The organism is Pseudomonas sp. B21-015, from assembly GCF_024749285.1.
Classification (GTDB): domain Bacteria; phylum Pseudomonadota; class Gammaproteobacteria; order Pseudomonadales; family Pseudomonadaceae; genus Aquipseudomonas.
Genome location: NZ_CP087196.1, coordinates 3841324 through 3896395 on the forward strand (window position 1 = coordinate 3841324; position 55072 = coordinate 3896395).

The 55072-nt window shown below is 55.9% G+C and carries 59 protein-coding genes and 8 pseudogenes (2 of these 67 running past the window's edge); 37 read left to right on the forward strand and 30 right to left on the reverse strand.

From position 1 onward, the window contains the following. Nucleotides 1-975 carry the 3' portion of an amino acid permease gene (locus tag LOY38_RS17065; protein ID WP_258696247.1) on the forward strand. Its footprint begins 591 nt before the window's first position, so only the last 975 of its 1566 coding nucleotides appear in the window; the start codon falls outside the window, past its left edge; the stop codon is at nt 973-975. A 58-nt stretch (nt 976-1033) separates the two neighbouring features. Here LOY38_RS17065 and LOY38_RS17070 read toward each other — a convergent pair whose 3' ends face one another. Continuing rightward, entirely contained in the window at nt 1034-1414 is a 381-nt protein-coding gene (locus tag LOY38_RS17070; RefSeq protein ID WP_258696248.1) for a RidA family protein, read from the reverse strand. 684 nt (nt 1415-2098) lie between these two features. Here LOY38_RS17070 and LOY38_RS17075 point away from each other — a divergent pair. The 3 genes from LOY38_RS17075 to LOY38_RS17085 all read left to right on the forward strand — a co-directional run bounded on the left by LOY38_RS17075 (nt 2099) and on the right by LOY38_RS17085 (nt 4955). Beyond that, on the forward strand, nt 2099-2458 hold the full coding sequence (locus LOY38_RS17075) for a DUF6124 family protein (protein WP_258696249.1): 360 nt from the start codon (nt 2099-2101) through the stop codon (nt 2456-2458). A gap of 203 nt (nt 2459-2661) precedes the next feature. Further along, a complete protein-coding gene (locus LOY38_RS17080; RefSeq protein ID WP_258696250.1) occupies nt 2662-3333 on the forward strand; it encodes a bifunctional 2-polyprenyl-6-hydroxyphenol methylase/3-demethylubiquinol 3-O-methyltransferase UbiG in 672 nt (223 codons plus the stop codon). A gap of 197 nt (nt 3334-3530) precedes the next feature. After that, nucleotides 3531-4955, forward strand: coding sequence for a hypothetical protein (locus tag LOY38_RS17085; RefSeq protein WP_258696251.1), 1425 nt, complete (start codon nt 3531-3533; stop codon nt 4953-4955). A gap of 26 nt (nt 4956-4981) precedes the next feature. On the opposite strand, the gene LOY38_RS17090 is transcribed toward LOY38_RS17085, so the two are convergent. Then, the gene (locus tag LOY38_RS17090; RefSeq protein ID WP_258696252.1) at nt 4982-5527 is read right to left on the reverse strand and encodes a hypothetical protein; all 546 of its coding nucleotides are present in this window, start codon (nt 5525-5527) and stop codon (nt 4982-4984) included. A gap of 409 nt (nt 5528-5936) precedes the next feature. Here LOY38_RS17090 and LOY38_RS17095 point away from each other — a divergent pair, with 409 nt between their 5' ends. From LOY38_RS17095 to LOY38_RS17150, 12 genes and pseudogenes are all read left to right on the forward strand, one after another. Next, a complete protein-coding gene (locus LOY38_RS17095; protein ID WP_258696253.1) occupies nt 5937-6788 on the forward strand; it encodes a putative selenate ABC transporter substrate-binding protein in 852 nt (283 codons plus the stop codon). Further along, the gene (locus LOY38_RS17100) at nt 6785-7582 is read left to right on the forward strand and encodes a phosphonate ABC transporter ATP-binding protein (RefSeq protein ID WP_258696254.1); all 798 of its coding nucleotides are present in this window, start codon (nt 6785-6787) and stop codon (nt 7580-7582) included. The genes LOY38_RS17095 and LOY38_RS17100 overlap by 4 nt, the downstream gene beginning before the upstream one ends. Further along, on the forward strand, nt 7576-8403 hold the full coding sequence (locus LOY38_RS17105) for an ABC transporter permease (protein WP_258696255.1): 828 nt from the start codon (nt 7576-7578) through the stop codon (nt 8401-8403). The genes LOY38_RS17100 and LOY38_RS17105 overlap by 7 nt, the downstream gene beginning before the upstream one ends. After that, entirely contained in the window at nt 8400-9167 is a 768-nt protein-coding gene (phnE, locus tag LOY38_RS17110; RefSeq protein WP_258696256.1) for a phosphonate ABC transporter, permease protein PhnE, read from the forward strand. The genes LOY38_RS17105 and phnE overlap by 4 nt, the downstream gene beginning before the upstream one ends. Before the next feature lie 116 nt (nt 9168-9283). Beyond that, nucleotides 9284-9459 (forward strand): annotated as a pseudogene (locus tag LOY38_RS17115) (AAA family ATPase); the annotation flags it as partial. Nucleotides 9460-10649: 1190 nt separating this feature from the next. Further along, entirely contained in the window at nt 10650-11573 is a 924-nt protein-coding gene (locus LOY38_RS17120) for a hypothetical protein (RefSeq protein WP_258696257.1), read from the forward strand. Between the two features lie 49 nt (nt 11574-11622). Next, complete coding sequence (locus LOY38_RS17125; RefSeq protein ID WP_258696258.1) at nt 11623-12273, forward strand: LysE family translocator; 651 nt, start codon at nt 11623-11625, stop codon at nt 12271-12273. 312 nt (nt 12274-12585) lie between these two features. Further along, a complete protein-coding gene (locus LOY38_RS17130; protein ID WP_258696259.1) occupies nt 12586-13326 on the forward strand; it encodes a Mut7-C ubiquitin/RNAse domain-containing protein in 741 nt (246 codons plus the stop codon). 345 nt (nt 13327-13671) lie between these two features. Further along, nucleotides 13672-14472 (forward strand): enhanced serine sensitivity protein SseB, encoded by an 801-nt coding sequence (gene sseB / locus LOY38_RS17135; protein ID WP_017338157.1) that lies wholly within the window; start codon nt 13672-13674, stop codon nt 14470-14472. A 175-nt stretch (nt 14473-14647) separates the two neighbouring features. Beyond that, nucleotides 14648-15076: a hypothetical protein gene (locus tag LOY38_RS17140; protein ID WP_258696260.1), complete on the forward strand. Its 429-nt coding sequence runs from the start codon at nt 14648-14650 to the stop codon at nt 15074-15076. 863 nt (nt 15077-15939) lie between these two features. Further along, complete coding sequence (locus LOY38_RS17145) at nt 15940-16245, forward strand: hypothetical protein (protein ID WP_258696261.1); 306 nt, start codon at nt 15940-15942, stop codon at nt 16243-16245. Nucleotides 16246-16632: 387 nt separating this feature from the next. Beyond that, nucleotides 16633-17487 (forward strand): hypothetical protein, encoded by an 855-nt coding sequence (locus LOY38_RS17150; protein WP_258696262.1) that lies wholly within the window; start codon nt 16633-16635, stop codon nt 17485-17487. Between the two features lie 275 nt (nt 17488-17762). Here LOY38_RS17150 and LOY38_RS17155 read toward each other — a convergent pair whose 3' ends face one another. After that, on the reverse strand, nt 17763-19136 hold the full coding sequence (locus LOY38_RS17155; protein ID WP_258696263.1) for a transposase: 1374 nt from the start codon (nt 19134-19136) through the stop codon (nt 17763-17765). Between the two features lie 432 nt (nt 19137-19568). Here LOY38_RS17155 and LOY38_RS30370 point away from each other — a divergent pair, with 432 nt between their 5' ends. Then, on the forward strand, nt 19569-19877 hold the full coding sequence (locus LOY38_RS30370) for a DUF1330 domain-containing protein (protein ID WP_408980635.1): 309 nt from the start codon (nt 19569-19571) through the stop codon (nt 19875-19877). An 85-nt stretch (nt 19878-19962) separates the two neighbouring features. Here the strand turns inward: LOY38_RS30370 and LOY38_RS17160 are convergent. After that, nucleotides 19963-20471 (reverse strand): annotated as a pseudogene (locus LOY38_RS17160) (IS3 family transposase); the annotation flags it as partial. Here LOY38_RS17160 and tnpC (LOY38_RS17165) point away from each other — a divergent pair. Further along, nucleotides 20470-21208: pseudogene (tnpC, locus tag LOY38_RS17165) on the forward strand (IS66 family transposase); the annotation flags it as partial. The pseudogenes LOY38_RS17160 and tnpC (LOY38_RS17165) sit on opposite strands and share 2 nt — an antisense overlap. Before the next feature lie 98 nt (nt 21209-21306). Here tnpC (LOY38_RS17165) and LOY38_RS17170 read toward each other — a convergent pair. After that, on the reverse strand, nt 21307-21600 hold the full coding sequence (locus tag LOY38_RS17170; protein WP_095055732.1) for a muconolactone Delta-isomerase family protein: 294 nt from the start codon (nt 21598-21600) through the stop codon (nt 21307-21309). 107 nt (nt 21601-21707) lie between these two features. On the opposite strand from LOY38_RS17170, the gene LOY38_RS17175 reads away from it, so the two are divergent. After that, nucleotides 21708-22592: a LysR family transcriptional regulator gene (locus tag LOY38_RS17175; RefSeq protein ID WP_258696264.1), complete on the forward strand. Its 885-nt coding sequence runs from the start codon at nt 21708-21710 to the stop codon at nt 22590-22592. 471 nt (nt 22593-23063) lie between these two features. Further along, complete coding sequence (locus LOY38_RS17180) at nt 23064-24437, forward strand: transposase (protein WP_258696265.1); 1374 nt, start codon at nt 23064-23066, stop codon at nt 24435-24437. Nucleotides 24438-24731: 294 nt separating this feature from the next. Here LOY38_RS17180 and LOY38_RS17185 read toward each other — a convergent pair whose 3' ends face one another. The 3 genes and pseudogenes from LOY38_RS17185 to LOY38_RS17195 all read right to left on the reverse strand — a co-directional run. Beyond that, a complete protein-coding gene (locus tag LOY38_RS17185) occupies nt 24732-25985 on the reverse strand; it encodes an arsenic transporter (RefSeq protein ID WP_258696266.1) in 1254 nt (417 codons plus the stop codon). Between the two features lie 40 nt (nt 25986-26025). Further along, a complete protein-coding gene (locus tag LOY38_RS17190) occupies nt 26026-27291 on the reverse strand; it encodes an MFS transporter (protein ID WP_258696267.1) in 1266 nt (421 codons plus the stop codon). 11 nt (nt 27292-27302) lie between these two features. Further along, a pseudogene (locus LOY38_RS17195) lies at nt 27303-27458 on the reverse strand (diguanylate cyclase); the annotation flags it as partial. A 214-nt stretch (nt 27459-27672) separates the two neighbouring features. Between LOY38_RS17195 and LOY38_RS17200 the strand changes: the two are divergent. Together LOY38_RS17200 and LOY38_RS17205 are read left to right on the forward strand one after the other, a co-directional pair. Further along, the gene (locus tag LOY38_RS17200) at nt 27673-28161 is read left to right on the forward strand and encodes an ATP-binding protein (protein ID WP_258696268.1); all 489 of its coding nucleotides are present in this window, start codon (nt 27673-27675) and stop codon (nt 28159-28161) included. Further along, a complete protein-coding gene (locus tag LOY38_RS17205) occupies nt 28154-28600 on the forward strand; it encodes a MarR family winged helix-turn-helix transcriptional regulator (RefSeq protein WP_258696269.1) in 447 nt (148 codons plus the stop codon). The genes LOY38_RS17200 and LOY38_RS17205 overlap by 8 nt, the downstream gene beginning before the upstream one ends. 559 nt (nt 28601-29159) lie before the next feature. Here LOY38_RS17205 and LOY38_RS17215 read toward each other — a convergent pair. Further along, complete coding sequence (locus tag LOY38_RS17215; RefSeq protein WP_258696270.1) at nt 29160-29570, reverse strand: DUF3224 domain-containing protein; 411 nt, start codon at nt 29568-29570, stop codon at nt 29160-29162. A gap of 178 nt (nt 29571-29748) precedes the next feature. Here LOY38_RS17215 and LOY38_RS17220 point away from each other — a divergent pair, with 178 nt between their 5' ends. Further along, the gene (locus tag LOY38_RS17220) at nt 29749-30597 is read left to right on the forward strand and encodes a helix-turn-helix domain-containing protein (RefSeq protein ID WP_258696271.1); all 849 of its coding nucleotides are present in this window, start codon (nt 29749-29751) and stop codon (nt 30595-30597) included. 23 nt (nt 30598-30620) lie between these two features. On the opposite strand, the pseudogene LOY38_RS17225 reads toward LOY38_RS17220, so the two are convergent. After that, nucleotides 30621-30752, reverse strand: a pseudogene (locus LOY38_RS17225) (IS5/IS1182 family transposase); the annotation flags it as partial. A gap of 65 nt (nt 30753-30817) precedes the next feature. Next, entirely contained in the window at nt 30818-31702 is an 885-nt protein-coding gene (locus LOY38_RS17230) for a LysR family transcriptional regulator (RefSeq protein WP_258696272.1), read from the reverse strand. A gap of 113 nt (nt 31703-31815) precedes the next feature. Between LOY38_RS17230 and argC the strand changes: the two genes are divergently transcribed. Continuing rightward, complete coding sequence (argC, locus tag LOY38_RS17235) at nt 31816-32745, forward strand: N-acetyl-gamma-glutamyl-phosphate reductase (RefSeq protein WP_408980526.1); 930 nt, start codon at nt 31816-31818, stop codon at nt 32743-32745. Between the two features lie 60 nt (nt 32746-32805). Here the strand turns inward: argC and LOY38_RS17240 are convergent, their stop codons facing one another. Then, nucleotides 32806-33597 (reverse strand): response regulator transcription factor, encoded by a 792-nt coding sequence (locus tag LOY38_RS17240; protein ID WP_258696273.1) that lies wholly within the window; start codon nt 33595-33597, stop codon nt 32806-32808. A 138-nt stretch (nt 33598-33735) separates the two neighbouring features. On the opposite strand from LOY38_RS17240, the gene LOY38_RS17245 reads away from it, so the two are divergent. Next, nucleotides 33736-34839 (forward strand): polyamine ABC transporter substrate-binding protein, encoded by a 1104-nt coding sequence (locus tag LOY38_RS17245; protein WP_258696274.1) that lies wholly within the window; start codon nt 33736-33738, stop codon nt 34837-34839. A gap of 348 nt (nt 34840-35187) precedes the next feature. Continuing rightward, on the forward strand, nt 35188-36483 hold the full coding sequence (gene tssI / locus LOY38_RS17250; protein ID WP_258696275.1) for a type VI secretion system tip protein TssI/VgrG: 1296 nt from the start codon (nt 35188-35190) through the stop codon (nt 36481-36483). A gap of 67 nt (nt 36484-36550) precedes the next feature. Here the strand turns inward: tssI and LOY38_RS17255 are convergent, their stop codons facing one another. The 3 genes from LOY38_RS17255 to LOY38_RS17265 form a co-directional block, all read right to left on the reverse strand. Next, nucleotides 36551-37246 (reverse strand): tRNA (adenine(22)-N(1))-methyltransferase TrmK, encoded by a 696-nt coding sequence (locus tag LOY38_RS17255; protein WP_309475852.1) that lies wholly within the window; start codon nt 37244-37246, stop codon nt 36551-36553. A gap of 379 nt (nt 37247-37625) precedes the next feature. Beyond that, a complete protein-coding gene (locus LOY38_RS17260) occupies nt 37626-38372 on the reverse strand; it encodes an ABC transporter substrate-binding protein (RefSeq protein ID WP_258696277.1) in 747 nt (248 codons plus the stop codon). Nucleotides 38373-38544: 172 nt separating this feature from the next. After that, nucleotides 38545-39456, reverse strand: a complete 912-nt coding sequence (locus LOY38_RS17265; protein ID WP_258696278.1) for a LysR family transcriptional regulator — start codon at nt 39454-39456, stop codon at nt 38545-38547. 121 nt (nt 39457-39577) lie between these two features. Here LOY38_RS17265 and LOY38_RS17270 point away from each other — a divergent pair, with 121 nt between their 5' ends. The 7 genes and pseudogenes from LOY38_RS17270 (at nt 39578) to LOY38_RS17300 (ending at nt 43985) form a co-directional block, all read left to right on the forward strand. Further along, nucleotides 39578-39994, forward strand: coding sequence for an ester cyclase (locus tag LOY38_RS17270; protein WP_258696279.1), 417 nt, complete (start codon nt 39578-39580; stop codon nt 39992-39994). A 10-nt stretch (nt 39995-40004) separates the two neighbouring features. Further along, nucleotides 40005-41048, forward strand: a complete 1044-nt coding sequence (locus tag LOY38_RS17275) for an SDR family oxidoreductase (protein ID WP_258696280.1) — start codon at nt 40005-40007, stop codon at nt 41046-41048. 17 nt (nt 41049-41065) lie between these two features. Further along, nucleotides 41066-41608, forward strand: a complete 543-nt coding sequence (locus LOY38_RS17280) for a histidine phosphatase family protein (protein ID WP_258696281.1) — start codon at nt 41066-41068, stop codon at nt 41606-41608. A 275-nt stretch (nt 41609-41883) separates the two neighbouring features. Beyond that, a pseudogene (locus LOY38_RS17285) lies at nt 41884-42583 on the forward strand (transposase). A gap of 200 nt (nt 42584-42783) precedes the next feature. Next, a pseudogene (locus tag LOY38_RS17290) lies at nt 42784-42933 on the forward strand (IS630 family transposase); the annotation flags it as partial. A 177-nt stretch (nt 42934-43110) separates the two neighbouring features. Further along, nucleotides 43111-43536, forward strand: coding sequence for a glucosaminidase domain-containing protein (locus LOY38_RS17295; protein ID WP_258696282.1), 426 nt, complete (start codon nt 43111-43113; stop codon nt 43534-43536). Beyond that, a complete protein-coding gene (locus LOY38_RS17300; protein ID WP_258700827.1) occupies nt 43524-43985 on the forward strand; it encodes a hypothetical protein in 462 nt (153 codons plus the stop codon). The genes LOY38_RS17295 and LOY38_RS17300 overlap by 13 nt, the downstream gene beginning before the upstream one ends. Nucleotides 43986-44009: 24 nt before the next feature. On the opposite strand, the pseudogene LOY38_RS17305 reads toward LOY38_RS17300, so the two are convergent. Further along, nucleotides 44010-44096: pseudogene (locus tag LOY38_RS17305) on the reverse strand (integrase); the annotation flags it as partial. Here LOY38_RS17305 and LOY38_RS17310 point away from each other — a divergent pair. Next, nucleotides 44068-44400, forward strand: coding sequence for a hypothetical protein (locus tag LOY38_RS17310; protein WP_258696283.1), 333 nt, complete (start codon nt 44068-44070; stop codon nt 44398-44400). The pseudogene LOY38_RS17305 and the gene LOY38_RS17310 sit on opposite strands and share 29 nt — an antisense overlap. Before the next feature lie 200 nt (nt 44401-44600). Here the strand turns inward: LOY38_RS17310 and LOY38_RS17315 are convergent, their stop codons facing one another. The 13 genes from LOY38_RS17315 to LOY38_RS17375 form a co-directional block, all read right to left on the reverse strand. Continuing rightward, a complete protein-coding gene (locus LOY38_RS17315) occupies nt 44601-44861 on the reverse strand; it encodes a DUF6429 family protein (RefSeq protein ID WP_258696284.1) in 261 nt (86 codons plus the stop codon). 69 nt (nt 44862-44930) lie between these two features. Beyond that, nucleotides 44931-46442: an IS66 family transposase gene (gene tnpC / locus LOY38_RS17320; RefSeq protein ID WP_258696285.1), complete on the reverse strand. Its 1512-nt coding sequence runs from the start codon at nt 46440-46442 to the stop codon at nt 44931-44933. Nucleotides 46443-46460: 18 nt separating this feature from the next. After that, on the reverse strand, nt 46461-46664 hold the full coding sequence (gene tnpB, locus LOY38_RS17325; RefSeq protein ID WP_258696219.1) for a transposase: 204 nt from the start codon (nt 46662-46664) through the stop codon (nt 46461-46463). 33 nt (nt 46665-46697) lie between these two features. Beyond that, the gene (gene ltrA, locus LOY38_RS17330; RefSeq protein WP_258696218.1) at nt 46698-47966 is read right to left on the reverse strand and encodes a group II intron reverse transcriptase/maturase; all 1269 of its coding nucleotides are present in this window, start codon (nt 47964-47966) and stop codon (nt 46698-46700) included. 511 nt (nt 47967-48477) lie between these two features. Then, entirely contained in the window at nt 48478-48681 is a 204-nt protein-coding gene (tnpB, locus tag LOY38_RS17335; RefSeq protein WP_233081557.1) for an IS66 family insertion sequence element accessory protein TnpB, read from the reverse strand. A gap of 140 nt (nt 48682-48821) precedes the next feature. Beyond that, nucleotides 48822-49208, reverse strand: a complete 387-nt coding sequence (locus tag LOY38_RS17340; protein ID WP_258696286.1) for a hypothetical protein — start codon at nt 49206-49208, stop codon at nt 48822-48824. 63 nt (nt 49209-49271) lie between these two features. Beyond that, the gene (locus tag LOY38_RS17345) at nt 49272-49778 is read right to left on the reverse strand and encodes a DUF4265 domain-containing protein (RefSeq protein WP_258696287.1); all 507 of its coding nucleotides are present in this window, start codon (nt 49776-49778) and stop codon (nt 49272-49274) included. Then, nucleotides 49775-49975: a hypothetical protein gene (locus tag LOY38_RS17350; protein ID WP_258696288.1), complete on the reverse strand. Its 201-nt coding sequence runs from the start codon at nt 49973-49975 to the stop codon at nt 49775-49777. The genes LOY38_RS17345 and LOY38_RS17350 overlap by 4 nt, the downstream gene beginning before the upstream one ends. Continuing rightward, the gene (locus tag LOY38_RS17355; RefSeq protein WP_258696289.1) at nt 49965-50228 is read right to left on the reverse strand and encodes a PAAR domain-containing protein; all 264 of its coding nucleotides are present in this window, start codon (nt 50226-50228) and stop codon (nt 49965-49967) included. Before LOY38_RS17355 ends, LOY38_RS17350 begins: the two co-directional genes overlap by 11 nt. A gap of 21 nt (nt 50229-50249) precedes the next feature. Continuing rightward, nucleotides 50250-50591, reverse strand: coding sequence for a hypothetical protein (locus tag LOY38_RS17360; RefSeq protein ID WP_408980527.1), 342 nt, complete (start codon nt 50589-50591; stop codon nt 50250-50252). Nucleotides 50592-50642: 51 nt separating this feature from the next. Then, nucleotides 50643-51155, reverse strand: coding sequence for a DUF4265 domain-containing protein (locus tag LOY38_RS17365; RefSeq protein WP_258696290.1), 513 nt, complete (start codon nt 51153-51155; stop codon nt 50643-50645). Nucleotides 51156-51320: 165 nt separating this feature from the next. After that, the gene (locus tag LOY38_RS17370) at nt 51321-51752 is read right to left on the reverse strand and encodes a DUF4265 domain-containing protein (RefSeq protein ID WP_258696291.1); all 432 of its coding nucleotides are present in this window, start codon (nt 51750-51752) and stop codon (nt 51321-51323) included. Between the two features lie 9 nt (nt 51753-51761). Next, the gene (locus LOY38_RS17375) at nt 51762-52280 is read right to left on the reverse strand and encodes an RHS repeat-associated core domain-containing protein (RefSeq protein ID WP_258696292.1); all 519 of its coding nucleotides are present in this window, start codon (nt 52278-52280) and stop codon (nt 51762-51764) included. 383 nt (nt 52281-52663) lie between these two features. On the opposite strand from LOY38_RS17375, the gene tnpA reads away from it, so the two are divergent. The 3 genes from tnpA to tnpC (LOY38_RS17390) all read left to right on the forward strand — a co-directional run bounded on the left by tnpA (nt 52664) and on the right by tnpC (LOY38_RS17390) (nt 54922). Continuing rightward, entirely contained in the window at nt 52664-52981 is a 318-nt protein-coding gene (gene tnpA / locus LOY38_RS17380; RefSeq protein WP_258696293.1) for an IS66-like element accessory protein TnpA, read from the forward strand. Beyond that, entirely contained in the window at nt 52978-53313 is a 336-nt protein-coding gene (tnpB, locus tag LOY38_RS17385) for an IS66 family insertion sequence element accessory protein TnpB (protein ID WP_258696294.1), read from the forward strand. The genes tnpA and tnpB (LOY38_RS17385) overlap by 4 nt, the downstream gene beginning before the upstream one ends. Before the next feature lie 61 nt (nt 53314-53374). Further along, on the forward strand, nt 53375-54922 hold the full coding sequence (gene tnpC / locus LOY38_RS17390) for an IS66 family transposase (RefSeq protein ID WP_258696295.1): 1548 nt from the start codon (nt 53375-53377) through the stop codon (nt 54920-54922). 26 nt (nt 54923-54948) lie between these two features. Here tnpC (LOY38_RS17390) and LOY38_RS17395 read toward each other — a convergent pair whose 3' ends face one another. Further along, a protein-coding gene (locus tag LOY38_RS17395; RefSeq protein WP_258696296.1) for a GFA family protein crosses the window boundary here: on the reverse strand, nt 54949-55072 show its 3' end. Its footprint extends 275 nt past the window's final position; 124 of the gene's 399 nt are visible here — the last part of the coding sequence; the start codon falls outside the window, past its right edge; it ends in the stop codon at nt 54949-54951.

Consider the following 55072-nt stretch of genomic DNA (forward strand, 5'->3'; position numbering starts at 1 on the left):
GTCTGCCTGATCGCCGCGCCCAGCTATGAGTTCGTCCGCCTGGTGACCTTCAGCAACTACTCCGGCGCGGCCGGCGGCAACGTCTGGCCACAAGTGTCGAACGGCTGGATTTTCATGCTCGGCCTGCTCCTGCCGATCTACACCATCACCGGCTATGACGCCTCCGCGCATACTTCTGAAGAGACCCACAAGGCTGCCGTGTCGGTCCCGCTCGGGATGGTCACGTCGGTGGCCTGGTCGTTGCTGTTCGGCTGGGTCATGCTCTGCTCGTTTGTACTGATGTTGCCGAGCATGGATGAGGCCGCCAAGCAGGGCTGGAATGTATTCTTCTGGGCGATGGACAGCCAGGTGAACCCGGCTATCAAAATGGCGCTTTATGTGGCGATTTTCATCTCGCAGTTTCTCTGCGGGCTGGCGACCGTGACCTCGGTCTCACGCATGATCTTCGCCTTCTCCCGTGACGGCGGCCTGCCCTTCTCCAAAGCACTGGCCACGGTCTCACCGAGCCATCGCAGCCCGGTGGCGGCGATCTGGACCGGTGCCACGCTCGCGGTGCTGTTCGTCTGGGGATCGTCGCTGGTATCGATCGGCGAAACGCCGGTGTACACGATCGTGGTCTCTTGTACGGTGATCTTCCTGTTCTTCTCTTTCATCATTCCCATCGTGCTGGGGCTGTTTACCTACGGGACTGCGAAGTGGCCGACCATGGGACCATGGAACATGGGGCGCGCGTTGTACTCGTTGTTCGCCATCCTCTCGATCCTCTCGATGGTGCTGATCTTTGCCATCGGCATCCAGCCACCGAACGATTGGGCGCTGTACATCACGCTCGGTTTTCTGATTCTGACGGCAATCATCTGGTTCGCCTTTGAAGCCCGACGCTTCCAGGGCCCGCCCGTGGGCGAGATGATCATCAAGCGTCAGGCAGAAATTGCCGCGGTTGAAGAGGCGTTGAATAAACAAGCGGGAAGCTGATCGCGACAGCCATGCAAAGCAGGGCCGCTGAGCAGGGCCGCCGGATAGGTCCACGGACTCAGCCCTTGGCCGCCATCGCGGTGACTTCCACGCGCATGCCTTCGACTGCCAGGGCAGCCACGCCAACGGCGGCGCGAACCGGCCAGGGCTTGGCGAAAAAGCGCTGGTAGACCTCGTTGAAGGCAGCGCGGTCGGCCATGTCGGTGAGGTAGATGGTCAGATGCAGAACCCGGTCCATGGAACTGCCGGCACGCTCCAGCGCTACCTTGAGCGCCTGCAGGGTGCACTCGCTCTGCAGGGCGATGTCGCCCAGCTCCAGGCTGCCGTCGGCGCGGGTGGGGATCTGGGTGGAGACCAGCAGGCCGCCGAAACCGGCGACGTCGGAGGAGATGGATTCCGCATCTGGATCGGGGAGGAAAGTGAGGTCGTGGTTAGCCATGGGGGTCTCTCGCTTGAGGTGGTAAAGGGACGGTCGCGGTCGCGGGCCCGGTCAGCCAAGACCGCTGAAGCCTTCAATGAGGCAACGCCTTTTTGCGCGGCCAGTTTACAGTTCCATCGTCGGGCCGTTCGTGAATTAGCTCGAAAACCTGGAAAGCAAGCAGACGGGCAGTACGATAGCCATTACAGGAACTGACGATAGAAACGGGTCAGTTTCTCGCCGGCGGGCCCCACGTATCGTGACTTGTCGTACACATGCCTTGCACAACCTGGATGACGAAGGAGATTTCCCTGTAGGAGCAGCCTTCGGCAGCTCCTACAGGGGGATTTCGGGTGTATGGGAGAGCGTGTTTAATCAGTGTCAGTGTTACTTCCTGCAAGCTACAGCGTCTTGCGCCGTTGCCTACAACTACGCCAGAATCCGCCGGCTTGTGCGCCTTGGCCCTGGCCTCTATCGTTTCCCTGCCACTGCCCATCAGTGGTCGGGTTTAGTCGCCCGTTGATGTCAAGATGCACATGCTTCTATCAGTCAGGTATCCCATCCCTGCACTTGATGGTGGCTGTGCGCAGGGCGCTTCGGCGCGCCGATTTCTTGGCTCATCGGTCGACTAACCTGTGCACAGCTGCCTCCATTTCGTTTAGTCGCGAACTGGTTGCGGCCTCACTCATATAGAGGTTAGAGCCAATGTTCAAAGTAACACCCAATCCACCGGACACCGATCCGGCATCCCCATACGAATCCACCCATTCAAAAAAGCTCAACGAAGCCGCTGAACGCGCGCTCGATCATTACCTCAAGCCCCCCAAAGAACCCGCCGCGGCCCGTAAACCGAGCACAATGTTTATCGTCGCGCCCGGTGTCGATTCGGAAAGCCTGCTGGCCCACGCCTGTGAGTCGTTGGCATCGGCGAGTGTCATGGCCAGTGATATCGCGGGTCTGCTGGAAGGGCCGCAACGCAACACGATGCTGGCGCTGCAACAGGTCATCATGCTGGGCGAACTGGCAGTGAACCGGGTTCTGGACAATATCGATCCGCAGGCTTAATAGCTTCGTCTGTTGAAAAAACGGCCTTAACCAAGGCCGTTTTTTTATGGAACGCCCATTAGCCGGCATCGCAAGCTTGTTGACGTTCGCCGGGGCGCCTTCGCACCGTTCGTGCGCCGTTTACAGGTAAAACGTCACCGACAAGCTCCGCTCCACCAGCACTTGTCCTATCCTTCCATCCAACCCCCACTCCGGACATCGAAATGCCTGCCTCCGAATCCAACCTCCTCCAAAGCTGGCACCACAACGCCCAATCCTGGATCGAAGCCATTCGCACCGGCACTATCGAAAGCCGCCTCAAGGTCACCGACCAGGCAATCCTGCTGGCGGTGCTAGGCCGCCAACCCGAGCGCGTGCTCGACCTGGGCTGCGGCGAGGGCTGGCTGTTGCGCGCGCTGGCTGAACGGGCCATCAACGCGGTGGGTGTGGATGGCGATGCGACGCTGGTTGAGGCGGCGCGGGCGGCGGGCTCTTCGCGGGTGCATTTGGCGAGCTATGAAGCGTTGGTGGCGGCGAAGGTGGACATCGGCAGCGACTACGACCTGATCTGCGCCAACTTCGCCCTGCTGCACCAGGACATCATCCCTCTGCTCGCCGCCATGAACGCCCTGCTCGCCCCTGGCGGCGCGCTGGTGATCCAGACGCTACATCCGTGGACCGCGGCAGCGGGCGACTATCAGGATGGTTGGCGCAAAGAGACCTTCGCTGGGTTCAAGGGGCAGTGGCAACCCATGCCGTGGTACTTCCGCACCCTGTCCAGTTGGCTCAATGCGCTGGACTTGGCCGGTTTTCGACTGGCCGGCTTGCAGGAGCCGCAGCACCCGCAAAGCCCTGTGCCGCAGTCGTTACTGTTGGTGGCCGAGCGACGGGGGTGAGCCCCACACCTGGTTTAGTGGCGTGGCTGTTGAAGGGTCAAAGTTACAGTTCGCCACAAGCGGACACTTGAACACGCCTGCAAGGGTGGGCGACTCAAAGCGCCCCCTCCACGCTCAGGTGTCGAATCCGTGGACCCTAGCAAGTCGCCAAATAGTAGCTAATCTTCACCTGCCCTCCCCTGCAAAGGACTGCAATCATGAGCCGGCTTGAGCTACTGAGCAGAAATATCGGTCTCGCCATTCTGCTCGCCACGGCATCACTGGTAGCGCATGCACAATGCACTTTTCCTCCTTCGGCAAGTTCCGCTTACGATCCAGACGCAAACGCAGGTGCAGGCGCCATTCATTTGCCTTGGCGTACGGACTTGCCAAGCGCTCCTGGAACTTCCGTATTTGCCTGGCAAGGGGTGAGGTTCGAATCTGACTGGCGCGACTATATGGCTGCGTTTCTTAAAGAGATTCGGGCCAGCGGCATCCACATCGACCAGCGCCGACTGACGATGAATCCAAATGCAGAGTGGTGGATCGTGCCGTGGATGGACTACAGCCTCAATGGTCGTGAACGTCTCAACGGCCTGACCGCAGAGCGCGGCCCGGACCCTGGGGATCTTTCGAAAACCTCAGGCGATGGCATCCAGACGTGGGCGGTGGGTTGGTACAACCGCCCGGGCGCGTACGCAATCGGTCAAATTTTCAAGGATCCTTGCAACCCCCAAGCCCCAGCGACTTTTGCTTTTCCCGCTCAGTCTGCGTCATTCAAATTCCTCTTCACCACTGCGGATGTCGGGCAAGTGCCGTACCTCGAAGGCTCACCTGAGATCGACGCCTACATAAACCCCGAGGGTGACCCGCGTGGTGAAAAGGCTGGAGTCGATGGCCGAGAACCGAGGCCAATGCGATTGCTGCAAGTCGACATCGCAGTAAAAGACCCGAACGCGAAGGACACCGGGTGGGTAATGGGGACGTTTGTTTGGCGCAAGCCCTTGAGCCCCGACGGTTTCAAAGGAGATTGGCTGCTCGACAACCTGGTTCCCGTCGGTCTCATGTGGGGGAATGATCCAGGTGCCCTGGATCCGGCCTGGAACAAAACGACCACCCTCAGCCAGAGCAAAATCAACCAGGAGCTGCGCGGTGTGGTTTGGTCAGCATCCGAGGCCGATTGGCCGCAGCGACCCTATCCGGGTTTTCAGGGGCGTCTGAATGGCCCGGCGGATAATCCTCGCTCGTCATGCCTTGCGTGCCACGCGGCCGCCCAGTGGCGTCGCGACCAGCCTTTGGTGGACTCGTTCAAGCTGGACTCAAGTTTTACGCCGGAAAAAGTCCGAGCCCACGTCAGCAAGTTTTTCATGAATACCCAAGGCGGAACACGCCATCCGGGTTCAATGGTGGGTAACCCCCTCGACTACTCACTGCAACTCGAAGCGGCATTCGATCGCATTTGCCGGGCCTGCAGCGATCAGAAACTCCAGGCCAGGACCCCGGATATTTGCAAAGTACCGCAGGTGCGTAACCGCGGCACAATCGTGACACGAGACACTTGTGAGGCATCACCGGTAGTCAATTTTTTCAAGACATTCGTAAAACCCGAGGCGCTTAGCGAGACGCCCTACCCGCGACAGTAAGATCAGCACCGCACTGGAATCTGAAATCAATCGGTCGGAATATTGGCCACAACGTACTGGATCACCTCTTCAAGCGTGTCTATGTCTGGAGCATTGCTCACTAACGCTTCCGGACAGCACCATGGGTAATCCAGATGCGATACCCACTCCATGATGCAGTCCAGATCAGTCGCTGGCAGGGTTTTCATGTGCTCAATGGTGATAGTGAGCCTCTGGACAAGTCCCGACTCGGGGCTGAACTGCCATTCATACAGACCGCAACCGACCCGGGCTTCACCGGAGTGCTTGTCGGACATGCCGACCAGCCATTTGCACTGGAATGTTTTGGCCTGCGGTTCAGGTTGGCCTCCCAGGCAAAAGGTATAGACGTTTTCGAAGGTCTGCCCGAATCGGCTGACCAGCACATCACCGATAGGTCCAAGGCCTTCAACGTGGGGTGGAAACGAGATGGATCCGGTGTGCACGACCATGTCCAATATCGCGTCTGACGCAAAGGCCTTGCGCAATAAATGTGGACGGTTGCCGTCCTTGGCTTTTATGTACTGTCGAATCGATAGTTGAGCAGTGTTCATTGTTTGTCCGTCGCATCCATACTTGGTTGAGAGCCGCCTCATACGAGGCTCACATGACTATTCCATGTGACCCTGTACGCCTTTACAAAGCACTATTCCATAAATCCGTCACCTGCATGGAGGGTGTCTCAGATTTTGTGTAAACGGAATTTCTGTTAAACCGCACCGCCGCTCCCACAGGATTTTCGTCGCGCCTTTAAGTCCACTGTGTTACGCAGGCGAGCTGGAGCAAGCTCCCTCGCCACATGTATAGTGTTCGGCTCGTCATTTGCTGCCCTTCGCAATAAACAGCAATAGCCCAAAAGCAGTCAATTTCGCTCCATTTCGGCTACCCTCACAAAGCGCCACGCAGCAATCAGATTGTGCCAGGCGCCTCGACATTCTTCCGTAAATGCACCGGAGATCTTCCATGCTCAAGCGTACCCTGGCAGTGGCCGTCGGCTTGATCCTGTCTTTTGGCACCCTGCTGGCGCAAGCCGCCGACACCCTGAAAGTCAGCGCGATTCCCGATGAAGCCCCGACCGAACTGCTGCGCAAGTTCAAGCCACTTGGCGCCTATCTGGAACAACAATTGGGCATGAAGGTCGAGTTCGTGCCCGTGAGCGACTATCCGGCCGTGGTCGAGGCGCTGGCCACCGACCGCATCGACCTGGCCTGGCTGGGCGGTTTCACGTTCGTGCAGGCACGCCTGAAAACCGGCAATGCCATTCCGCTGGTACAGCGCGAACAGGACGCCCAATTCACCAGCAAATTCATCACCGCCGACCCGGCCGTCAAGTCCCTCGCCGATCTCAAGGGCAAGACCTTTGCATTCGGCTCGGTGTCCTCCACGTCCGGCAGTCTGATGCCGCGCTATTTCATGCTCAAGGAGGGCATCAAGCCGGAAAGCTACTTCAGTCGCGTAGGCTATTCCGGTGCCCATGACGCCACTGTCGCCTGGGTCCAGGCCGGCAAGGTGGACGCCGGGGTGCTCAACGCCAGCGTGTGGGAAAAACTGGTCGCCGCCGGCAAGGTCGATACCACCAAGGTCAAAGTGTTTTCGACCACCCCGGCGTACTTCGACTACAACTGGACGGTGCGCGGAACCCTCGACCCGGCGCTGGCGGCCAAGATAAAGGCTGCGTTCCTGGCGCTCGATCCGGCGAACCCGAAAGACAAGGAAATTCTGGATCTGCAGGCCGCCAGCCGGTTCATCGAAACCAAGCCTGAGAACTACAAGGGCATCGAGGAAGCCGCACGCGCCGCCGAACTGCTCAAATGACATTGCATCTGACCCAGGTCAGCCTTACCCACGCCAACGGCGTCCAGGCGCTGCGTGGCGTGGACCTGCACATCGGGGCACGCGAACAGGTCGCCATCATTGGTCCGTCCGGTGCGGGAAAATCGAGCTTGCTCCATCTGCTGGCCACCGCCCTGCGTCCGGGCAAAGGCGAGCTGCAGGTGCTCGGCGAGCGCGTCTGGCAGCTTTCTGCCCGTCAACGTCAGCGGCTGCGTGCTCGCATCGGCCTGATCCATCAGGCGCCTCCCCTGCCCCCGCGCCAGCGCGTGGTCACCGCGGTGCTGGCCGGCAAGCTGGGTCAGTGGGGGCTGGGCAAGAGCCTGCTGAACCTGCTGCATCCGCTGGATATTCCGGGCGCACGCGCGGCATTGACCAGGCTGGACCTGAGTGACAAGTTGTTCGCGCATTGCCAACAACTGTCCGGTGGACAGCTACAGCGCGTGGGCATTGCCCGCGTGTTGTATCAAGCACCCGAGGTGTTGCTCGCCGATGAGCCGGTATCGGCCATGGACCCGGTGTTGGCCCAGCACACGCTTTCGGTGCTCTGTCGCCATGCCCGGCAGCACGACGTCACCCTGGTCGCCAGCCTGCATGCGGTGGAGCTGGCCCTGGCGCACTTTTCGCGCATCATCGGCTTGCGTGATGGACAGATCCTGTTCGACCTTCCGGCCAGCGAAGTCGATCACGAGTTGCTCGACAAGCTCTACGCCAACGAACAACTGCAATCCCCACCGATTGCCCCGCCGCCCTTGAGTGTGCAGATTCCCCGATGCTGACGTCTGGCACTCGCGATCCGGCCGCCCTGCCCCGTCTGCTGCTCAGCCTGCTGGCCCTTGCCCTGTTGTGGCCCGGCATCCGCTTCAGCGAGTTGGACCTCAGTGTGCTGGTGGCGAGTGACAGTCAGAGTGAGATGGGCCGGTTTGTATCCGCCTTCTGGCCACCGGCCCATGGCGAGGCGTTCATCCAGCTGTTGTTGCAAGCCACCCTGCAGACCCTGGCCATCGCCACGGCCGGCATGGCCCTGGCGTTGCTGGTGGCAGTCCCCGCCAGCCTGCTCGCCAGTCGTGCTCTGTCGCTGTCCGCTGCCTCCCGGGCCGGCCACCCGAGCTATTGGGGCCAACTGCTGCGTTGGCCCATACGCGGTTTACTGATCTTTCTGCGCAGCGTGCCGGAAATCGTCTGGGCCCTGCTGTTCGTGCGCGCCGTCGGCCTCGGCCCGACGGCCGGGGTTCTGGCCATTGCCATCACCTACAGCGGCATGCTGGGCAAGGTCTACGCGGAAATTTTCGAGTCGGTCGACCAGCGTCCGGTCCACGCGCTACTGCAGTCCGGCAGCGGTCGGCTCGCAGCCTTTTGTTACGGAATCCTGCCCAATGTCGCTGCGGAGTTGCTGTCGTACACGGTGTATCGCTGGGAATGCGCAATCCGCGCCTCGGTGGTGATGGGCTTCGTCGGTGCCGGCGGCCTGGGCCAGCAAATGGATCTGTCGTTGCGCATGTTCGCCGGTGGTGAAGTGGCCAGTCTGTTGCTGACGTTCCTCGTCCTGGTGCTGCTCGCCGATCAACTCAGCCGCCTGCTGCGCTGGAGGCTGACATGAATCGTTTGTTCAACCTGGCACTGCTCCTGTGTATTGGCACAGCGGTCGTCACCTCGTTCATCTATCTGGGCATCGACCTCGGCGAACTCGGCGGCACCGGCAACCTGAAGCAAATGGGCGCTTATGCCGAGCGTTTTCTCAGCCCGGACCTGAGCTTGGGGCATCTGCAAGCCATCGGCCACGGCGCCCTGGAAACCCTTGCCATGTCTGCCCTTGGCACCCTGCTCGCGGCGGTATTCGGCCTGCTATTGGCATTGCCCGCGGCCGGACGCTACGGCTGGCCTTTGCAGAGCGCGTCACGTCTGGTGCTCAACGCCTTGCGCGCAGTGCCGGAACTGGTGTGGGCCGCGTTGATGGTCCTGGCCGCCGGGCTCGGCCCCAACGCCGGCACCCTGGCATTAGCCCTGCACACCACCGGCGTGCTCGGCCGGTTGTTCGCCGAAGCACTGGAAAACACCCCACCCGAACCCGCCGACGCCATCCGTTTGCAAGGTGCCAATGCCGTATGGGCTTTCTGTTACGGCACGCTACCCAACCTGTTGCCACAGCTTCTGGCCTACATTCTGTATCGCTGGGAAAACAATATCCGCATGGCCAGTGTGCTCGGCTTCGTCGGCGCCGGTGGTTTGGGGCAAATGCTCTATGTCAGCCTCAGCCTGTTCCAGGAAGCTCAAGCGAGCACGGTTATTCTGGCCATGCTGTTGCTGGTATTGGCTGTCGATACATTGAGCAGCTGGAGCCGTCAGCGTTGGGTCAAGGCTTGAGTGCAGCGCCGTAGCAACACAAAATTCGTTCCCGCGGTGCGGCGGTCGCCCATCAGCCTTTAACTGAACATCCAAAAGCTGCACAATCGCCGGCTTTTTTCGCGACAGGAAGTCCCCTGCAACGGATTGTGATTCTGGGCAATGCCGGTAGCGGCAAATCTACCCTCGTCCGCGCCCTCGGCAAGCGCCTGAGCCTACCCGTGGTCATCTGGACACGCTGTTCTGGGAGCCTGGTTGGGTCGAGCCCGACGCTGAACAGTTCCGCGCTTTCGCCATCCCGGCAGTCGATCCGCGCATTTAGCGTTAGCACATGCAAGTTTCAGATAGATCCCCGAACATGAAAAAACTAACCCGACTCCCGACTTTAGCCCTCAGTGCGCTCGTGTTCTGCGCGGGATAATGGGCCATTTCACAGTGGTGGGAAAAGGCTCTGGCGAAGCCCGTCGGCGCCGCCAGGATCAGCCCCAACGGCTGCTACCGAGTTCAGTAGTTCAACCCTTTCCGGGTACTGCCCGACTTCCTTCACCCCCAGTCGCCCCCGGACGAGCCGGACCAGCTAGAGTGGTTTTTCAGCTGGGAACTTCCGGCCTTTTTTCGCTTATACGATAATCGCAACGGCCAGCTGATTGGCGAAAGCGCGATCTACGACCTGGTGAACTATGGGGGACCTGTCTTGGGGCTTCAGCAGCGTCCCCAGAGTTTCCGCCGGCATGATCGAGATTGGCCCCAACTTGCCTGACTGCATAGGTGATCAGCAGGGCTAGCGGGGTCAGGGTGAATTGCCTCCGCGTTTGTATAAACACATGAGAAATGTCTACTTCTGGCTGATAACTGCCGGTGTCGACCGCCAACTTTGGGTCGCGAGCCACCCTTACTGACAGGCAGCAATCGACCGACTCTGTTGAAAACAGTCAGTCCGCCCAAACTGCCTGATCATTGACTGGTGTAAACGCCTTTCTGCACGCTGCTACGTGAAATCCGAGTCCGGAAGCCTCTGCCCAAAGGTCTTTCTCCCCCTTTTTTGACGCGGAACCAGAAGCCTGATTTTGCGAGGATTGCTTTCACCGCAGGGTTGCTCACGCTTGCTTGATCTCGATGTCCAAAGCGGGTGGTGGGGGACCGTTGGGGCGGTGAACACTTATTTTAGCTAGTACGCAGATTGCGTTTGCGAGTCTCTGGTGAATCTTATATTCAGAAAATATTTACAAAGCGTTTTTAGCACATTAGGCTTTCCTTCAATGAGAAGAGGATCTTCTCATTGAAGGAGCTGTATCAGTGAAAGGAATGACATCTTATATGCTAATTGCCGCTATTCAGACACCCTAGAATTCGGGCAATAAAATCTCCTACCTGATTTTTTATATCCCGCCCCCCACAATGGGCACTTTACAGTGCACGGCGCCTGGGGCATGGAAATTAGTCGGATTTAATAGCACACGAAAATGTCCTGCACCACATCAGCCAATAAAACATGGAGTTATAATGATCAACGAAAAGTTTCAAGTAACCGAAGATCAGGTGATGAAGTTTCGCAGGCAGGGCTTTCTTTTTCTCAAAGGTTTTTACAATAGAGATATAACCGGTTATTTGACATCAACCATTGGCGACCGTATCTCCACGCCTACTGACAAGTATCAGAGCGGCTTCAGCCGTTTGGCATATGATATGTATGATGGCGATCCGATGATTGCCAGCGTTATTCAAGATGACCACTTCAAACATGTCATGAAAACGTTGACGGGTAAAAACATGTTTTTTGCCCAAGCTCTTTCCTTCGAGCTTGAAAAGATGAAAAACAAGGGCTTCCCCTGGCATATCGGTACGCAAAGTTTCGGCTATCACCAAGCGGAAGACTATGGCTGCACAATCTGGGCTCCTTTGGTCAAAATCGACCCCAAAGGGCAACGAGGCGGTATGGCGTATGTCCCAAAAGACGCCGTATCGGGTGCGTTCATGTATGAACACGTCGATCCTTCGATTTTCCAACTCCTATCGGAACGTATTGAGCGAGGCGAGGAGACCACCATCGATGAGTTCGTGCACCTTCGTGATGGTCCTTTGAATGACCCAGCGATTAAAAAGCTACTGGATCACTTTGCCGTCGAGGACGAATTCGAGGTGGGTGATGCGCTCATTTTCGACAAGAATGTCATTCACCGAAGCATCATGCTGGAGGAAGGCCCCGTAAGCTCGCGCGCAGCGTTTGTCATGCGCTTCTTCTGCGACACCAGTACCTATGACTATCGTCGCGCTTATGACCTTGAAATTCCCCGCGAACATTTCAAATACTCGGGGCCGACGCGCTTTCACTTAGAAGTCGCAAAGGAACATGGCGAACTTCTTGTTGACAGCCCGTTCTTTGAAGGTCAAGAGTACCGTTCGTTAAAAATTTCAAAAACAAGTTGAATAATCAGAAGGGCTTATGCCCTTCTTTTGTTTTGCGTGGAGATAAACAGTGGAAGAATATCTTTTTTACGTGACGATATCATGCTTGACGATCGCCAGTCCGGGGCCTGGGGTGTTACTGACATTAACAAACTCACTCACCTATGGACTGAAGAATGCTTTGCCTGGAATCCTTGGCGTGACCCTCGGCATGGGGGGGATCTCTATCATTGCGGCAAGCAGTGTGGGAGCGATTATTTCCAGCTCTGCCTGGATGATGAACGTCGTTAAACTAATGGGTGCGGCTTACCTCATTTACCTTGGATTAAAGCTCCTGCGATCCAAACCGAAACTTCAAAACAACCTCAATGAAATAACACACTCTGAATACACCCCCAGTGTGATAGCCAGATTCAGGCAGGGTTTTTTCATTTCGATGCTTAACCCCAAGCCAATCGTTTTCTTCATGGCTCTTTTTCCGCAATTCATAAAGGCAGACCAACCGTTCGTTCCTCAATTCACACTGTTGGCGTCCACGTTCTGCGCACTGGTATTCTTGATTCACTTCACCTATGGCTATATCGCCACCTCAGCACGACAAAAAGTTTCTCTTGGCAGGGGCTTTTTGATCGTCAATAGAATTGGGGGTGTTGTGTTTATCTGCTTCTCGGCAGCCCTTATTTTCTCCATCAACTTTAGCTTAATGATCGACAGCGTGTGAAATCCTCGGATTTTGTCTGCTCCGTCATATAAATTTCTGATCTCATTTAGGTGACTTTTTTATCTCGCAACAGAGAGAAACGGATCAGAACAATACACGCTTTATATCACCTGGTTACGGCATTCACTGCGTACCAGGTTTTTCTATATTTCTCAGGCGGATAGGCACACAAAAAAAGCCGCCAAACGCCTATTACGGGATAGGTGCGCCTGCACGAAGCAAAAAACTCAAACTAACCCATTAACAGGAATCCACAGTCGAAAGCTGCCGCACTGGACTCGCTCATCCCGCAGCCCTGCCATACTGTTCAACATGACCCGTGCAACCTTCCGCTTCTACGAGGAGCTCAACGATTTCCTGCCGGCCGAACGGCGGCGGCAGTCCTTCACTTGCGAGTGCGCGCGAGGGGCGACGGTCAAGCACATGATCGAGGCGCTCGGGATACCGCACACCGAGGTCGAGCTGGTGCTGCTCAACGGCGAGTCGGTGGGTTTCGAGCGGGTGATCTTCGACGGTGACCGGCTGGCGGTGTATCCCAAGTTCGAAGCACTGGACATCAGCCCACTGCTCAAGGTTCGTGCGCAACCTTTACGGGTGCTGCGCTTCGTCGCTGATGCGCACCTTGGCGGGCTGGCCAGCCTGCTGCGCATGAGCGGCTTCGACACCCTGTACGACAATGGCTTCGAGGATGCCGAGATCGCCGAGATCGCTGCGCAGCAAGGACGCATCGTGCTAACCCGCGACCGCGAACTGCTCAAGCGGCGAATCATCAGCCACGGCTGTTACGTGCACGCCCTGAAACCGTCGCTGCAGCTGCGCGAATTGTACGAGCGCCTCGACCTGGCGCGTAGCGCGCGCCCATTCAGCCTGTGCCTTCATTGCAACCTGCCGCTGCACGAGATCAGCCCGGAACTGGCCCGGCCGCAGGTACCGCCACGCGTTGGCGTCCTCTATTCACACTTCCTGCGCTGCGACGCCTGCCAACGGATTTACTGGGAGGGTTCGCACTGGCGCGGCATGTGTGCACTGCTGGCACCTCTGCTGAACCGATAGCCGAGTGCATCGGGCGTTTTGCGCCCATCCACAGCCCAGTGGTAATGCCAAAAAGCACCAGGCTGATGACAAACACTCGCTTGCGCCCATACCGATCCGCCAGTGTGCCGGTGGTCATCAGTACCCGTGGTGCAGGCGATGGTGCAGATGCAGCCCTTCGAGGCGAACCGCATTGGGCTCTTCATCCACCACTGATATGGAGGAGCTCTCCTTGGAAAACCGTTCAGGGTGACTCTCCGTATGCTTCAGATTTATTAGCCTGCTGTTCTTCCTGTTTTCACAGTCGCGTGAAAAACTGCGCGCTCTTTGCCGCTCACTTTTTTGTCTGTTTTGATGGAACTGCCGATGGACATCATGGATACCAAGCAAGAAAACACCCTCGAAAAATCACTCAGGCTGGCGGCGGATGAACCGGCCCATCGACCTGACTTTTTCAAGACTCTGTTGAATTCCACTATCTACGTCCTTGGCACTGCCGGCACTGGCGAAGGTCAAGTCAACCTCGAGGCTGGTAGCAACATCAGCATCGCGCATTGGCAAAAGCCTGACGGCTCCGCTGTCATCCCGTTTTTTTCTTCGCTGCAAACACTACAAAGATCCATAGATAGCGAAGAGTCCTACGTAGAGATCCCGGCCAGATCGCTGTTTGAAATCACACTGGGCACCCCTCTTTTCCTCAATCCAAAGTCTCCTTACGGGAAAGAGTTTTTCCCGGAGGAAGTACGCCATCTGCTCTCCGACGAGATCGGCCAAAAGCCGGTGCAGCGCACGGTCGAAAAAGACACCAAAGTGCTGCTCGGACAGCCGTCGCAATATCCGTCGAAGATGGTCAACTCGCTCACACAATTACTCGCCAAACATCGCAACGTAAAGCGTGCGTTTCTGGCGTTGATGCATGACGCATCGTCTGATCAAAAGCCTCATCTGATCATTGGTATTGAAGCGGACGGAGATATTGAACTGGTCATGCGCGAAGCCGGTAACGTTGCCGGGGATACCGCTCCGGATGGCGAACCCGTTGACCTCTATCGCGTTCACGAAGGGGAATCAGGCCTTAGCGATTACTTCCTCAAGCAAACCGCCCCCTTCTATGAACGGAAGTCGGCAGGCTGGCTGCGTTCATTGTTTGGTTTTGGCAAAGCGTGACAGAGATCAACGCCGTGCTAACCGCCGAGCATGCCTGCGAAATCGTGCTTGGCCTGTTTGACGGCGTCATGAGAGATGGCAAACCTGAGCGTTTGTCATTCAGTCATGTGAGCTTACCGCCAACGGTGATTACTGGGTTATTCGCAGTAACAGTGAGGATTACGTCGTCCACGGCATGACGGAGTTCTGCTACGTCGGTGTTAACGCGCACTTGATCAACGTCATGACGGGCGAGCGTGAGACGGTCGTCAATTGCATGAGTGTCGATGAGTATCTGCAAGACAAATACGATCTGGAGGCAGTGTCGGGCAACCAGTATGTACTGACCCCGGCAATTGACCGAGGCGACAAACCGGCGCAGGTCAATTTGCGTCGAAAACTGCATTGCACCAACCCGCAAACCCTTGCGTTGCTGACGGGCAAACAACGACTTTGGCTCACAGGTAAACGCAGGCTTCTTGAAGACACGCAGCGACTGCTTCTCGAACAAGGCATAACCACCCAAATCGAGTTAGTGCTTGATGCCTGCGAAGCAGTCGCCATCGGCGTCGAAACCTGGCACATCGAAGCGGTGTTGAGGGCTGTGCGCGAGAGGTTGTGCTGAGCCGACGCTAAGGTCATATAAAATGCCCTGACCCACCATCAATAGATACGGCCGACGCCATGCCCCAAGCCCACAAGTCACCTATTTGCTTATGTAAGGAAAATCAGCGATTTCCGGCCTGACGTTACCGCTATCGTGCTTTTCGGCCTAAAGGCCGAAGACGATGACCTGGTGTATCTGGAGATACGCTTTAAGGACTACGGAGAACTCCAAATTGAAGGCGACCACTTGATGCCTGGATTGGATGAGGCACTGGAAAGCGCCGAGTTCGAGTACGGTATTTTGCCAAATGATTGGCGAGTAATGAGCGAGGCGGAAATTCAGCGAATCCCATTCTTTGTCGGTGGAACATGCGTTTAGTGATTTGACCGCTTTGGGTCGATTGCCGCGAAGGGCCGCAATCGACCGAGGCTGTGTAAAAACGTTTTCGAGCAGCTTTGGTGGCCTAATTGGGAGCTAAAATCACGCGCCTATGCAAATCTCAGCTCTGCTGATTAGCCAAACGCTGGCAGATTTCGTGTAGCAGCGCAGACTACAAAACGGTGCCTGCGTTTTTACACACTCTGGACCCATAGCTGCCAGTGGCGACAGGCAGAAATCGGCCAAAAGCGGCCTTGCTCAAAAACCAAAAAACCAAAAAACCAAAAAGGCTCGCACAACCGCAAACCTCTAACTGCAATCTTCCAATCCGACGATTATCACGCTGTTTTTTCTCGCTATTGGAGTAATCGACCGGAGATCGTTGTCGTATCACCTGCAGGCACACCGTTACGATCAAGACGTCGCTACGGTGGGCTACGGGAAAGCTTGGCCTGCCGCGTCATGTCTTTTATTACAGAGGTGGTGAGATGAGTGTGGGACCCATGCTTGGTATGTGGGTGGTGGCTGCAATTAGCTTAGTCATGTTGATGCCAGCGTCAGCGGACCACCGGCGCGGCGGACACGAGGGCGGCGAGTGGAAGGACGAGTACAGAGACGGGCCATGCAAGGTGAAGATCGAATCCAAAGACGATCAATACAAGGAAGAGATCAAATGCCCGGATGGCCGCGGCGCCACTTGGCGTCGCGGCGAGTGGAAAGACGAGTTCTGGGAGCGTGGCTGCAAGGTCAAGATCGAGGCCAAGCGAGATGAGTACAAAAAAGAGGTCAAGTGTGATGGCGATGATTGATCGGTTGCTCAGACAGCACGTGAAATGGCGAAGTGAGCGCGATTAGTTTTCTCCTCTTCATTGAACATACGCCCTGTTCGCCAACCGAAAACCAAGTTTTGTGGTGGAGAACTCATTGCCTATGAAGTGAATCGCACCTGGTTTCCTAGACAGAATCGAGCGTCAGCTTTGGGTCGCAACTTGCCGGTCGTAGCCGGCAGAAATCGGCCAGAAGTGGCCAATGAAGCTGCTGGCATGTTGGCAGCGTTGTTTGATTTGCCGGCTACACTGATCTAGCAGCTTGGGCTTGTCATCTGTGTCGTGTTTCTCCTCGAATAGTGTCGCGTTCGCCGTGACCACCTTCAGGAAAACAAGGGCCTACAGGACGTCAAGGAACGTTAGATTCGTATGGCAGACAATCGGCGAACCATAGTTATCAATCCTCAGCAGCCAGTCAGCTTTCTGCTGCAAAGCGGCATACTCAGCGTTAGTGAACTGCGCGAGGACGCGCAACGACCAGTCGCTCCTGCGTCGATGAAGGCTGATTGGCAGACAATTGAGTCGTGGCTTGGATGCCATGGTCGACCTTTCACAGATGAGGATCAGGCCCGAGTTCACGACGCCCTGCTGATTTACATTGCACGAGGCAAAGCTCCATCGCTAGCTCTGGAAGAGTATTTTCAGTTCTTTGTGGAACAACTACAAACCGAAAAGATCCCACACGTCACGGTGCCCGATTCCGTGTTTTCAGTATTTGACCGATTATATGCAACTGATGCAGCGATAGAGGCATACCACATGGATCTTACTCACATTTTTAGCGCGGCGGAACTACTAAAAGTTGAGCACCCTCACTTTGGCAAGATTCAGAAACTTGGATTCCTCAAGACAATAACCGGATTGCTTACGAGTCCCAGCAGGAAAGCCGACGGCATAGATGATTACAGTTCAGGTAAACGCCAGACTGTCGCGCTGCATATCGAAGCAGATAACTTCATAGTTACCATTGCCAGTTCATTTGTGCTCGTCACGCTTAAGGAAGGTGCGAGTAGATTCCCGGTTATCCAAAAGAAATGGAAATTGGTGGCTCAGAAAAAAGGGGAAGGAATTACAGAATTCTTTGGCAAGGTTAACACCTATGTTGATTCCGATGGCTTGAGGTGGGAACACAGATTCAAAAGGAAAACCGACGAGGATGAATTAGTTGGATTTGATAGTAATGGGAAGGAAATCCTAGTCATCACTATTGAGACCCTCCAATGAATCTTTGTTCTCAAGCAATCACAATCGATATAACACCTAACTATCGGTTCCAGGCGACGTCGGCGCTAACGCGCCGCCGCGCCTGAACCGGAGCGTTATGAATGTCTGCAAAGGGTTGATTCTGTTGAAAAAGTCGGATTTCAGCTCGTCTGAACTCAGGCACGACCACCACCGGAGAACCTACTCACCACATTGAGTGGTTTTTCGGCCCTTCGTTGATCTTTGCTGCTCTGTTAGTGGGTTAGTTTGAGGTTTTTTGCTGCGTGCAGACGCACCTATCCCGTAGAAGGTGGCCCTTGAGATACAAGTTTGGCCAGACGTCGCAGGTTCTGTACCGCGGCCGCCAGCGTGAACTCATCGGATGCGCCACTCATGCCACGTAGCCGCAGGCGATCCAATTGCAGGATGCGCTTGAGGTGGGCAAACAACATTTCGACCTTTTTACGTTCGTGGCGAGAGCGCTGATACGCCGGCGTTGCTGCAATGCGCCGAGCCACATCGCGAGCGGCTTCATGGACGCTGCGAGCGATCTTTCGGAATGCAGTGTTCGGGCAGCACTTGGCTTTCATCGGACACGTAGCGCAGTCGGTCTGCCGGGATCGGAAGATGATGGTGTTGGCTTTGGTGACGTGTGAACGCTCGTTCTTGAAGGCTCGCCATTCGCTGCGCAGTGGGTTGCCGGCCGGGCAGCGGTATTCCTCGGCCTCTTCATTCCAGTGGAAATCGTTACTCGAAAAGCTGTCGTTCTTGCGCTCGGTTTTGTCCCACACCGGCACATGCGGCTCGATGTCTTTTTCCTCCACCATCCAGGCCAGCATCGGCGCGGTACCGTAAGCGGTGTCGCCAATGAGGCGTTCCGGTTTGATGTCGAACTGCGCCTCGACCCGGTCGATCATGATCTTGGTGCTCTCGACCTCGGCCGTGCGATGAGCCGGTGTGGGTTCCACATCCACGATGACACCGTGCTCGGTATCGATCAGATAATTCGTGGAGTAAGCGTAGAACGCTGGGCCACCTGGAGCAGCGGTCCAGCGGGCTTGAGGATCAGTCAGCGACAGGCGCTTCGGTAGCGTTTCGGCCAGAGCCTCTTCATCAAGCGCCTCAAGATACTCACGCACGGCGCGGGTGCTCAGGGCCGGATCGCTCCAGTTGACCTGTTCATCACCCGGTACACCGCGCTGCCGGCAGGCATCCGCTTTGATGATGCTGGCGTCCACGGCAAAGCCTTCACCTTTGACCAAGCCTGCATCCATGCAACGACGTAGCACTTCATTGAACAGCCAGCGAAAGAGATCGCTGTCCCGAAAACGGCCGTGTCTATTTTTGGAAAAGGTCGAGTGATTGGGGACTTCATCTTCAAGGCTTAACCGGCAGAACCAGCGATACGCCAGGTTCAGATGGGCCTCTTCGCACAACCGCCGCTCTGAGCGAATGCCGTAGCAATAGCCGACGATCAGCATGCGGATCATCAGTTCAGGGTCAATCGACGGACGCCCGATCGGGCTATAAAAATCGGCGAGGTAATGGCGCAGGTCGCTCAGATCAAGACACTGATCAATGCTGCGCAGAAGGTGATTGGCGGGGATGTGATCTTCAAGGTTGAACGAGTAAAACAGTCGCTCCTGCCCACTCGATAACTGTCCCATCATGCTGCGTGCTTCCCTGCTGGCTGGTGCGAAGATTTTGCCGCAGGCCAGAAAGGGGAGCTACTTTTTCAACAGAATCGGCCAATAGCGGTCATTGAGAAACTAGATCCCGATTTGCTTACAGGTGCTTTAGGTTTATGTGGCGCTATCAGACAGTGCTATCAACACAGACTCAAAACTTGGGATTATCTGAAGCTTGCTCCAGAACTTAAAATCCATGTGATGCTCATATGGTCTTAAATGTGTCCATATCGGTCTTAGATTGTATCGCCGTTTTCTGCAATGCTGACTGTGATTGCAACTGAGCAGAAAAGGAACGTCAGTATGAAAATGACTAAGTTGAGTCCCCGTCGTATGATCGCCAGCGGAGTTCTAGCGTTTGTCACTTTGACATCTCTCGCGGCTAGCATTGCGTCGGGACAGACGCAACCCGAAATGGCCAGCCCCAACAAGCCTGGATATGCGGTGTTCTTTATTCAGGTAAACAATCCAGATGCGTATACGGAGTACGCATCCTTAGTCCTTCCGTCTCTAAAGCCATATCAAGGTCGCGTGATATCTGCGGTTAGTCGAAATGATATGCGCCAAATTGAGGGCGTTCCGTCCTCGGATAGAGCTGCGATTATTGAGTTTCCGTCCTTGGACATTGCGGAGGAATGGTACAAGTCCTCCACTTATACGCACGCGACGGCTATTCGAAACAAGGCTGGAGTGAGCCAAGTTGTCCTGATGCGTGGGCGTTAAAGTATGCGCAACTCGATTACACCTCGATTTGAGGGGGAGGTCAAAGACCGTCACCGCTGGTTTGCCAGCGAGATACCTGTAGTAGTCAACTAATCCCGGACACGACGTTAAGTTTTTCTTCGGCCCGAGCTGGCGCCAGCCCACCGATGAATTGATGGGGTCGAATCCAGTTGTACCGATGCATCAAGAAATGGCTGATATCGCATTGGGTTTTTTGGCCGTTCTGTAACCCAGAGTCGGTATCCATTCGGTTTTCAAGCTGCGGAACACGCGCGCCATCGGCGCATTGTCCCAGCAATTTCCCCGGCAACTCATGCTCTGGCGCATTCGATAACGCCACAGCCGCTGGTGAAATAAACGACTCGCGTACTGCGACCCTTGATCTGAGTGAAACAGTAGGCCCTGAGACCTTCCACGTTGCTCGTAGGCCATATCCAGTGCCTTGATAACCAACTAGGCGTCCGGCTTTCCGACAATGCCTAGCCCACCACCCGGCGCGCGCAAAGATCCAGCACGACAGCCAGATAATGCCATTTCCCCTGGGCCCAAAATGTAGGCGATGTCGCCGCACCACACCTGATTGGGTGCCGGTACACCGGTGCAGATGCTCGCACCAGGCTCGAAGAAAACCCACCGTTCTTATGTCTGGGCCTACGCCACCAGCCAATTCTGCGAAACAGCAGCTGTCGTCTACGACTTCAGCCCCAGCCGCGCCGGTGAGCATGCTCGCAACTTCCTGCAAGACTGGAAGGCCAAGCTGGTGTGTGATGATTTTGGCAGTTACAAAGCCAGCTTCGAACTCGGCGTCACCGAGATCGGCTGCATGGCCCATGCGCGGCGCAAGTTTTTCGAACTACACGCCACCAACAAGAGCCAGCTCGCCGAGCAGGCCCTGCGTTATATTCAGTTGCTGTATGAAATTGAGGGTGAAGTCCGCGACCTGGAGCCGGATTTACGCCGCCGAATACGGCAAAAAAAAGCGGTGCCGGTGATGGGGGCGCTACATGCTTGGATGATCGCCCAGCGTGATCTTGTGCACGATGGTTCGGCTATCAGCAAAGCGTTGGACTACAGCCTGAAAACGCTGGACGGCGCTATCGCGCTACCTCGATGACGGGGCGTTGTCCGTTGACAATAATTGGGCCAAGAACCAGATTCGGCCGTGGGTACTCGGGCGAAAAAACTGGCTCTTTGCAGGTTCCCTGCGCAGCGGAAAACGGGCGGCGGCGATCATGAGTTTGATCCTGTCGGCGCGGCTCAACGGGCGCCTACCGAGGCAACGGGCAAGTGATATTGCGCAGCTGCTGCCGCATAGGTGGCAACCGGTTTAGTGACGCAAGACGGGAGGCCCGGACGCATACCCTAGTTTGACGAATTGCATCGAGTGCCTCCTTGGGCTCTGTACTAAATATTATCGGACGAAGAGCGGTTACTGGATTCTTGGGCCAAATCCACCATAAGGTTTCAACGGTACAACAGAAGTAACTTCCAGCATCCCGGAATTTACCAGTGGCAGCGTTGCCAGCTTTTCCCGAACGGCAGTCTCGTTTTCGGCTTCAACCAGTAGGCAGGCGCCACCCATGTCACCACGGTGCCAGATATTGCGGATAAATCCCTCCAGATAGAGAGCCCTGGCACGCTGAGCTTCGGCTTCGAGATGAGGCGCAAAATCCGCATCGGAAAAACGCTCCGAGACTCGACGCGAAAGCGTGATGAATTGCATATATATATCCCCTTCAAGGCGTTCTTCGTTTAAACAGTTCACGGATAATTGCAAAAAATACTATTCTGGTCCAAGACGCGTTCTACATGACTTGAGACCCGATTCACATGACCTTAGATCTTCGATTGCTTGTTGCGTTTATCGCTGTCGCTGAAACTGAAAATGTCGGTCAAGCCGCCAGCCGTCTACATATCTCGCAGTCGCCTTTGAGTCGGCAAATCATTCAGCTTGAAGCGCAGCTTGGTCTGAGGTTATTCGAACGCGCACGTCAGCGCATGCGCCTGACTGACGAAGGACGTCTTTTCCTTCAGGAGGCGCGCAGCTTGGTCGCCCATGCATCTGAAGTCGAAGCAGCGGCGCGCAGTATCGCTCTTGGTGAGAAAGGCCATATTGCCGTGGGTTATGTCGAAGCGGCCATGCACTCCAATGTATTACCGCGTGCCCTTGCGGGTCTGCAATCAGACCATCAGGCTGCTACCTTCGAACTCCGTCCCATGGGCTCCTCAGAACAATCCGAGGCCCTGCTCGGTAGAGCGCTCGATTTCGGGCTGGTTTATTCAGTTCCTGAGAGCGCAGACATAGAGTCCATGGAGGTTTCAAGCGAAGCGCTACTGCTTGTTCTGGGAAAAAGACATGTTATGGCCACGCAAGCGAGCATTGCTCCTCAAGACTTGAACGGGGAGCGTTGGGTTGCCTTGGCCCGGTCAAAAAATCCTGCGGCCCGCCAGCGTTTTCTTGAGAACTGCTCCGCTTGCGGTTTCTTGCCTGACATCAAGGTAGAGGCGGATGACCTGCTGGCAGCCTTGCGGCTGGTGGCCTCAGGTTTGGGCATTACCTTTGTCCAAGCGAGTCTTCGGGATTTTCTTGCAGATAGCGTCATATTTCGCGAGCTGCCCTGGCTTCCTTCACGGGTCAGGGTCTATGCCATCTGGCGCAAGGACGACCCCAAGCCGCTTGTCGCGACGCTCCGGCAAGCGCTCTTGGCGGCCTAGCATTAATTCTGCAAGGACTAGATTCAACCCCATCTTCAGATGAGGACTTGCGTGCCTGCGTGTTGGAGCCAAACGCACGCATTGGCCGTTTTGCCGTAAGCGCCCGCCGAAGGCATCTTGGCTAAGCTATTAAAGTGTTACTGCCGCATAAATGGGCGACCGTTTAACTATGCAAGGTGTGTTCCGCGGACACTTACCGACGAGGTACCAAATGCCTGTGTACAGCGGATCGCCCCCCATGCTTGTGTAAAGGAGAACGGGAGTGATCAGCAGGATTGAATAGGTAAGATCATCTCTACGGCGGACTGTCATTCCTATCCTCGCTTTCAGCATCATGCTTGCTGGAATAGCGTAGATGACGGGAACGTTCTTGCACTGTGAGTCCGCTATGGGTCGATTCTGTTGAAAAAGTAGCTCCCCTTTCTGGCCTGCGGCAAAATCTTCGCACCAGCCAGCAGGGAAGCACGCAGCATGATGGGACAGTTATCGAGTGGGCAGGAGCGACTGTTTTACTCGTTCAACCTTGAAGATCACATCCCCGCCAATCACCTTCTGCGCAGCATTGATCAGTGTCTTGATCTGAGCGACCTGCGCCATTACCTCGCCGATTTTTATAGCCCGATCGGGCGTCCGTCGATTGACCCTGAACTGATGATCCGCATGCTGATCGTCGGCTATTGCTACGGCATTCGCTCAGAGCGGCGGTTGTGCGAAGAGGCCCATCTGAACCTGGCGTATCGCTGGTTCTGCCGGTTAAGCCTTGAAGATGAAGTCCCCAATCACTCGACCTTTTCCAAAAATAGACACGGCCGTTTTCGGGACAGCGATCTCTTTCGCTGGCTGTTCAATGAAGTGCTACGTCGTTGCATGGACACAGGCTTGGTCAAAGGTGAAGGCTTTGCCGTGGACGCCAGCATCATCAAGGCGGATGCCAGCCGGCAGCGCGGTGTACCGGGCGATGAACAGGTCAACTGGAGCGATCCGGCCCTGAGCACCCGCGCCGTACGTGAGTATCTTGAGGCGCTTGATGAAGAGGCTCTGGCCGAAACGCTACCGAAACGTCTATCGCTGACTGATCCTCAAGCCCGCTGGACCGCTGCTCCAGGTGGCCCAGCGTTCTACGCTTACTCCACGAATTATCTGATCGATACCGAGCACGGTGTCATCGTGGATGTGGAACCCACACCGGCTCATCGCACGGCCGAGGTCGAGAGCACCAAGATCATGATCGACCGGGTCGAGGCGCAGTTCGACATCAAACCGGAACGCCTCATTGGCGACACCGCTTACGGTACCGCGCCGATGCTGGCCTGGATGGTGGAGGAAAAAGACATCGAGCCGCATGTGCCGGTGTGGGACAAAACCGAGCGCAAGAACGACAGCTTTTCGAGTAACGATTTCCACTGGAATGAAGAGGCCGAGGAATACCGCTGCCCGGCCGGCAACCCACTGCGCAGCGAATGGCGAGCCTTCAAGAACGAGCGTTCACACGTCACCAAAGCCAACACCATCATCTTCCGATCCCGGCAGACCGACTGCGCTACGTGTCCGATGAAAGCCAAGTGCTGCCCGAACACTGCATTCCGAAAGATCGCTCGCAGCGTCCATGAAGCCGCTCGCGATGTGGCTCGGCGCATTGCAGCAACGCCGGCGTATCAGCGCTCTCGCCACGAACGTAAAAAGGTCGAAATGTTGTTTGCCCACCTCAAGCGCATCCTGAAATTGGATCGCCTGCGGCTACGCGGCATGAGTGGCGCATCTGATGAGTTCACGCTGGCGGCCGCGGTACAGAACCTGCGACGTCTGGCCAAACTTGCATCTCAAGGGCCACCTTCTACGGGATAGGTGCGTCTGCACGCAGCAAAAAACCTCAAACTAACCCACTAACAGAGCAGCAAAGATCAACGAAGGGCCGAAAAACCACTCAATGTGGTGAGTAGGTTCTCCGGTGGTGGTCGTGCCTGAGTTCAGACGAGCTGAAATCCGACTTTTTCAACAGAATCGGTCGACTGCTGCCCCTCGTGACAGGCAGCAAGCGGCCAACAGCAATGGACGTCCCACTGACCAGGTTGAGGTAGTTAGGCTGGAGTCTTTCGTGAGAGCAGCAGACTATCGCGTCGTTACCGAAAAACACCAGCCTCATAGATGAAGCAACCACAGCGCCCCGATCAGGGCGGGAGGCATTACCAGCACCCCCAGGCGCAGGAAGTCCAAGGCACCGACGTGTTCGCCTTCACGGCGAATGGCAACCAACCAGAGCAAAGTGGCCAGGGAGCCGGTAATCGACAGGTTCGGCCCGAGGTCGACGCCAATCAGCAGCGCCGCAGTAGTTCGCGCTGGCAAATCGACAATATGACCAACGGAGCCGGCGATCAGGCCGGTCGGCAGATTGTTCATCAGGTTGCCGGCGATGGCAGCGACCACGCCGGCGCTCCAGCTCGACTGGACCTCGGAGCTGCGCGCCAGCGCGGCCAAACCATGGGCTAGGTGGTCGATCACACCCGTCTGTGCCGCCGCTTCCACCAGCACGAACAGGCCCGCGACCAGCGGCAACACGCCCCATGACACGCCTTTGAGCACCGGCATCGGGTTACGCCGCTGACGCAAATGGATCAGCCCGGCCGTGGCGATGCCGGCGCAGAAGGTGGGTAAGCCGAGCTGCCGGTCCAAGGCGGAGGTCGCCAGCAACAGCACGCCTGTCAGCACGATACCCAGCGCGCACAGGCGTGCACCGCTGGGCAGCGGTTGCACGTCGATGGCCGTCGCCAGGGGCTGGCGGATCTGCTTGCGCTGGGCCAGACGCAGCACCAGGTAGGTCAGGACAATGGCGGCCAGCGACGGCAAGGTGAATTGCCGCAGCCACTCCAGCAACGGCGGCATCTGGCTGCCGAACACCACCAGGTTGGCCGGGTTGGAGATGGGCAGCACAAAACTGGCGGCATTGGAGATGAAGGCGCAGATGAACAGATAAGGCAGCGGCTCGGCCTTGGCCGCCTTGCACGCGGCGTACACCGCTGGGGTCAGCACTACGGCCGTGGCATCGTTGGAGAGGAACACCGTGACCAGTGTCCCCACCAGGAACACTAGGTCAAACAGGCGCTGGCCCGAGCCCCTGGCGTGCTGCACCGCGTACATGGCCAGCCAGTCGAACAGCCCTTCCTGGCGCGCCAGTTCGGCCAGCACCATCATGCCGATCAGAAACAGGTACACATCGCCACCCTCGGCGACGGCGGCGAGTGCAGTTTGCAGCGGCACCAGGCCAAACACGGTCAGCAGTACAGCGGCGCTGACCGCCCAGACATACTCCGGCACGCGCCAGGGGCGCAGGATTACCCCTCCGGTCGCAACGGCGGCCACGGTCCAAATGAGCGAGGATGGATCAAATACAGGCATGCAGTTTACTCAGGTGAATGCAAGACTCGGCGCGGCATGATCAGTTGACGGCCGTGGGGGTGATGGCGAGCTCCGAGGTGTCAATCTTGTCGCCCGAGCTATTACGGGTTTCCGGCATGGCCAGCCACAGCAGGAAGAAAGCCGCGCCAGCAATCGCGGCCAGGGTCACGAACGCGGCATCGTAGCCCGCTGCCTGTACCACCAGCCCCGCTACGCCGGGGCTGAGGGCCGCGCCCAGGCCAAATACCGCAGACAGCGCGCCTAAGCTGACATTGAAGCGCCCAGTACCCTGCGTCAGGTCTTTGACTACTACGGGAAACAAGGCGCCGAAGATTCCGGCGCCGATACCGTCGAGCAACTGCACGGCCACCAGCCAGTACGGGTCGTCGGACACCACGTAAAGCAGGCCGCGCAGCGGCAGGATCAGGAAACCGGCCAGCAGCAATGGCTTGCGCCCCCACAGGTCAGCCTTGACGCCGACCAGCAGGGCCATCGGTACCATCACTAACTGCGCGGCGACGATGCAGGCGGAGGTCAACGGCGTGGCCATCTGCAGATTGACCTGGGACAACTTCTGGCTAACCAGTGGCAGCATGGCCGCGTTCGCAAGATGGAACAGCGAGCAGCACACGGCGAACAGCAGAAGCGGCCGGTTGGCCAGCAACACCCTCACTCCGGACGGATGCGCATGGCCGCCCGCCGGGGTGGAGGCAAAACCGCGCGCGACCTCATGATCGATGGCCTTGGCCGAAACCAGGCTGACAGCGATCACGCTGCCCAGTGCCATCACCGCCATCAGGTAGAACACCACCACCGGGCCGAACAGATAGGCGAATCCGCCGGCCAGCAATGCGGCGCAGGCATTGCCTGCATGGTTGAAGGTTTCGTTGCGTCCGGTGCGGCGGGTGAAGGCTCGGGGGCCGGTGATGCCCAGCGAGATCGCGGCGATGGCCGGGGCGAACACGGAGCCGGCGATGGCACTGACGGTTTGCGTCAGCGCCACCAGACCGAACGAGGTCACCCACGGCAGCAGCAGGCAGCTACCGGTTACCAGCAGCGCGGCGACTACCACTACCGCCCGTTTCGCCGAAGTCCGGTCGATCAACGCACCGGCTGGGGTCTGCATGAGCAGCGCGGCGACTCCGGCCAGTGTCATCACTAGACCGATGCTCGCCGGCTCCCAGTTATGCACGGCCAGCAGATAGATCGCCAGATAAGGCCCCAGTCCATCGCGCACATCGGCGAGGAAGAAGTTAAGCCAGTCCAGGGACAGTTCGTTGCTGCGCTCTCTACGGCGGGTATCCAATTACGCGGTCTCGTTAGGCCTAACTGTCGCATCAGGGGCTGTTGACGGCTGACGAGCATACTTAACCGCCGGATCTGCGCGGGTCCACTGCCCTCGGTTTCCAGGCGCTCGACGAGCCCGAGCAAGAGTAGCAAGCTCTGCCGGACGATGCCTTCGGAACAGGTAGAGCGCGCCCCCAAAAGCAGCCTTTATGATCCTCGCTACACATTGCGCCGATCTCAAAGGTGCCAATCATCTAAGGTGTGGGGCAGCGTCTGGTCGAATCACTGTTCACTTACCACTTTGCAGGAAAGCAGTTTTTTCAAAACGTTCTGTGGATTGACAACGCCAGTCTGACGTCTAGATACCGTATAGATAAATTACCTAGAAACAAGTTGGCAGATGAGCGCCGTACACATTATTTTCGGCCCTCTCGGGGCCGGTAAGTCGACACTAGCTCGGCAGATAACGGCCCAGCTAAACGCTGTCAGCTTCTCGATTGATGAATGGATGCAGCGTCTATACGGCCCAGATCTGCCTCAGCCCCTTAGCCTGGAATGGGTGCTTCCCCGTGTTAGACGTTGCGAGTCGCAAATATGGGAAACGTGCGTGCAGGTTCTAGCGTCGGGCAAGGACGTGGTGCTGGATCAAGGCTTTATGACGAAAGCAGACCGCACTCAAATCCGACTGCAGGCCCACAACGCGGGCTATGAGGTGCTTAGCCACTTCGTAAATGCCGATAAGCCGCTACGCCGTGAGCGCGTACTGCAACGAAACCTAGAAAAAGGTGCGACCTATTCGTTCGAAATAACGGCCCAAATGTTCGAGGCCATGGACGCACGCTTTGAACACCCATCCCCATCCGAACTGAAGGAGTGTTGCAATGTCTGACTACACACCGGGTGCGGAAGGCACTTCGCCCTCAACACTTGAACGCTATATCCGCATATCCCGGGCATACACTGCCGCCACTCGGCGTATCGACGCCAAACTCTCCGCCGTGCATGGGTTGAGCTTTAGCGACTTCATGATTCTGCATCATCTTAAGCAAGCCCACGGCGGCAGGCTTCGTCGTGCAGATTTGGCAGAGTGCATGGGCTTAACCGCGTCAGCCGTAACCAAGTCCCTCCTGCCCTTGGAAAAAATAGGTTGGGTATCTCGCCAAAGCGATCCCCGCGATGCGCGCGTTGGTTATGCATGCTTAACCCCCGCGGGTGCGCAGCTCGTTGACGACGCGCTACTGACTGCAGAGAGTTCGTGCCAGGAGGCCTACCAAGCCATCTTCGGCGAGATGACCGTCACCCTTGAGCCAACCGCCGCGAGCGAGTGATAGGTCGCTAAGACAAGTTACGCATATGCACTCGGGTAACCGAAAAGCATCCGACGGCATATAGGCGGTTTGAGCACCACTTTTCCCGCTTCAAGGTCCGCTTTTGGCCGATTCTGTTGAAAAAGTCGGATTTTCAGATCGCCTGAACTCAGGCACGACCACCACCGGAGAACCTACTCACCACATTGAGTGGTTCATCGTATGCGAGCTCTGGCTCGACGGAAGCCATTTGCAATTTTCCTTCGGGCCGAGGTCTGCCAGCCATCGGTGAATCCGATACCCAATCTGCCTTTGCGCGAGTGAAGTTGCCAGCGTCGCGCCCAGTATCCAGAGTGGATTGTTCAGCAACGGTCATTTCTGCTTCACGGCGCCCTTGAGTCTCCTCTTCCAGCCCCTTCTGGGAAGGCAGGATCAGTTCGTGAGCCAGATAAAACGCTTCCAGCCGCGAGGGGCGACGATCAAAACAACATCACCAACTGCGGCTGCCGCGCGCTGTCCAAGTCCAAAGGATCCAGCACGGCAGCTGGTAACGTCAATACGGTGATGGCCGATATCAGGATTATGCGTTTGAGCTTCGCGTTGGCATGAGTTCATAGTTGAACAGATAGTAATGCTGCCCATCACGAACATCTATTTCCATCGTGCCGCTGAGTCCCTCCAACTCGCCAGTACCCGAGTCAGGTACGACCTGAATGATCAGTGTTCGCTGGCCTCTGTCCATAGTTCCAAAATGCATCAACACAAAGCTGCCTGGCCTTCCCGCCAGATTACCCTCAACACGCTCCATCGCCACATAGCCGGCAGATCCCGGGATTGTCGAGAGGGAGGCAAGCATCTCTCCCAGACTATTGGCCTCCAGGCCTCCCTGAAATGTTTTGTGTATGGCCTTTCTGCTCAGTTGAGCGGCCTCGGTACCGGGCGCAACAGAGTGGACGGGTAGTTGGACGTCGAATGTTCCCTTGGCTTGCATGCTGTCATCTCCATCAAAAATCCAGATAATGCCGTACGGTCTAAACCAGACGCAGTTGTTGTCGACGCTAATCCCTCGACTGTTTAGAGTCCGTCTATGCCGAGATCAGTGGCCTATTTGACCGGTCCACACAGTCGGACCTATCCCTGATTTGCATTGGAGCAGATGGCGACCGAAGATGATTGGAAAAACACGACCAGGCTCTACTGTTATCCTGCAGCCCGCACGAGGCGTCCTTAATCAGCGATTGAAGGGCCCACAGTTCACTCACATTCGCGAGGTGCCCTCAGTCCAGTTGGCGGCATGGGTAGAACATTATTGGCATGTCAGCTGGAATCTCAGTGATCAGCCTGTACAGCAACAGGAAACCCTGCCTCACCCCAATGTGCATCTCGTTGTGGAAAGGGGTCAGGTCCATGTGTGGGGCCCCCGTCGTTCCCGCTTCAGCAAGACGCTGTCTGGCAACAGCTGGGCGTTTGGAATCAAGTTTCGTCCCGCCGCATTCCAGCCATTTCTGGGCGGACCTGTCAGCCGGTTGGCCAACCGATCGATCCCGGCCTCTGAGATTTTTGGGACGGTGGTCGACAGGTTGGCCGAGCACATCGAATGTCCGGGGATGGCGAACCTGTGCGAGCAATCAGAAGCGTTGCTGTGTCACTGCTTGCCGCAATCCGATGAGCGTGTACAACTGCTCAATGACCTCATCGCCCAAATCGCGTCAGACAACAGACTGACAACAGTGGCACAACTCAGTGAGTTGTCCAGTGTTAGTGAGCGGCAGTTACAACGCCTCTTTGCCCATTACGTTGGCGTAAGTCCGAAGTGGGTGATTGCCCGATACCGGTTACATGAAGCACTGGCCCTGCTGCAGAGCGGCGAAGCCAGGCCGGGGACGGATCTCGCGCTCGAGCTGGGTTATTTTGATCAGGCACACTTCATCAGGGACTTCACTCGGATGGTCGGTCTGGCACCCGCAAAATATGTCCAGACGCAAACGGCTCTGTTGCAGAACTCTGATGCGAGGTGAGTCTCCCCTTCCTCCAGGCGGACTTATCTCACTCGCACCGTCATCGGTACTCCAAGTGCAGTGATTCGATTCAGGATCACTGCCTGCACCTGCAACTCTGCAACCTGATGATCAAAGCCCCGTGCCATTACATCTTGTCCAAGGCGCCGACAGCATCAAGTCGTACCAATCCTCTGAATCAGTACTTCGCCAGTTCTGCGCCACGTGCGACAAAATCCCCCTACCCCGCACTCAATTCCCACAACACATCCAGCACATGTTGCGTAGGCCGTTCGATGTCCCGACTACGGTGGGCAATACCCAGTTGCCGCCACAACAAGGGCTTTAATGGCCGCATGACGATCCTGGTATCGGGCAATGGCGTGGAGGCCTCATGCGGCAACAACGTCGCACCATAGCCAGCCGCCACGAGGCTTTTGATCGCATCGTTGTAGTTCAGTTGAATACGCGGCGCAGGCTGCCGTCCGCCGCTGGCGAACCACTCCGAAGTCAAGCGTGAAAGACGAGTGGTGTTGTCATTCAGAATCAATGGCTGAGCGGACAGCCAGTCGGGGGTCACAACCTCCGGGGATTCCCAGCGAGCCGGCAAGAAGGCCATGACCGGGTCCCGTCGCCACGGCTCGATCCGCAAGCCCTTCACCGGAGGCTGCGGCAGCGCGACCAAACCGATCTCTAAAGAGCCCTCGGCAAGCTTCTTCAAAGTTTCCTGCGACGTGAGCACCGCGACCTGCACATCGATAGCGGGATGGCGCTGGCTCAACGTCTCCAAAGCTTGTGGCATCAACTGTGCGATGGCCCCTGTGGAGGCACCTAGCCGCACACGCCCGGCCAATCCCTGTACCTGACGTTCCACCTCCTCAAGCGCCTGCTCCGCATCCGCCAACAGCCGTCGCGCACGCTCCACCAGTGTGTTCCCGATCGCTGAAGGCTGAACGCGCCCACGCGTGCGCGACAACAGCTTGCCACCCACGCGCGACTCCAGGTCGGCGATATGCAAACTGACCGTGGGTGGCGCAAGGTGCAGCACACGGGCCGCCTCGGCAAACGAACCCAGATCGGCAATCGCCACCAACGTACGCAGACGGTCCAGGCTGATTTCGCGCATGAGTCACTCCTTATTCAGAAAAGCTGAATCTCATCGTCTGGAAATTCAACTTTTCCTATCTTAACGCTTCGCTGAAGATTGGACTCCTGATTACCTGTATCCGAGAGCATTCCATGGCAAGTTCCCTTGTATTCATCGACGGCGACCAAGGCACCACCGGGCTGCAAATTCATCAACGCTTACGCGACCGGAACGATCTGCGGCTTATCACACTCAGCCCCGAATATCGCAAGGACCCGCAACGTCGCGCCGAAGCCATCAATAACTGCGACATCGCGATTCTCTGCTTGCCCGACCAAGCCGCGCGCGACGCTGTAGCGACCATCGAAAACCCCGCCGTTCGGGTGATCGATGCGAGTTCGGCGCACCGCACCCACCCAGACTGGACCTATGGCTTCGCAGAGATGAGTCCGCAGCACGCCCAACGCATCGCCGTCGCGCGACGGGTCAGCAATCCCGGTTGCTATCCAACGGGGGCGATAGGGTTGCTGCGCCCATTAGTGGAGGCCGGATTACTGCCCAGGGATTACCCGATGAACATTCATGCCGTGTCGGGTTATTCCGGGAAAGGCCGTGTCGGAGTTGAAGAGCATGAGGGAGAAGGCGCAGCACAGGCGTCGGCATTTCAGGTCTATGGGCTGGGGCTGGCACACAAACATATTCCAGAGATTCAGCAGCAAAGCGGTCTGACGGAGCGGCCGATATTTGTGCCGGCCTATGGCGCTTTTCGGCAGGGGATCGTACTGACCATCCCCTTGCAAACCCGGTTGTTGGCGCCAGGTGTGAGTGCGGTGCAGTTGCATGGGTGTCTGATGCGGCACTACGTCGATGCGAGCCATGTACAGGTGATGTCGATGCAGGAGGCTAAAGCGTTGACGTCTCTTGATCCTCAGGCACTTAACGGGACTGATGGTTTGCGATTGTCAGTGTTTGAGAATGATGAGACGGGGCAGGTTTTGTTGGCTGCGGTGTTTGACAATCTTGGGAAGGGAGCAGCTGGAGCGGCGGTGCAGAATCTGGATTTGATGCTTGCAGGAACATGACTCCGATTACCGCGCAAATCAGCGTGATGTCCTCGCAATGTCCAGACTAAAACGCTGATTTCAACTTACAGGGAAAACATCCTGTTTCGGCATAAAAAATCGAGCAAACAGTTCGGATTGTGACTTGATACTTAACTTGGCGTAAATATTGCGACGGTGAACTTTTATTGTTTCCACCGAGAGGGAAAGCTTTCCGGCTATCTCCTTATTAGAGAAGCCACTAAGCAATAATCTGAGCACATCACTTTCGCGCGCTGTTATTTGCGTACCCAGCTGGGTAATCGTTTCTGGCCATAGCGGTGGCTCGGTGAGATTTTTCTCTACGTCAAGTTCAAAACACATGCGCTGATGCATCAATGCAGTCACCCATGGCTTGATAATATCAAGCATTGTTATTTGTTCTTGACTAAAACGAACTTCACTGCCAACGGAAATGCATAACGTTCTATCGGCGTCGAGCTGGACATTGTACTGAGCCTCATCCACAGAGATGTATTGTGCAAAATATTGATGGTAATACTCAGTTTCAAGAAAGTACTCCGGCGCAATATCCAGCAGATGAAAGAAACCGCTCTGTGGATTTTCCCGATTAGCGATATAAAATGGATCCAGCAGATAAAGCCCCTTCACATAGCGATGAGTGAACGCGTCTACCTCCTCCGCATCTGCTATCTCAGGAAGACTAACAACTTGCACTTGCTGACTGCTAAATATCAATACAACCCAATTATCGATTTGGACATATTCATTCAATATACGAACAAGTGAACTCCAGAATTCTGGACGGTTCAACTGCATGATCAGCTTCCCAATCGAGCGGTGCCAAGCCAGGCTATGAAGGTCGAACGGCATTTTCTACCCCTTTAGGGTTAGGGATTCGTAGATCAGAGGTAAGTATTCGTAGGTATTTACTATTCGGTAATGCCCGGTATATTCACTTTCAGGGTTTACGATGGCCATGAGGGCACATCGTCTTGACAAGGATGTTGCATGAGAAAATCACATTTGCGAACCATTTTTTCAGCCTCGCTTCTCTGTGCAGGGATAAGCACATCAGTAGGGGCTGTAGAGCCTGGGATGTATCTGTATAACTGGTTCGGGTTTATCGCTCCGGAGACCCCAAAGGAGTTCGAGCAGGAAACCGGCACCAGAGTGCATATGGATGCGTTCGACAGCGCCGAAATCATGCAGAGCAAGGTAATGGCTGGGCGCACGGGGTATGACGTGATTGTCGCTACCTCCAATGTGTTGCCAAGCCTGATCCAGGCGGGAGTGCTTCAGCCGCTGGATCGTGATCAACTGAGCAATTTGTCACATATCGATCCTGATATCTTGTCCCAGGTCGCGGTCAATGATCCTGGCAATCGCTACGCTGTGCCCTATTTATGGGGCACCACCGGCATTGGCTATGACGTTGATAAAGTCAAAGCGGCATTGGGTGATAATGCTCCGGTGAATAGCTGGGATTTGATCTTCAAAGAAGAAAACATCAGCAAGCTCCAGTCGTGTGGCGTGGCAATGCTCGACTCTCCAAGTGAGATCATTTCGATTGCTTTGCATTACCTTGGGCTCCCCAGCAACAGTAGGAACCCGGATGATTACCAGAAAGCTCAAGCCCTGCTGTTAAAAATCCGTCCCTACGTCCGCTATTTCGATTCATCCAAAATCGACGCTGACCTGGCTGACGGCAATATTTGTGCAGTTGTGGGATGGGCTAATGGTGCCCTTGCTGCGCAGGCCATAAACGAGAAGGCCAACACTGGACGCAAGATTACTTACAGCCTTCCTCGCGAAGGGGCGCTGGTCTGGTCGGAAAATCTGGTTCTGCTAAAAGACGCGCCCCACCCGAAGGAAGGCATGGCGTTTATTAATTATATGTTGCAACCAAAAATCATTGCCAAGACCTCAAACCACACTCTGTATCCTAACGCCAATAAAGATGCCACTGAGTTTGTCGAACAGAAGCTGCGAGACAATCCCTGGATTTATCCAGACAAAAAGACCATTGCTACATTTGTTCCACTTGAGTCACTACCATTGAAGCTGGAGCGAATCCGTACACGGATTTGGACCAAAGTGAAGAGTGGCGTGTGATTTGACTTGATTTGTCGCCTGTTGCTAGATGCCAGTCTTTATTTAATACGTGGGCGTGGGGCGAGCAGCAGGTTGAGGCTATTCATGTCCGGAAAGTAAGACGCAAACGCCGATATCCAGGGTGCACTGAGCGAGTGGGTTAGTGCCTGTTACTCCATTTAGTCCGGTATTACCCAGGACGCTCTCCGGTCCATTGTTTAAACGCCCGGTGAAACGCACTCACCTCGCGCAATCGTTTGTAAAACTGACTGCTGAAGGTTCTTGCCTTGGGCTGGATTTACCCGGCTTCCTGACATTGCTGTCTGCGACAGCGTCAATTCAACACCTTATGTAAGAAGAGAACAGCGGATGTTCAGCCCAGCCAATCAGACGCCTTTCAGTTTGACAATCGACGGTTTTGAGCACGATTTTCAAGTGCTCGCATTCACCGGAGAGGAGGCGATCAGCAGGCCTTACCTCTTCAACGTGGAGCTTGTTAGCGAGCGGTCTGACCTGGATCTCGAAAGCCTCTTCGACATAGAGGCTTTTCTGACATTCGACACGAAGGGCAACGGCATTCATGGACGGGTCTATCACATCGCTCAAAGCGGTAATGATCAGCGTTTGACGCGCTACAGCCTGGCCCTCGTACCGCACCTGTCCTACTTGCGCCACCGCATCAACCACAGGATCTATCAACAGTTCTCGGTGCCGAAAATCGTCGCCTTGATACTGGAAGAGCACGGGATCCTGGGCGACGCTTGTCGGTTTCATCTGGGGTCGACCTACCCCGAGCGTGACTACTGTACTCAGTACGACGAAACGGATTTGCACTTTATTCAGCGCTTGTGCGAAGAAGAAGGTATTCACTTCCACTTCCAACACAGCGCTCAAGGCCACGTGCTGGTCTTTGGCGATGATCAGGCGGTTTTTCCCAAGATCGGGCAACCCACTGCTTATAGACAAGAGAGCGATAGGGTGGCCGACGAGCCACTGATCAAGCGCTTCAACCTTCGACTGGGGAGGAACGAGCAACAGCTAGACATGGAATACGATGACAAGCTGGAGCGTTTCGCAGGTCATGAGCACGGCAAGCAGATGCGTCTGCGTGCCATGGAGCGCCGCCACGCGGCTTATCGTCAAGCTGAAGGGCAAGGTGACCAGACCCGGTTAGTCAGTGGCCATGTTCTGGAAATCTCAGACCACCCGCGCCAAGAGTGGAACGACCTATGGCTACTGACCCAGGTCATCCACGAAGGCAAGCAACCACAGGTATTGAGTGAGAACGTCGCCAGTGGCAACACTGACAACGAGGATGACTTTCATCAGGGTTACCGCAACCGCTTTATGGTTCTTCCGTGGGACGTGTTCTATCGTCCGCCTTTGGCTCACAGGAAACCTCAGGTGCCAAGCAACCAGACCGCTGTGGTCATCGCTCTGGAAGACGAGGAGATCCAGTGTGATCAGCGCCTCGGACGGGTCAAGGTCAAGTTCCCCTGGGACCGCGAAGATAGATTTGACGACAAGAGTAGTTGTTGGCTGAGGGGGGCCTCCAATTGGAGTTGTGAAATGACGCCCCCCCGAACGGGAATGGAAGTCATGGTCACATTTCTCGAAAGCGACCCCGATCAACCACTGATAAGCAGTTGCCAGTGTTGTCGCTAACCGCAAGCCCTATCAGGGCAGCAACAGCCAGGTTGAAATTTACCCGTGCAATTACTCAGTCAAGGGCTCAAGCCAGCAGCTCGGTGATCCACCGTGCCTGCCGGGCCACGTCCTGCACCTTCTCCTCGGGCACGGCCTGCCGCGCCCGGGCGAAGTTACTCAGGGTCCGCTGCTTCTCGCGCAGCACGCGCTGCCACTTGACCAGGAACGCCGGGCTGCGGGCCTGCATCTGCAGCGGGCCGAAGTACAACTCCTCGGCGGTGTACATCACCGGCCCGGCACGCTCGGCGACGATGATTTCGTAGTCGAAGCGGTTTTCCCGCAGCACTTCCTCGCAGAGGATGCGGTAACCATTTTCCATCAGCCATTGGCGCAGTGGCTGCTCGCCGCCGTTGGGCTGCAGGATCAGGCGCTCCTGGCCGCTCAAACGCGCCTTGCCGCTGTCGAGGATGTCGCGGATTGTCTCGCCACCCATGCCGCAGATGCTGATCGCCGTGATCCTGTCTCCCGGCTCGATCGCCGCCAGGCCATTGGCCAGGCGCACGGTAATCCGCTGGTCCAGGCCGTTCTCCCGCACAGTGCGTTCGGCCGAGTGAAACGGCGTCAATGCCACCTCGCCGGCCACCGCCGCCGCGATGGCGTCACGGCGCATCAACGCCACAGGCAGGTAGCCGTGATCCGAGCCGATATCGGCCAGGCGCGCCCCTGCTGGCACATGCGCCGCCACGCGCTCCAGGCGCATGGACAATGTCTGTTCGTTCAACTGCAGCCCCTTTTCACCACGAACGTCCGGCACCTTTGGCCAGATCCGGGCGCGATTCTGTCGAGCAACGCCGTGCATTTCAAATTTATGCGATCAGGGCCATGGCTCGACTCGTCCCTACCGCTTGCGTATCGACCCAAAGCGAACCCTGGTTATGGGCCGCTTTTGGTCGACCGTTGCGCAGGCTGAGAGACTGCAATGGGTCGGTAGCGACCGGAAGAAATCCCTGGTTTTTCCCCCGATTGGGTTGCTATGGATGACCTGAAACAGCCCCGTATTTTTGGCTGACTTCGGCGCCCGCCGATTTCTGAAAGCGATCACCTGAGCAAAACACACTGTGTGAAGTAATGCGGGGCGGGCTTTCGCCGGTGCCACGTTTTTATTTCCTGATGGGTTGCTCGTACCGACGCTGGATGCGCTCCAACTCGCCAGAATGGCGCAGCTGCTCCAGGGCGCTGGCCCACGCGGCTACCCGTTCGTCTTCACAGTCGAGGCTGAAGGCAATGTACAGCGATGAACGGTAAAGCTCGATGGGAATCTGTCGCAGCGTGCCGGGGGCGATGTTCAACTGGCGGCTGTAGTAAGCCACCCCCGCATCGGTGTCGCCGACGATGATGTCGGTGCGCCCGGCGAGCAGCATGCGGTAGAGCTGCTGGCTCTCGGTTGCACTTCTGTCCAGGTTGTTGAAACCCAGCGACCGCAGCATCTCGGGCACCAGGCCGGCATGTCGGGTGGTGATCTGCGGGACCCGCAGCAGTTGTTCCAAGGAGTTCACCGGCGACGCTTTGGCCGACTGATAGGGGTGAATGGACTCTTCCACGATCGGTCCGACCCACTTGTACAACGGCTCGCGCTCCGCCGTGCGGAACAGGGAGTACATGATAGTCTTGCGCCGGGTCTTCAATGCCTGGGTGGTTCGCATACTGGGCTGCAGTAGTACCTCAAAGTCATCCCCAGTCAGCGCCATGATGGCCCGAACGATCTCCGTGGTCATGCCGGTGAGCTGATTGTTCTCCAGGTAGTTGTACGGTGCCCACTCTTCGGTAACGACCTGATACTGCTCTGCCCTGACAACAGTGCCGAGCAATAGACAGAGCAGTGCTGCAGTAGGTGTCGAAAGTTTCACGTGTTCCTCTGATTGGCTGCTCGGTGTTTATGGGTGGACCTGATTAGAAGGGCAAGATAAGCATAGACCCGAACACGCGTCTATCGGCTGGTGCTGTCCCGTAGGCCTCCACGCGAAGCTTGGAGAAGATTCTACCAACGTCATCAATCTCTATCATTTTGACAAGCGCCCCCTATGCGCCCGTTTCGGGTCGCCCCAAGAAGTAACCTTCGACATTTTCTATGGAAAGGGCTTCAAGCAGCACCTGTTCCAGGATGGCAAAGAAACATTTGATGTGGGCCTGTTTCAATGCCTGAGGCCGGGTCACCAGATAGACTTCCATATCTGGAAGTTGGAGTTCCGGGAACAACCCGATCAGGTCCTTCGCCAGAATACGGGGCAGTACTGCCACACCCATGCCTCGCCTCACCGACTCGAGCTGAGCCGCGAATGAGTTCACGCTGATCTGCGCGCGTTCCAGCCCCGCGGCCTTTGCCGCACGCATTTGCGGCAACATGTCCAGCGGAGGAAGCAAGGCAATATTGACCGCAGTGGCCGGAGTCACCCCTGGAAACCGCTTCAGATAACCTGCATCGGCGAAGACACCGTAGGCGAGCCTGCCGATGGGTCGATAAATCAGCGACGGCTCGCCCAGATGAGCTGTGCGCACGGCAATGTCTGCCACGCCGCGGACGATCTTGTGGAAGTCGGCTGTTACCAGCAACTCCACCGAGCAACGCGGGTGAAGAGAGGTGAAGCGACTCGCGGCCTCCAGTACGTAAGACGAAAATCCCTCTCCTGCGCTGACCAGGACACTGCCCAATAGCTCTGTATGTAACCCGGAGATGCCAGCAACGGTTTGACGCCTCAAGCCCGCTTCCGCAGCTTGGGCAACTTCCACGAGGGATTGGCCCCGCGAGGTCAACCAGCATCCTTCAACGCCCCGCTCGACGAGTGGCTCGCCCAGGGCGCCCTCAAGTTGGGTCAACCGGCGAGACACCGTAGACGCCGCGATACCCAGCAACTGACCCGCTTGAAGAAAGCTGCCACGCCGCGAGACGGCCAACAGCAGACGAAGATCGTCCCAATTTGCTTGCAACGCCATGCTTCATATCTTCCCTGGTCTGCATATATGCAAAGCCATTATGCAGTAGTCGCTGTTTTTCGAAAGAGGCCTCAAAGGTATATCTACAGGCCTTCGAAACGAATGGAATGGAACGGAGTGTATGACTACTGGCCCCAACGACTTTGCGGAACGCGCCGCCAGCGCCTTCAATCGCCGTGATGTGGAGGCGATGCTTGCGCTGGTTTGCGAAGACTTCATCTACTTCGATGGGATGGGGATGCAAACCGGTCGCGAATCCATGCGCAAGCGAGAAACCGCATTACTCGAAGCGTTCCCAGATGCCCAGCTAACCTTCAGCCCCTTTGCCGTTGCTGACGATCGTTTAGCACTGACCGCCTTCCTGACCGGCACCTTCACCGCACCATTGGTGATGCCGGACCGGGTGATTCCACCCCATGGCCGCCACATTGCCGTGTACTACGCCGCACATTTCACCTTCAAAGACGGGCTGGCCATCCGTGAAGAGGCCTTCTTCGACAGTGCGGTGTTGATGTCATTTTTTAGCCGATCAGGCTGAGGGTTAAGCAATGCAAAGTGTATTCGTTACTGGCGCAACCGGCTTGTTGGGCAACAACCTGGTGCGTGAATTGATCGCTCATGGCTGCGTGGTCAAAGCCCTGGTCCGTTCAAGAGCCAAAGGTGAACAGCAGCTCAACCATTTGCCGGGTGTGGAACTGGTGGTGGGTGACATGGCCGATGTCGACGCGTTCGCAGAGTCGATGCGAGGCTGCGATACGGTGTTTCACACCGCAGCGTTCTTTCGTGACAATTACAAGGGCGGCAACCACTGGGAGGCGCTCGAAAAAATTAATGTGTCTGGTACGCGGCGCTTGCTTGAGCAGGCCTACCGCGCCGGTGTACGCCGGTTCATCCATACGTCTTCCATTGCCGTGCTCGACGGCGCTCCCGGCACGTCAATTGATGAAACTTGCCTACGGGCCGAGGCTGACGCAGATGACTATTACCGTAGCAAGATCCTCGCCGACCGTGTCGTCTTGTCATTCCTGGAACGCCATCCCGATATGCATGCCTGCATGGTCCTGCCTGGCTGGATGTGGGGGCCTGCCGACATTGGCCCGACCTCCTCGGGACAGTTGGTCAACGACGTCGTACGCGGCAAATTGCCCGGGCTGATCCCCGGTAGTTTCTCCGTTGTCGATGCCCGCGATGTGGCATTGGCGCAGATTGCCGCAGCCAGACATGGGCGGCGAGGTGAACGCTATCTCGCGGCGGGCCGGAATATGACAATGCGTGAGCTGGTGCCTGTTCTTGGGCGTATAGCAGGCGTCAAGACACCCGTTCGACAACTACCGCTGCCCTTGCTATACACCTTGGCGGCTGTGCAGGAGCTCTATGCGCGTATTACCGGCAAGCCCATTCTGCTGAGCCTGGCCACGTTGCGCCTGTTGGTACGAGAGAAGGACCGCACCTGTTTCAACCACAGCAAGAGTGAACGAGAGCTTGACCTGAGTTTCCGGGCGCTAGAGCTGACAATCACCGACACCGTGGCGTGGTACCACGATCACGGTTGGTTTGAAACACATCAGTACAAGGACGTAAACATACTTTGAGCAGGAAAATAATCCTGATGCGTCACGGCCAGCCAAAGCTGGTCGCAACCGAAAAAATGTCAGCGCTCGATATGAAAGACTGGATCGAACACTACAACCGGTCCGAAATTATCAACCAACCCGTTCCTGATGCCAGCATGCAGCTCGCCACAGCCGCCACGGTGATTGTCTCAAGCAACGCGCCTCGTGCGCTGACCTCCGTCCGGGCTCTGGGCCTGAACCCAGCCCTTGTCGACGCGCTTTTCTGTGAAGCGCAACTGCCTTATGGTCACTGGAAATGGCCAAGGCTATCGCCGTTTACCTGGGCATTTCTCCTTCGAGTCTTATGGTTGTGCGGATACTCACGCAGCGTTGAATCCGTCGGCACTGCAAGAATGCGCGCCAGCACGGCAGCTCAACGGCTTCAGTTCCTTGCCAGCGAAGGACCGGTTCTGCTGCTCGGTCATGGCTTTATGAATCGAATGATCGCCAAACAACTGGTGGCGGATGGATGGATCCGCCAAACACGTAACGGCAGCCGGTATTGGAGTGCGACGGTGTATCAATATGGCGGTGTTTAACGCAGGTCTGCCCTGGGCAACCAAGATAAATTTCGTCGTAAGGAGCACCCCACCTGCGCGCTGCTCATCGCGCCCTCCCCTCTGGGCCTGACTAGCAGTAGACACCCTCCTCAGAATTGAGAAGGCAACCGCTCATTCCGTCTTGGCTGATCTTTTGGCCTTTCGCCCCCCCAAAAGCCTCCGTTCGAAATCGGCAGGTTTTGTCCCAGAGTGTGTAAAAACGTCTTAGCGAACACTTGCTATGATTTCTGAGGATTTCATCGCAAGGATCGCCCATGAAGCGCTTTATCCAAGGTGAACATCGAGGCCAAGGCACCTTACTTCCCGAGAGCCTCGACGACTACGTCAGCGATACCAATCCGGTGCGCGTAGTCGACGTCTTTGTCGACGAACTCGATCTGGTCAATCTGGGTTTTGAAGGTGCCATTCCAGCCGATACTGGCCGGCCTGCTTACCATCCCGCGATCCTGCTGAAGATCTACATCTACGGCTATCTCAACCGCATCCAGTCGAGCCGACGTTTGGAGCGAGAAGCTCAGCGCAACCTCGAACTGATGTGGTTGACCGGGCGTTTGATGCCGAACTTCAAGACCATCGCCAACTTCCGAAAAGACAACAGCAAGGCCGTCCGAGGCGTCTGTCGCCAGTTCGTCGTGCTGTGTCAGCAATTGGGACTGTTCGGAGAACATCTGGACCCCGAGCACAGAACGACGAGTTCGACGCTGGGAACATGAAGACGTATTGGAGGAGATGCAGCTTCGGCTGAGCAAAGCGCCAGAGATGATGCGAGTCCGAAAACGGACAGTTGAACATCCCTTCGGGGCGCTCAAACAATGGATGGGTGCGACGCACTTTCTGACGCGAAAGCTGGTCGGGGTGAGTACGGAGATGAGCTTGAATGTGCTCGCCTACAACTTGAAACGAGTCATGAAAATCATCGGTACCCATCACTTGATGAAAGCGCTAACAGCCTAAAAACCGGCCTGTTTTTACGTGTCCCGATGATCTGGCGCGTTGCTGGGGCGGTTAGCTCATCAGGAATGGGACATCGTGCCTTGATCAGGCTACTAAGCCGGACAGTCGCTCAGCCTTGAAGATTGAAACGGGATCTAGCGTTTTTACACACTCCGGGCCAAAAGCAGCCAGTCGGATGTGTCTGGATAATCAGGGGCGATTCAGTTCGCGAATTGGAGAGTTCGATTACCACGTTCCTGGCATTGCGAAATGCGCAGCCAACCCGCTGTGTGTGGAATGCGAAGGGAGAGGATATCTTGAACAAGATACAGCGAGCCCGTAAGGCAATGGCCTCACAGGCTGGCGGGTAAGTTATGTTCAAAACAGTACACTAGCGAAAACTTTTAAGCACGACCGAATGGGGGTGTCATGCCATGAAGGCGCGAATTGATAGCGCCGTTGTTGCTGTAGGAGCATAATGGCATATCGAATAAACCTAACTTAAGGAGAGAGTTTTGGGCAATCCGTGTAATGCTGGATCGGCTGTAATGTTCGTAGTTAAACACCGTATCGCTGCGGAAACTCTAGCCAGCCAGATTGACGTCCCGATCGAAAACATTCTTGGCCTTGCCGCACATGAGAGTCAATACGGGAAAGGTCGGTTCGCTACCGAGGGCAACAATTTTTTCTCGATGCACGCGCCAGCGCCTTTACAGACCGGCACGATAACGGCATTGGGCGATCCAAAAATGAAAGTTGCTGCTTTCACCTCATTTTTACAGTCAGGGCAGTCTTTTTGGGCGCGAGTTGGGAGTGCAGTACGCGGTAAAAAAGATCCGGGCAAGTTTAGCAGAGCCCTTGTTACAAGCCACTTCAACACAGGCGATGCGAAGACGGGCGGGCGCTTTGGGTATGCGAAACTTGTGGAAGACGCAATTGGTATGGTGAAAGCGAGAATGCAATGCGGTACATAAGTCGGCTGCAAGCATTGGTGGTTGCTGCTGCCCTGTTGGCCTGTTCGTCCGTGCTTGCGGAATCACTCAACGCAAAGAACATTCGGCCTTCCGGCTTGACAGCGGATCAAGCCAAGCAGGTTCTGCTTGTGGTACTGAGACACCAGCACTACAAGATGTCAAACCCGGATATGTGGATTGACGGTCCATGGCAGGGCGAAGAGAAAGGGACTCTGTTTCGTGCGGGATACTATGACTTCGGTTTGGTGTTCAATAACCCAAAAGGCGCGGCGTCCAATGTACTGGGCCATTTCGCGGTTAACATCTTAACCGGTGATGTGTGGGAAACCGAAAGCTGCGAACGCTTCAGTTCCGCCACCTTATCGGGAATTCAAAAACGCATTTCCGTGCAGACTGGCAAAAAACTCGCTAACGAAGAGGTGGCACGCAGCGAGATAGGCTGCGAGTAGCTGACTACCTTTTTTGATTGGGTGATAGCCGGCGATGATTTCAGCGGAGAGCGCAGCCAGTGAGTATTTGCCCAGGTGCTCGATGAGCTTCTTGGCTTTCGAGGTTTCGCCCCCTCTCACCGCCCGCGAGGTCTACCAGGTCTTGAAGGACGTCGTGCTGGGCACACGCATAATGACAAGAACCAGCAGCCAGTCGTTGAGCGAAATCTACAACGGGCTCATGCCTGTTGAGATCGACGGCTGGCGTCTCACGCTTTTCAATGACAGCGGCACCTTGGATTACTGCGAGGATTGCAGGTCAACTGACGGTCGTATCGGGTCTCTTGAAACCTGGCAGCGCTATGGCACTGACCCGGTCGACCTATTGAGTGGGTGGGAGCGTGAGCAACTTGAGCGTCTGCTGAACGTGCTCTGACGCTGTACGACCATCAATAGCCGAACGACAAGATCCCACCAAATACTCCTACTGCTATGCGGTCCTTTTGCTTAATCAGCCACCCCGATCACGCTGTAACGGTAGGTCAGCACGATGCATGAGCAACCAGTGCTGCCGCTAAACGAAAAACGCTGTATGCGATCCATAAACCCCACCTACCGGATGGCCGTGGTATGAAGTCAGGTATCCGACTCGGATGCATGCTCCCCTTGGGTTCCTACCCCAAACAACCGGTCGGCTGTCTGCCGACCTCGCTCCAACCCTTCAGCCGTCAACCAAATCGATTTGTTCTTGTTCACCGGATTACTGATGAAACCCTGTTCATGTAATCGGCTCATGGTCTCGAAGTCGAACCCTTTCCAAGCATTGCCGTTATCAAAACTGAAGGTTGCCAACAGGGCAAGCACGGCTTCTTCAATCAGTTTATCGTCGTATTCCATGATCGTTGCTCCGCTCGTATTCTTTAAGCTCACCGTAAACCCTACCAGCCAGCAAGATGGATAGCGCGTTTAACTACGCGATACCGACGAGCAGTTCCAGGGCAGTAAAGCTTCGTAATCCTCAACCGAAGAAGCCGTCGGCAGGCGCTCAAGTGCGTGGCGCAGCCACGCATAGGGCTCTTGGCCGTTGGCTTTGGCAGTCTCGACCAAGCTATAAAGTTGAGCGCTGGCCGTCGCACCTTTGGGGGTGTCGCTAAACAGCCAGTTCTTTCTTCCGATCACGAAGGGCCTGATGGCGCGTTCGGCAGCGTTGTTGTCGATCAGCAAGTAACCTTCCTCGACGTACCGTTCAAGTTTGTTCCAGTTGCTCGCCAGGTAGCTGATGGCTTTGCCCAGGGCGTTTTGAGCGGTGACCTGGGGTTGGGTCTTTTCCATCCAGCTTTTCAACTGAGCCAGCACCGGCAGGCTGTGCGCGTGACGACCGGTTTTTCGTTCGCCGTCGTTGCCGGCCTGTAGGTCGCGTTCGATGCCATAAAGCTTGTTGATCAGGTTCAGCGCGATGTCGGCACGTCCCGTCTTGCCTTTGGGCTGCACTTTTTGCGCTTCGACGAATTTGCGCCGTGCATGCGCCCAGCAGCCTAAACGCTCCACTCCTTCCTGCGCGCCCAGCGCGTTGTAACCGGCGTAATCATCGGTCATCACGTAGCCGCGATAGCCATCAAGCAGGCGCGTCGGCACCTCCTGAGCCCGGCTGGTGGAGTAGTCGAAAAGGATCACTGGTTTGTCGGGTGGGCCGCCGGTTTGCACCCACATCCAGGACTGGCTGCTGGGCTCCCGATCCTGCTCTTTCAACACCTGCACGCGGGTTTCATCGCAGTGGATGACGCGGCTTTCCAATAACTGGTCGCGCATTAAATTCAGCAGTGGTTGCAAGTGTTCACCGCACTGGATAACCCAGCGGGCCAAGGTCTGGCGCGGGATATCGATGCCATGGCGGCCCAGCACTTTTTCGAAACGGTGAAGCGGCAAACCGTCCACGTATTTGGTGGTCAGCAGCATCGCCAGCACGCTTGGGCTGGCCATGCTTTTTTCAATCAGTTGAGCGGGCTTGTCCGCAGTGACCGGTGCCGTTTCACAGGCACGGCAACCGTAGACCTTACGGACGTGTTTGATCACGCGGATTTGCATCGGCACGATTTCAAGCTGCTCGCTGAGCTCCTCGCCGATGGCGTGTTTGCGGCAGCCGCAGGCACAGGTCAGTTCATGTTCGGGCAGTTCGTGGATGACTTCGATGCGGGGGAGATCGGCCGGCAGCGGTTTGCGTTTGCCACGCCGCTGGGTCGGCGCAACAGCCTCTTCTTCTGCCGCTTCATCAATGGGCTCGACGACGCTTTCCGCCTCATTGAACAGGGCCAACTGCGGCGTTGCCGGATCAACCGTTTGCTCGGACTTGCGTCCGAACAGGCGCTGACGCAACAGCGCATTTTCTTCTTCGAGGAAACCGACTCTGGACTGCATCTTCGCAAGCATCTGCTTGAGCAATTCAGGATCATCGGGGATATTTTCGGGCATGGAAATCATGCCCTGGATTATACCGAATCAGGCCACGTATCGCGGTGTCAAAACCTGATGAGGGCGGTTGCGCCAGAGATCAAAACCATCCAGTAGCCAGTTCAGTTCCTGCACGGTCAGAACAATCGCCTCGTCAGTGGCATCGGGCGATGTTTTGAAGCGCTCGGATTCGAGGCGCTTGAGCCAGAGGCAGAAGCCGTTGCGTTGGTAAGTAGGCCGTAGGAGTTTCACCTTCAGCCTCTCGCAGAACCGTACGTGAGCCTCTCAACTCATACGGCTCCCGTTGCCCGGTCGAACCTCATTTCCATAGACATGCCAGTGCACGAACAACGATGGACAGGCCTTCTTCATCCGGTTGAGCCAGTCAGCACTGCGGCGCCTGTGCCCCGCGAGTGGTTTGTACTTCTGACGGGCCCAGCGCTGTAACTTCAAGTCAAAGTGATTGAAGACCCTGCGCATCACCGTTTTGTAGAAAGTTCCATAGTAGTTCCACCACCCACGAAGCGTGGAGTTGTACTGCTTTGACAACTCCAGAAGGCTGGCCGGTGTTTGCCGCTGGATATTCCAGCTGCGAGTTTGTTGACGCATCCGTTTCAAAGCCTCGTTACTCGCACCGGGCAGGAAGCTGGTAAAACGGCGCCCATGATTGCCCCATGCCACCCGTGGCCGGAAGGTAAATCCCAGAAACGTGAACTGCGTGCTTGGGTAAGCAGCTTTACGGTTACTGTCCTTGCAATAAACAATCTTCGACTTATCCGGGTGCAGGGTCAGCAGGCACGCCTCCAAGCGCACCTTGATTGCCGCCATGACCTCGCATGCCTGCTTTTCACTGCGGCAATGAACCACCGCATCGTCGGCATAGCGTGCAAATGGACAGCCCGGAAACGTCCGTTGTATCCAGGCATCGAATGCATAGTGCATGAACAGATTCATCAACAAAGGACTGATCACCCCACCTTGGGGTGTACCGCTGTCACGCGGTACCTGAATACCATCAGCCATTTCAAACGGCGCTTTAAGCCACCGCTCGATATACAGCACAATCCAGTCATCCTTCACATGATGCCTAACCGCCTTGAGCAGCAGTTCATGATCGATGTGATCAAAAGCCCCTTTGATATCAAACTCCACCACCCAATTCATATTCCAGCAGCGCCTGCGAGTGATCTCCACCGCTTGTTTGGCTGACTTTCCAGGCCGGTATCCATAGGAGTCCGGATGAAACAGCCTGTCCAGACCAGGTTCTACAAGAAGCTTGACCACTGTCTGAGCCACCCTGTCAGCGACTGTTGGAATACCCAGCTTGCGTTTGCCTCCTGATTGCTTCGCAATTTCCACCTGCCGTACCGCGGGCGGAAAATAGGAGCCCGATGACATCCGGTTCCAAACCCTGTACAGGTTGCGTTGCAGCTTCTGCTCGAACTGGGCAATAGACTGTTCATCTATCCCAGCGGCTCCTCGATTGGCTTTCACTCGCTGGAAGGCCTCCCAAACTGTCAGTTTGGAAATGCTGTACGACTTTGCTGCACTCATGCCGCTCCTCCCCGCCGAAGCCGGTTGACGACACAAGCGAGCTGGGCAACGCCATCCCTTCGCTCCATTCTCATTACAAGAACTTCATCACTACTACGAATGGCTCCGCCCCTCGACCTTTGCATCGGTATTCTTCCTTGCGGTGGTAGCCGCTTGTCATTTCCCTTGGCATCAAAGGCGAGGTTCTCACGTTCCCTATCAAAGCCTGTATTGAGCTCATGCTGCCTATACACCGGCTGCCATCTGGACAGTAGACAGGTATCCTCCAGACTGGTCCTGAGGCTACTGGGCGACCTCAGTTTTGACAGCACTTGAATATTTAACGATGCGTCTTCGGACGGTTTGCTTTCGCTCATCTTCTCAATACGTACCTGACGCCGTTATCGGCGCCTTTTCCAACGGTCGCTCACCACCACGCCTTTTGAACGCAGCAGCACCGGGCGGTTTGAAGCCAGCTCCTGCAAGCAGACTCCGGGAGGCCTACTCCCATCTTTGATAGAGCATCGCTGGCTTACGCCAGCGTTCGTGACACACCCCAATACAAAATCTTCACGCGGTTGCGTGGTTTGTTGAGGAAGACGAAAAGCACAGGGTCGAATACCGCGACTTTGATATCCAGCTCGACCAGTGCGGCCAGGCCATCAATGGATTTTCGAAAGTCGACGGGCTTGGGGTAGAGATAGACTTTTTCGACTTTAGCATCGGGTCGCATCATAGCGGGCTGGCTCCTGAGGGAATCGGGAGCACAGCATCCGGGATCAGCTAAGCGCTTTGAATGTGGGGTTCATGGAGCGTTTACAAAACGCTCGCGATCAGCGGGCGTCATTCGAATCCTGATAATCAGATTGGCATCAATTACAAACCGACAGACTTCAACCCCTGTCGCATGCCTTCATCCGCCTGCTGGCACCACTCTTTGAGACCCAGGGAAGAGGTTTCCAGGCTCTTGTATTCACCGTTTTCCAAAATTTCGCCCTTACGGCCACGGGCTTCGTTTTTGTCTCCGTCACTCTTGTCCATTCCCCCAGGAATACCGGCAACGAACGCCACCATCTTCTTGGCGTTTTCAGTGCTGTCAGCTTTCAGGAAGCCTTTGTCGACGCAGTGATTGATCAGACCGGACATGTTACGACCGGTATCGTACATCCCTTTCAGAGCGGCTGGGTCTGGCCCTTCTGCGTGGGCGAGATTGAAGGTGCCGAAGGCGGCTGTCATTGCGAGGATCAAAGCAGTGTTTTTCATATTTATTCCTTTAAAAATGGGAGGTTGACCAGACGTGACTGACTGCATACAAAAACCACTTGCTCAATGGGTCAAATATGGTATGGAGGCCAATGACAAACACTCACTTAGACGAGTTGGAGCAATATTAGAGTGCTGCAGACAGGCATCCTCATAGGCAATGTTTTCCCCGTCTGCAATAGACGATAGATAGCCATCAATTGCTAAAAAATCACAACCTTCAGGAATGTCCACTGCAAACAGTGACAATTCCTGGCTGGATGAACAGAAGGCACCGAACTGCTGGAGCTTAGCGATAAGCTTAGATTTTTCCTCAATGTCGCTTGCAAAGACCCTGATTGTCGAGTGCCCACCTTGCTTCACAACCCGGATGGCAATCCTTTCATTGCCATCCGACTGTACTTGCACACGATCACCTTTACTAACGCCATAAACGTAATACGGCGTGTTATCTATTTCGTAAGTATCGTTCCCCTGATAGATACCCCAAATTGACTCCGCAGAGACCGGGGGGTAGTCCTCTTCATCAGGCGTCAGCTCAAAAACAATCTTATGAAAAATATCGGTCATATTGGATACGCTCGAGGCTTGGAGCTGCCTAGACGGTTCAGGATTTTGTAGATGCAGCCCAGACTGTCGTAGTAGTGCCAGGTCTCATTTCCGTGGGCATCGGTCACATAGGTCAGACGAATGTTTTCGTCCCACTCCAGACGCGTGTCAAAGCAGCCATCGTCCGCCCACTCACGCACCGCTTGTTCAACTGACAACCGCCCCTTTGGGGCCACTGGCAATCAGTGCGGCGCCACAGGCGGTTTTCATGCCGTCCAGAGCGATGGGCGTGCCATCGACGGTGTAGGTGCTACTGCCCTCGGCAATCGGGAAAACACCTTTGCACAAAGGGCAACTGACCTTGTGACCGACCCCGGCGATTGGCTTGCCGTTGAGGTCGGTTCGGGAGAATGCTTCGAGCACCTTGCCGCCGTGGGTGGTGGGGTCGCCCAAGCGAATTGCGTCTTTCATGTTGTCACTCCTTCGACCAAGTTATTCAGCCATCCAGACGTCTTCGTACCCTTGGGGGTCGATGATGAATTTTGCGCCCGTAGGCAAACACAGATACTTTATAACCAGCGGTAGCATTTCGGGTAAATGTTCAATACAAACCGGCTGGTAAAAATCTATCGCCGCCGAATGCGTGCCGCAGTGAATGAACCAGCTGACATCCCCCCCATCCGGCAATCGAATGCGTGTGCCGTAAATGGGTGTATTTCCTAGCGACCCGATGGCGATAGCGACCATTTCCTCTGGTGGTAGCACTAACATCCCGTATTTTTCGCATATCGCGCTCTGGACAGCGCTGGGATATCTCTGCTCTTGTTCGCTCACAGCCACTCCTTGCTTATCGATCCGATATCATTCGATGGTGACTCGGGATCGTCAGTTTTCGAGCCACCAGTTCAACAACGTTTCGTCATCATCGTCATCGAGATTTTTGTAGATATTCGCGTAGTACCATTGAGTCCCTGTTCTATCGCGAAACCGGTCAAAAATATCATTGATCTTGTCCATTCCGTTGCTCGCAGGAATGGCCAACGAAAGATTGCCCTCAAACACTCCGTCCAGCGTTCCACCCAGCTCACGCCCGACATCACTTTCAAGCTCGACGACATCCGCAGGAGGAATATGGTCGGCGTAGATGTGAATGCAGAAGTTGCCACCTCGTTCAAGCACCACCGCATGAGTGTTTTTGTTCTCGATGGAGATGACGTCTCCTCGGGCCATATTCAGTGCCAGACCCGGGGAAGACAGCAGTTCATAGACGGCTACCCCTACTTGCCGAACCGACACATCCTCGAACACAGGGCCTTCGTCGTTGACGCCTGCAAATACCCGGATGTGAGCAGAGCAGAACTTTTCGCAGAGCTTGGCATCCGGGTCTGTATCTTTCATATTTGTCTAATTCCAGACGCCCTTGAAACCACTTGCAAATTCCTTATGTGACTGCGATAAAAAATCTGTCGTTGTCAGTAACGAGACCTATGTGCTCGTATCATTGTCAATTGATCGCAGCCTAAACGCAGCCTCTTACTCCAATATTCAATAGATCATCAATGCCTACTGGCGAAGCAGCCCATATTCGTAATCTAACAATTCTTTGTCCTCTCCCTCATTCAGGTATTCGATCACTTCATCAAGAGAAACGCTTACGGGAATATTTACAGAAAAGAATTTTTCACTCATCCCTTCCCAAGTGCATCCCATGTTGACCAGTTTCTCCAAGACAATCGAAATATGAGGTATCCCCGCATCAAAAAAGATAATCCGAATAGTGCTGTTACCACTGCTTGTGATCACCTTCTCAAGGTAACGCTCACCGTCGGCACCAGCTTTAATCAGAATCTCGTCATCGAGACAAGCATCCTTGGAGTAGAACGGTATGTTCTTCACAATGAATGATCCGGAAGCCGATGACTCTGCCCAAACGCTCTCGCTTGAAACGGGAGGGTAATCATCCGTGACGATTAATTTAAAAAAAATCTTTTCCATTTCAGATCCTCAAGGCGTGTAAGAGTCGCTCTTATCGAGGTTGCATATGCGGCATAGTACCTGACCATTTTCTGGTGTACCCGATCCGTTTTTCGATTTAGGAATGATATGGTCGATGTGCGCCTCATTATCTGGAGGCCCTACCCCACGCTGATGCCTTACAGCATTGATCACATCCGTCTCGCATAGCTCACACGTCATCGCCCCGTGACGTGATACGTTTTCCTCTTTTACTGCCTTTTTGCCTGCTGTCGTAAAATCTTTGCCTTTGCGACTGCCGGGCGGGCTCATGGGCATCAGCCCAAAGGGATCAATCCACTCAACTGGGTTCAGCGTGTATTGGTAAAGATTCAAACCACCGTCATAGCTGATGGGGTCTTTGCTAATAAAACGCCCAACACCTGGATCGTAGTATCGATAGCGATTGTAATGCAGCCCCGTCTCATGATCGTGATACTGCCCCTGAAACCGTATCGGATTAGCCACGCCCTCCTGAGCAGCCAAAGCCGAGCGCTGCTCGCGCACCACGACGGTTGCGCTGTATCGGTGCGTTTCGGGAACGGAAAGCCTAAGCGGTTTTCTGCTGGCGAGCCGAGCGACAACGACAGCACCTACATCTTCATCTGGGGCTATAACAGCTTTGTCAGCGAGCTGCGTAAGGTCGACAAGGTCTACACCAGGAAGGCGCTCAGACGATGGAGTTTGCGGTAGATGGCTTGGACTGGAAGTAAGTTTAAGAGCTGTAGGCGCTTACGCTTTTCAATGACTTGCGACAGCTTGGATTACTACGAGAATTACAGGTCACCCGAGGGTAAGGGGCCGGGGAACACACCTTCCTCGCTCGGCCGATAAGGGCGATTGTGTCCGCGTATTTTTAAGCGGACGCCATCGCCCTTAACGTCAGGATTTCCATGCGCCAACGAAGCTCTTACCCGAAACCCTTCAAGGCCCAGATTGTTCAGGAATGCCTGCAACCGGGCGCAACCCTATCCAGCGTTGCCATCAGCCACGGCATCAACGCCAACGTGATCCGCAAGTGGCTACCACTTTACCGAGACCAGCCGCCAGCGGCGTTGCCGGCTTTCGTTCCGTTGAGAGCTACGCCCAAACGGCAGGCGGAAGCGTTGGCGATTATTGAGCTGCCGTTTGGCGAGCAATCGATCACAGTGAAATGGCCAACTTCCGATCCTGAAGGCTGCGCCCGCTTTGTCCGTGGACTCACTCAATGATTCGCATCGACGCCATCTGGCTCGCCACCGAGCCCATGGACATGCGTGCCGGCACTGAAACTGCGCTGGCCAGGGTGATCGCGGTATTCGGTGCGGCGAAGCCGCACTGCGCTTATCTGTTCGCCAACCGCCGCGCCACTCGTATGAAAGTGCTGGTGCATGACGGGATTGGCGTCTGGCTGGCTGCTCGCAGGTTGAATCAAGGCAAGTTTCACTGGCCCGGCATTCGGCGTGGCTCCGAGATGGAGTTGGATATTGAGCAACTTCAAGCGTTGGTGCTCGGCCTACCTTGGCAACGCGTTGGGGCTGGCGGTGCAATCACACTGCTCTAACGCCCGCCATTAGCCCATTGGTCTATCTCCGCAAACGGCTTGCTCTGGCAAAATTCGCGGCATGACTTCATCGCCCAATCTCGACCAAATGTCCTCCGACCAACTGCGTGCCCTCGCAGCGCAGTTGCTGTCCCAGGTTGATTCTCTCGGGCAGCAAGTCGACAGGATGGGCAAGAAAAACGACCGTGACCAAACCATCATCGAGCAACTCACCCACGAAATCGCCTGGTTCAAACGTAACAAGTTTGCCAAGCGCAGTGAGCAATTGAGCCCTGCTCAAGGCAGTCTGCTCGACGACCTGCTCGACACTGACATCGCGGCCATTGAAGCCGAACTGAAGGCGTTGAATCCGCCGGTTGCGCCGGCCGAGCCACGCAAGCAGCCCAAGCGTGTTCCTTTGCCTGCGCAGTTTCCGCGCACCGTGATTTATCACGAACCAGATAACACCCAATGCGCCTGCGGCTGCCAGCTCCAGCGGATCGGCGAGGACGTCAGCGAGAAGCTGGATTACACGCCGGGCGTGTTCACCGTGGAGCAGCATGTGCGCGGGAAATGGGTCTGCCGCGAGTGTGAAACGCTGACTCAGGCATCGGTTCCGGCGCAGGTAATCGACAAGGGCATCCCGACCGCAGGGCTGCTGGCTCACGTGATGGTGGCCAAATTCGCCGACCATTTGCCACTGTATCGCCAAGAGAAAATCTTTGGCCGCGCCGGCCTGGCTATCGCCCGCTCGACACTGGCGCAATGGGTCGGCCAAACCGGTGTGCAACTCCAGCCCTTGGTCGATGCACTGCGCGAAACAGTGCTTGCTCAAGGCGTGATCCACGCTGACGAAACGCCGGTGCAGATGCTCGCACCGGGCGAGAAGAAAACCCACCGTGCTTACGTCTGGGCCTACTGCACCACGCCTTTTTCGGCACTCAAAGCAGTGGTTTACGACTTCAGCCCAAGCCGTGCGGGAGAGCATGCACGCAACTTCCTTGGCCCGTGGAATGGCAAGCTGGTTTGCGATGATTTCGCCGGTTACAAAGCAAGCTTCCAGCAAGGCATCACTGAAATCGGCTGCATGGCCCACGCCCGCCGCAAGTTTTTCGATTTGCACGCGACGAATAAAAGCCAACTGGCCGAGCAGGCGCTGCACTCAATTGGCGGGTTGTACGAAATTGAACGGCAAGCGCGGGAGATGACCGATGAAGATCGCTGGCGAATACGTCAGGAAAAAGCGGCGCCGATTATCGACGCACTGCATACCTGGATGATGGCCCAGCGCGACCTTGTGCCCGAAGGGTCGGCTATCGCCAAAGCTCTGGATTACAGCCTCAAGCGCTGGACGGCACTGACTCGATATCTCGAGGATGGTGCTGTGCCCATAGATAATAATGCGGTCGAAAATCAGATAAGGCCGTGGGCACTTGGACGCTCGAACTGGTTGTTCGCCGGGTCACTACGCAGCGGTAAGCGGGCAGCTGCGATCATGAGCTTGATCCAGTCGGCACGCATGAATGGGCATGATCCGTATGCCTATCTTAAAGATGTGCTGACGCGGCTGCCGACGCAGCGTGCGAGTGAGGCTGCTGAGTTACTGCCCCAAAGATGGAACCCCCTATAGTCGAGGAGTGTACTTTTTGAGAAATTTTACTTTGATTCCGAATCCGTCGAACTAACGTACCACCACCGTGGCTTTCTGTCCTCGTACGAGTGATACAACGGTAAGAGAGCTTCTAGATCATTGTCGTCAAAACCACCGACTAGCAATGCG

What these genes read in the sequence shown, in the direction of transcription:
- LOY38_RS17070 (WP_258696248.1), bottom strand. Translation starts at nt 1,414, where the DNA reads ATGGCTAACCACGACCTCACTTTCCTCCCCGATCCAGATGCGGAATCC.
- LOY38_RS17075 (WP_258696249.1), top strand. Translation starts at nt 2,099, where the DNA reads ATGTTCAAAGTAACACCCAATCCACCGGACACCGATCCGGCATCCCCA.
- LOY38_RS17080 (WP_258696250.1), top strand. Translation starts at nt 2,662, where the DNA reads ATGCCTGCCTCCGAATCCAACCTCCTCCAAAGCTGGCACCACAACGCC.
- LOY38_RS17085 (WP_258696251.1), top strand. Translation starts at nt 3,531, where the DNA reads ATGAGCCGGCTTGAGCTACTGAGCAGAAATATCGGTCTCGCCATTCTG.
- LOY38_RS17090 (WP_258696252.1), bottom strand. Translation starts at nt 5,527, where the DNA reads ATGAACACTGCTCAACTATCGATTCGACAGTACATAAAAGCCAAGGAC.
- LOY38_RS17095 (WP_258696253.1), top strand. Translation starts at nt 5,937, where the DNA reads ATGCTCAAGCGTACCCTGGCAGTGGCCGTCGGCTTGATCCTGTCTTTT.
- LOY38_RS17100 (WP_258696254.1), top strand. Translation starts at nt 6,785, where the DNA reads ATGACATTGCATCTGACCCAGGTCAGCCTTACCCACGCCAACGGCGTC.
- LOY38_RS17105 (WP_258696255.1), top strand. Translation starts at nt 7,576, where the DNA reads ATGCTGACGTCTGGCACTCGCGATCCGGCCGCCCTGCCCCGTCTGCTG.
- phnE (WP_258696256.1), top strand. Translation starts at nt 8,400, where the DNA reads ATGAATCGTTTGTTCAACCTGGCACTGCTCCTGTGTATTGGCACAGCG.
- LOY38_RS17120 (WP_258696257.1), top strand. Translation starts at nt 10,650, where the DNA reads ATGATCAACGAAAAGTTTCAAGTAACCGAAGATCAGGTGATGAAGTTT.
- LOY38_RS17130 (WP_258696259.1), top strand. Translation starts at nt 12,586, where the DNA reads ATGACCCGTGCAACCTTCCGCTTCTACGAGGAGCTCAACGATTTCCTG.
- sseB (WP_017338157.1), top strand. Translation starts at nt 13,672, where the DNA reads ATGGACATCATGGATACCAAGCAAGAAAACACCCTCGAAAAATCACTC.
- LOY38_RS17140 (WP_258696260.1), top strand. Translation starts at nt 14,648, where the DNA reads ATGACGGAGTTCTGCTACGTCGGTGTTAACGCGCACTTGATCAACGTC.
- LOY38_RS17145 (WP_258696261.1), top strand. Translation starts at nt 15,940, where the DNA reads ATGCTTGGTATGTGGGTGGTGGCTGCAATTAGCTTAGTCATGTTGATG.
- LOY38_RS17150 (WP_258696262.1), top strand. Translation starts at nt 16,633, where the DNA reads ATGGCAGACAATCGGCGAACCATAGTTATCAATCCTCAGCAGCCAGTC.
- LOY38_RS17155 (WP_258696263.1), bottom strand. Translation starts at nt 19,136, where the DNA reads ATGATGGGACAGTTATCGAGTGGGCAGGAGCGACTGTTTTACTCGTTC.
- LOY38_RS30370 (WP_408980635.1), top strand. Translation starts at nt 19,569, where the DNA reads ATGGCCAGCCCCAACAAGCCTGGATATGCGGTGTTCTTTATTCAGGTA.
- LOY38_RS17170 (WP_095055732.1), bottom strand. Translation starts at nt 21,600, where the DNA reads ATGCAATTCATCACGCTTTCGCGTCGAGTCTCGGAGCGTTTTTCCGAT.
- LOY38_RS17175 (WP_258696264.1), top strand. Translation starts at nt 21,708, where the DNA reads ATGACCTTAGATCTTCGATTGCTTGTTGCGTTTATCGCTGTCGCTGAA.
- LOY38_RS17180 (WP_258696265.1), top strand. Translation starts at nt 23,064, where the DNA reads ATGATGGGACAGTTATCGAGTGGGCAGGAGCGACTGTTTTACTCGTTC.
- LOY38_RS17185 (WP_258696266.1), bottom strand. Translation starts at nt 25,985, where the DNA reads ATGCCTGTATTTGATCCATCCTCGCTCATTTGGACCGTGGCCGCCGTT.
- LOY38_RS17200 (WP_258696268.1), top strand. Translation starts at nt 27,673, where the DNA reads ATGAGCGCCGTACACATTATTTTCGGCCCTCTCGGGGCCGGTAAGTCG.
- LOY38_RS17205 (WP_258696269.1), top strand. Translation starts at nt 28,154, where the DNA reads ATGTCTGACTACACACCGGGTGCGGAAGGCACTTCGCCCTCAACACTT.
- LOY38_RS17215 (WP_258696270.1), bottom strand. Translation starts at nt 29,570, where the DNA reads ATGCAAGCCAAGGGAACATTCGACGTCCAACTACCCGTCCACTCTGTT.
- LOY38_RS17220 (WP_258696271.1), top strand. Translation starts at nt 29,749, where the DNA reads ATGATTGGAAAAACACGACCAGGCTCTACTGTTATCCTGCAGCCCGCA.
- LOY38_RS17230 (WP_258696272.1), bottom strand. Translation starts at nt 31,702, where the DNA reads ATGCGCGAAATCAGCCTGGACCGTCTGCGTACGTTGGTGGCGATTGCC.
- argC (WP_408980526.1), top strand. Translation starts at nt 31,816, where the DNA reads ATGGCAAGTTCCCTTGTATTCATCGACGGCGACCAAGGCACCACCGGG.
- LOY38_RS17240 (WP_258696273.1), bottom strand. Translation starts at nt 33,597, where the DNA reads ATGCCGTTCGACCTTCATAGCCTGGCTTGGCACCGCTCGATTGGGAAG.
- LOY38_RS17245 (WP_258696274.1), top strand. Translation starts at nt 33,736, where the DNA reads ATGAGAAAATCACATTTGCGAACCATTTTTTCAGCCTCGCTTCTCTGT.
- tssI (WP_258696275.1), top strand. Translation starts at nt 35,188, where the DNA reads ATGTTCAGCCCAGCCAATCAGACGCCTTTCAGTTTGACAATCGACGGT.
- LOY38_RS17265 (WP_258696278.1), bottom strand. Translation starts at nt 39,456, where the DNA reads ATGGCGTTGCAAGCAAATTGGGACGATCTTCGTCTGCTGTTGGCCGTC.
- LOY38_RS17270 (WP_258696279.1), top strand. Translation starts at nt 39,578, where the DNA reads ATGACTACTGGCCCCAACGACTTTGCGGAACGCGCCGCCAGCGCCTTC.
- LOY38_RS17275 (WP_258696280.1), top strand. Translation starts at nt 40,005, where the DNA reads ATGCAAAGTGTATTCGTTACTGGCGCAACCGGCTTGTTGGGCAACAAC.
- LOY38_RS17280 (WP_258696281.1), top strand. Translation starts at nt 41,066, where the DNA reads ATGCGTCACGGCCAGCCAAAGCTGGTCGCAACCGAAAAAATGTCAGCG.
- LOY38_RS17295 (WP_258696282.1), top strand. Translation starts at nt 43,111, where the DNA reads ATGTTCGTAGTTAAACACCGTATCGCTGCGGAAACTCTAGCCAGCCAG.
- LOY38_RS17300 (WP_258700827.1), top strand. Translation starts at nt 43,524, where the DNA reads ATGCGGTACATAAGTCGGCTGCAAGCATTGGTGGTTGCTGCTGCCCTG.
- LOY38_RS17310 (WP_258696283.1), top strand. Translation starts at nt 44,068, where the DNA reads ATGAGCTTCTTGGCTTTCGAGGTTTCGCCCCCTCTCACCGCCCGCGAG.
- LOY38_RS17315 (WP_258696284.1), bottom strand. Translation starts at nt 44,861, where the DNA reads ATGGAATACGACGATAAACTGATTGAAGAAGCCGTGCTTGCCCTGTTG.
- tnpC (WP_258696285.1), bottom strand. Translation starts at nt 46,442, where the DNA reads ATGATTTCCATGCCCGAAAATATCCCCGATGATCCTGAATTGCTCAAG.
- ltrA (WP_258696218.1), bottom strand. Translation starts at nt 47,966, where the DNA reads ATGAGTGCAGCAAAGTCGTACAGCATTTCCAAACTGACAGTTTGGGAG.
- tnpB (WP_233081557.1), bottom strand. Translation starts at nt 48,681, where the DNA reads ATGATGCGACCCGATGCTAAAGTCGAAAAAGTCTATCTCTACCCCAAG.
- LOY38_RS17340 (WP_258696286.1), bottom strand. Translation starts at nt 49,208, where the DNA reads ATGAAAAACACTGCTTTGATCCTCGCAATGACAGCCGCCTTCGGCACC.
- LOY38_RS17345 (WP_258696287.1), bottom strand. Translation starts at nt 49,778, where the DNA reads ATGACCGATATTTTTCATAAGATTGTTTTTGAGCTGACGCCTGATGAA.
- LOY38_RS17355 (WP_258696289.1), bottom strand. Translation starts at nt 50,228, where the DNA reads ATGAAAGACGCAATTCGCTTGGGCGACCCCACCACCCACGGCGGCAAG.
- LOY38_RS17365 (WP_258696290.1), bottom strand. Translation starts at nt 51,155, where the DNA reads ATGAAAGATACAGACCCGGATGCCAAGCTCTGCGAAAAGTTCTGCTCT.
- LOY38_RS17370 (WP_258696291.1), bottom strand. Translation starts at nt 51,752, where the DNA reads ATGGAAAAGATTTTTTTTAAATTAATCGTCACGGATGATTACCCTCCC.
- tnpA (WP_258696293.1), top strand. Translation starts at nt 52,664, where the DNA reads ATGCGCCAACGAAGCTCTTACCCGAAACCCTTCAAGGCCCAGATTGTT.
- tnpB (WP_258696294.1), top strand. Translation starts at nt 52,978, where the DNA reads ATGATTCGCATCGACGCCATCTGGCTCGCCACCGAGCCCATGGACATG.
- tnpC (WP_258696295.1), top strand. Translation starts at nt 53,375, where the DNA reads ATGACTTCATCGCCCAATCTCGACCAAATGTCCTCCGACCAACTGCGT.